Here is a 57,671-nt window from a genome sequence, read left to right as displayed (position 1 = left end):
TCGCAGCAATGCGCTCCGAGAGTGGGCGTACGGCAAGAAGTTCAAGTACAGCGAGGTGATGAGTGTCGGCTCTTCGGTGGTGTCACCGGTGATTGCGGGCGGCGTGGCGGTCGGCCTCGGTGCGCTGGTCGCCGGACTCGCCCTTCCCCCGACGCGCTTCCTTCTCGACAAGGTATTGCCGGCTCCCGGTGAAGGTCCGAGCGAGAGCACCCAGAAGAAGGGCCACTTCACGCTCGACGTGTTCACCACGACCACGACCGGCGCCCGATACACCTCACGAGTGAAGGCGAAGGGCGACCCGGGATACAGCGCGACGGCGGTAATGCTCGGCGAATCTGCGTTGTCGTTGGCGAAGGACCACAAGGCTCTTCCCCCGGCCACCGGCGTTTTGACTCCAGCGACAGCGCTCGGCGACGTCCTGGTCGAGCGTCTGCGCGCGGCTGGTTTCGAGATTTCCGCGCGCAAACTCTAGACAGAACGAATTTCACTTGATCGTTTCAGCTCTTCGCGCCCGATTATCGCAGCTCAGGGCGCGGACAGCGGTGGGAATACTCCCAGGTAACATTGATGTTGGTTCATGGCATCCATATGTGATGCTCCGCTTTCGGAAAAGTGAGGCTATTCATGACTGAGCGCGTTCAGGTCGGCAGTCTTCAGGTTGCCAAGGTTCTCTACGACTTCGTGGTCGAGGAGGCTCTTCCCGGCACCGGTGTAGACGCCGAAACGTTCTGGGCCGGCGCCGACAAGGTCATCACCGAGCTCGCACCGAAGAACCGCGACTTGCTTGCCAAGCGTGACGATCTGCAGGCTCAGATCGATCAGTGGCATCGCGATCACGCCGGCGCTCCCATCGACGCCGCTGCATACAAGGCGTTCCTGCAGGAAATCGGCTACCTCCTGCCGACGCCTGCCGAATTCTCGGTCACCACCGCGAACGTCGACACCGAGATCACCTCGACGGCCGGCCCGCAGTTGGTCGTGCCGATCCTCAACGCGCGCTTCGCACTCAACGCGTCCAACGCCCGCTGGGGTTCGTTGTACGACGCGCTGTACGGCACCAACGCCATCTCCGAGGAGAACGGCGCCGAGAAGGGTTCCGGCTACAACAAGGTCCGCGGCGACAAGGTCATCGCCTGGGCGCGTGAATTCCTCGATGCGGCAGCACCTCTCGCGTCGGGATCGCATGCAGATTCAACCAAGTACGTTGTCGACGGCAGTGAACTGAAGATCACGTTGGCAGACGGTGCTGTCACCACGCTCGCCCAGCCGGAGAAGTTCGTCGGCTACCTCGGCGAGAAGGACGCACCGACGAGCATCCTGCTGCTGAACAACGGATTGCACGCCGAGATCCAGATCGACGCCTCGTCCCCGATCGGCAGCACCGACGCCGCCGGCGTCAAGGACGTCGTTCTCGAATCCGCCGTCACCACGATCATGGACTTCGAGGACTCGGTCGCCGCTGTCGACGCCGACGACAAGGTTGTCGGCTACCGAAACTGGTTGGGTCTCAACCGCGGTGACTTGTCCGAGGAGATCAAGAAGGGCGCCAAGTCCTTCACCCGCACGCTCAACGGCGACCGTAAGTACACCGCAGTCGACGGCAGCGAACTCAGCCTGCACGGTCGTTCGCTCCTGTTCGTCCGCAACGTCGGTCACCTCATGACCAACCCTGCGATCCTCGACGCCGACGGCAACGAGGTCCCCGAGGGCATCCTCGACGCCTTGATCACCAGTGCCTGTGCAGTGCACGGCCTCTCGATCAGTGACGCCAACGGACCGCTCGACAACAGCCGCACCGGCTCGATCTACATCGTCAAGCCCAAGCAGCACGGTCCCGAGGAAGTTGCCTTCACCACCGAACTGTTCGGCCGTGTCGAGCAGGTCCTCGGGCTTCCGGAGAACACGCTCAAGGTCGGCATCATGGACGAGGAGCGTCGTACGACGGTCAACCTCGCCGCCTGCATCAAGGAAGCCGTCGACCGCGTGGTGTTCATCAACACCGGCTTCCTCGACCGCACCGGCGACGAGATCCACACCTCCATGGAAGCCGGCGCGATGGTGCGCAAGGGCGAGATGAAGAAGCAGAAGTGGATCGGCGCCTACGAGGACTGGAACGTCGACACCGGTCTGGCCTGCGGTCTGCAGGGCAAGGCCCAGATCGGCAAGGGCATGTGGGCCATGACCGAGTTGATGGCAGACATGCTCGAGCAGAAGATCGGTCACCCCAAGGCCGGCGCCAACACCGCATGGGTACCTTCGCCGACCGGCGCAACGCTGCACGCGACGCACTACCACCGCGTCGACGTGTTCGCAGTTCAGGACAGCCTGAAGGGCAAGCCTCGCGCGAGCGTCGACGACATCCTGACCATCCCGCTCGCTCCCAGCACCGACTGGACGGACGCGGAGAAGAAGGAAGAGCTCGACAACAACTGCCAGTCCATCCTCGGCTACGTGGTCCGTTGGATCGACGCGGGCGTCGGCTGCTCCAAGGTTCCCGACATCCACGATGTCGCGCTCATGGAGGATCGCGCCACGCTGCGCATCTCGAGCCAGCTGCTCGCCAACTGGCTGCGTCACGGCATCGTCAGCGAGAGCGACGTTGTCAGTGCACTCGAACGCATGGCCCCGGTTGTCGACCGTCAGAACGAGGGCGACGCCGAGTACCGCAACATGGCACCTGATTTCGATTCCAACATCGCGTTCCAGGCTGCCAAGGAACTCATCCTCGAAGGCGCGAAGCAGCCCAGCGGATACACGGAGCCGATCCTGCATCGCCGCCGCCGCGAGTACAAGGCTGCCAACGCCTGATTTCACCTTCTTCGAACTCGAAGCTGAACCCGAACAGCCTCGGCACCGCTCCCGGTGTCGAGGCTGTTCGCGTAGGCCCCGAAGTTTCGTCACTAGACTGGCCGAGGACACAGTCCGTTCAACAGACATTCTTCGAGTGACCAAGGTAGGGCAAGGTACGTGGGCGAACATCGCGGCGGGTCAGGCGCCAGAGGTATCAGTAAGGGGCCGATTCTCGTCGTCGTGCTGATCGTCTTGATCGTGGCAGGCTTCTTCGGATGGAAGGCCCTCAGCAACCGGATCGACGATCAGGGACAGCAGGCAGCCGGTACGTGCGTCGAGGGCAACAAGACACTCGACGTCACCGCGGATCCGTCCATAGCCCCACAGGTCGAGGAACTGGCGAAGCGGTACACCCAGACCTCGCCGGTGGTGCGTGATCACTGCATCGCCGTCGTGGTGCACGGTGCGCCGTCCGCGTCGGTCTCGACTGCACTCGAAGCCGGTCCGGCGGCCCCCTGGGACGACGCAGCATTGGGACCGCGTCCCTCCCTGTGGATCCCGACGAGTTCGTTCGAACTCGCGCCACTGTCGGGCAAGGCCGTGATCAACGGTGATCCTCGCTCGCTCGCGAGTTCCCCGATCGTTCTGGCAGCCGGTCCCGAGACCGCGGCAGCATTGGCCGGCGCAGCATCGAGTTGGAAGTCTTTGCCTTCCGATCTGACGGTCGCCCTGCCGGTCGGAAGTACCGAAACCTCGATGGCTGCACAGGCGATCGCTGCCGACGTCGCCGATGCGGGTGCCGGTCCGGTCACGACGGATCAGGCGAAGTCCGCTCAGGTCAACGCTGCGCTCAGTGCACGGGCGTTGCAGTTCCAATCCTTGCCGACTCCCCCCTCGTCCACCGCCGAAGCCCTCGGAGCACTGAGCGCCGGAACACCGGATTCGGTGAAGGCCGTTCCGGCCACGGAACAGTCGATAGCGCAGAGCGCGAACGCGGCGATGACGACGTACTCCCCGGTTGGCGCAACGCCAGTCGCGGACTATCCGGCGGTAATCGTCTCGGGCAGCGGGATCGACGAAACCGCGTCGCGCGCAGCGGCACAGCTTGCCGATTTCATGCGTGAGCCGAATCAGTCACAGTTGTTCGTCGGCGCCGGTTTCCGGGTCGAGGGCCAAGACCTTCCCGATCTCGGAGCGGTGTCCCCGGCCAAGATCTCGTCCACGTTGAAACCGGCTTCGGCGGAGACCGCAGCGGCGCTCGGTGACATAGTCGCCAACCCGGTCTCGCCGCGTAGTGCCACCATCCTGATGGACACGTCGGCGTCGATGGGTACCGACGACGGTGGCACTACCCGCTTGGCGAACGTTGCCTCGGCGGTGAATACCCAATTGGGTCGCAGCCCTGACGCTTCGGACATCGGCCTTCGCGAGTTCAGCACGGGCACCGACGGAAAACCGTCCGAGCGCATCCTGGTTCCGGGCGGTTCACTGTCCGAGCCGAATCGGCGTGCCACGATCACCGATTTCCTCAACGGGCTTCGGGCCGGCGGAAAGACCTCCAAGTACCCGGCGCTTGCCAGCTCCTACAAATCCGCCGTGGACGGTTTCGACGCGGGACGAGTCAACTCGGTGCTGCTGATCACCTCGAGTACACCTGACGAATCCACCACGACGCGAGCCGAACTGCTCAGCGCGATCGCCGCTGCGGGCAATCCGTCGCGTCCGGTACAGGTCGACGTGATCGTCGTCGGTGCGGGCGACGACGTCTCCACACTCCAAGACGTCTCGGATCGGACGGGCGGAACATTGGTTCGGGTCGATTCGACGTCCGACCCCGCTCTCGCGGCCGCAGTGACCAAGATGCTGTCCTGATGGGGCGCGTCGCGGTTTTTGCGGTCCTTCTCGCCCTTCTGACCTGGTTCCTGCATCGCCGGCTCGTTCGCGCCACCGGCATCCCGAGGCGATGGGCTCGTCTCGCCGACACTGCGCTTGTCGTCTTGGCGGTCTCGACGCTCATCGGGGTCGGCAGCGGCGAAGTCTTTCCGACATCGTGGGCGCGACCGATCGGATTTGTCGGATGGGTCTGGCTGGCTTCGTGGCTGTATCTGATTCCCGGACTGCTCGTGATCGGCCTGTTCGCCGGGATCGGTCGACTACGTGCACGCCACACGGATACCACGACCGAAGTCGACCCAGCCAAGCGTCGTACGTTGCAGTTGGCTACAGCAGCAGTCACTCTCGCGGCGATCGGCACTGCCGGCTACGGCGTCTACGAGGCGTCGGGCCCCAAGATTTCCCGCGTCCGTGTGCCGCTCGCTCGCCTACCTGAGGGCTTCAACGGATACCGGATCGCCTTGATCACCGACCTGCACGTGGGACCGGCCCGCGGGGTCGACTTCACCCGCAAGGTGGTCGATATCGTGAACTCGCAGAATGTCGATCTGATCGCGATCGGCGGCGACCTCGTGGACGGAACCGTCGCGAAAGTTGCTCCCGATCTTGCTCCGCTCGCCAATCTTCGCGCGCCCGACGGAATCTTCGGAGTCAGCGGAAACCACGAGTTCTACGCCGATGACGGCGGCAAATGGCTCGACGTGTGGGAGACATTGGGGATCACCACACTTCGCAACAGCCGCACCTCGATCCAGCATGGCGGCGATACCATCGACATCGTGGGCATCCACGACTACACGTCGCCGGCCCCGTACGAGCCGAACCTGACTGCCGCGCTCGCAGGTCGCGATCCGAATACTGTCGCCTTGCTTCTCGCGCACGAACCGCGTCAAGCGATCGAGGCGTCCGAGATGGGTATCGATCTGCAACTGTCCGGGCACACTCACGGCGGTCAGATGTGGCCGCTGCGGTATCTCGTTCCGCTGCAGCAGCCTTCGGTGCAAGGCTTGGACAGGGTCGGAAACACAGTGCTGTACACGACGCGTGGCGCCGGGGCTTGGGGTCCGCCGGTACGCGTCGGCGCCCCGCCGGAGATCACTGTTCTCGAACTCGTACGCGAGAGGTGATGATCTCCGGCGGGCACACGCCTTAGTTGCCTGCGAACGCTTCGATCGGCGGGCAGGAGCAGACCAGGTTGCGGTCGCCATGTGCACCGTCGATACGACGCACGGACGGCCACACCTTCGGGCGAGCCTTGCCACGCGGGAAGACGGCGATCTCACGCGAGTACGGGTGATCCCACTGCGCTGCAATGCTTCCCGCAGTGTGGGGAGCACCGCGTAGCGGGTTGTCCTCCACCGTCCACTCGCCCGCTCCGACGCGATCGATTTCGCCGCGAATGGCGATCATCGCTTCGCAGAACTCGTCGATCTCTTCGAGGTTCTCGCTCTCGGTGGGCTCGACCATCAGTGTGCCGACCACGGGGAAGCTCATGGTCGGAGCATGGAAACCGTAGTCGGCCAGACGCTTTGCGACGTCGTCGACGGTGACGCCGGTGTCCTTGGTCAACCCACGGAGGTCGAGGATGCACTCGTGCGCGACCATGCCGTTCTCGCCGGTGTAGAGAACCGGGAAGTACTCGTCGAGTCGACGCGCGATGTGGTTGGCCGACGCGATGGCGGTCAGGCTGGCGCGGCGCAGGCCCGCAGCTCCCATCATCCGGATGTAGGTCCAGGTGATGGGCAGAATGGACGCACTGCCGTAGGGCGCTGCCGAGATCGTTCCTCTACCACCGAGTTCGGGGGCCATCGGGTGTCCGGGCAAAAATGGCGTCAAGTGTGAACGCACACCGATCGGTCCGACGCCGGGTCCCCCGCCGCCGTGCGGGATACAGAAGGTCTTGTGCAGGTTCAGGTGGCTGACGTCGCCGCCGAATCGGCCCGGACGGGCAAGGCCGACAAGCGCATTGAGGTTGGCGCCGTCGACGTACACCTGGCCACCGGCGTCGTGTACCGCTGCGCAGATGTCGGCGATCTCGTGCTCGTAGACACCGTGCGTGGACGGGTAGGTGATCATGATCGCGGCGAGACGCTCGGCGTGATCGGCGATCTTCGCACGCAGATCGTCGACGTCGACGTCACCGTTGGGACGGCAGGCGACAACCTCGACGCGCATCCCGGCCATGACAGCCGAAGCCGCGTTGGTGCCGTGAGCACTCGAGGGAATCAGGCAGGTGTCGCGGTGATCGTCGCCGCGACTGAGGTGGTAGTTGCGGATCGCGAGCAAGCCCGCGTACTCCCCCTGGCTGCCGGCGTTGGGCTGGAGGCTCACGTTGTCATAGCCGGTGACCGCGACCAGCCAGTCTTCGAGATCCTTGATGATCTTCAGCAGACCGGGCGCATCCGACGTGGGCGCGAACGGGTGGATCGCGTTGAACGCGGGCCAGGTGATGGATTCCATCTCGGCGGTCGCGTTGAGCTTCATGGTGCACGAACCCAGCGGGATCATGCTGCGATCGAGCGCGATGTCCTTGTCGGACAGCGCGCGCAGGTAGCGAAGCATTGCCGTTTCCGTGCGGTAACGGGTGAAGGCTTCGTGCTGCAGGTAGTCGGAGGTGCGCTCCTGAGCAGCCGGAACCGAATTGCCCTCGGCTTCGATGGCGACAACAGCATCCTCGATCCCGAACGCGTCGAGCACGGCAAGGACGTGGTCGGCGGTCGTGGCCTCGTCGCAGGAGATACCGACATGATCGGCATCGACCAGACGCAGGTTGATCCCGGATTCCTTGGCCGCAGCGACGACGTCGGCCGCCTTGCCCGGAACCTGAGCGAGCACGGTGTCGAAGAACGAATCGTGGACTACGGTCACGCCGCCTTCGCGCAGGCCGTTTGCCAACGCGTGTGCGCGGGCAGCGACGCGCAACGCGATCGCCTTGAGTCCCTCGGCGCCGTGGTAGCTCGCGTACATCGCGGCGAGGATGGCGAGGAGCACCTGAGCGGTACAGATGTTGGATGTCGCCTTCTCTCGGCGAATGTGCTGCTCACGTGTCTGCAGCGCGAGGCGGTATGCCTTGTCTCCGTCGGCGTCGATCGAGACGCCGACCAAGCGGCCGGGTAGCTGACGCGCATGCTTGGAGTGCACCGCCAGGTAACCGGCGTGCGGTCCGCCGTATCCCATGGGGACACCGAAACGCTGGGTGGTTCCGAAGCACGCATCCGCGCCGAGCTCACCGGGTGAGGTGATGAGCGTCATCGCGAGGAGGTCGGCGCCGACGGCAACCAGTGCGCCGCGCTCGTGAGCTTCCGCGATGATCGAGGTGTAATCGACGACTCGTCCCGAGGCACCTGGGATCTGGGCGATGACGCCGAAGAAGTCACCTTCCGGAAGACCAGCGGTGAGGTCCGCGGAGACGATCTCGATGCCGAGCGGCTCGGCGCGAGTCTCGATGACGGCGAGGGTCTGCGGGTAGAGATCGGCGTCGACGACAAATCGTGGGGACTTGCTGCGGTTCGCGCGGCGCAGGAGCGTCATGGCTTCGGCAGCGGCGGTGGCCTCGTCGAGCATCGACGAGTTTGCCAGTTCCATGCCGGAGAGATCGGCGACCATGGTCTGGAAGTTGAGGAGGGCTTCGAGACGGCCCTGGCTGATCTCCGGCTGATATGGAGTGTACGCGGTGTACCAGGCCGGGTTCTCGATGATGTTGCGCAACAACACCGGCGGCGTCAACGTGTCGAAGTAGCCGAGGCCGATCATCGACGTCGCGACGGTGTTCTGGGCTGCGAGTGCAGTCAGTTCGGCAAGTGCCTCGTGCTCTCCGACCGGAAGCGGCAGAGCGTCGAGTCCGGCAGCGATGCCGTTCGGGGCAGCGTCGAGGATGACGGAGGGAACGGCCTTGGTTGCCAGTTCGTCGAGTGAATCGACCCCGACGAGTTCGAGGATGCGCGCGAGTTCCGCGGCGTTCGGACCGACATGGCGGTCGGCAAATATACGGCTTGCAGCGTCGATCACGACAACTCCCAGACAGATCGGAGGATCAGGACACACACCGAACTGCGGTGTGTTCCTCCCCCTCTGTCGCATGCTCGATTCCCGAGCGCCTGAGAGATTCGGTAGTGATCCGCCGAAGGCGGAAGCCACAGCCTTTCCCCGTCGGCGGGTGGGTTGTCCCACCGCTTTCCAGAGGCGTCGGAGCCCGTACGGTCCTTGGTGCCTGAGAGATTGACGGGGAGGTATTGCTCCTTCGGCGCCCTGATCCCGCTCACGACTGACCTTTGAGACAAAGACTGAAACAAAGACAAGTTCGGTGAATCGGTATCCGAGGCTCTCCCGTACGCCGGCGACGCAGGCCCAGTCTAGTTGACCGAAACGCCTACCTGCACCGTGGCATCCTCCAAAGAGATGTGACGTACGTTATCCGGTTTTGCGGCTGGCGCGATTCTTGCGTCGCGAAGCCAACTCGTCTTCCGGGTTGGGATCACTTTCGCCGCCGTCGGCCCGCTCGGCGGGGAAGTCGGCGATCGTTCCGGTGAGTTCACGCATCGCGCCACTGACTGCGATGCCGAATACGCCCTGCCCACCCTGGAGGAGGTCGACGACCTCTTCGGGGGACGTGCATTCGTACACGGTGGTGCCGTCGGAGAACAGAGTGATGTTGGCAAGATCGCGGACGCCACGCTTACGGAGGTGATCGACGGCAACGCGGATGTTCTGCAGTGAGATGCCGGTATCGAGCAGACGCTTCACGATCTTCAGAACGAGAATGTCCTTGAAGGAGTACAGACGTTGGCTTCCGGATCCGGCAGCGCCACGGATCGACGGAACAACCAACGACGTCCGTGCCCAGTAGTCGAGTTGACGGTACGTGATCCCGGCGATCTGGCACGCACTGGGTACTCGATATCCGACGAGGTCGTCGGGGATGGAATCGTCCGGGAACAAGCCCGGCTGCAGCTCTTCGGAAGACATTTCTGCAGTCGCGGCACTACCGGCTATGCCCGTCCCGCGCTCATTCGACTGTTCTTCCACTGCCGTCTCCCTCTCGCTTCGCCATCATGTAACCAACCTGTGCTATCAGCAGTCACGAGAATCCCGTGCCGACCGAACTTTCAGATGTGAATCCAAGGCAGGTAATTCCATGAGTGGACTTACCCAGAGTACGCCTCGATCGACAAGGCGAGAAGATCTCCACCGCACGCAACGGTAAGTCCAGGAGGGTGCATGGTCAACGCAACACGCCGACCGAGACTCAACCTCTACTTGAGAGTTGAAGACTAAAGTCCGCAACCAGTCAATTCAGGCTAACCATCAGTGGCTTTGAAATCGTCCGGCGAGATGGTGTCGAGGAATTCCTTGAACTTCTCGACCTCGTCTTCGCGCTCGTCGGGAATGACCAGACCGGCCTCGGCGAGAACAGCCTCCGACGCGAAGATCGGAACGCCGATGCGCAGGGCCAATGCAATCGAGTCCGACGGACGTGCCGAGACAGTGGTCTGCTCGTCGAAGACGAGATCCGCGTAGAAAGTGCCCTCTTGCAGGTCCACGATCCGAACTTCCTTGAGGCTCCGACCGAAAGATTCGATCAAGATCTTGATCAGGTCGTGAGTCAGCGGCCGCGCCGGCTCGACTCCCTGTTGTTCGAGAACAATCGCGGTAGCTTCGGTTTGCCCGATCCAGATCGGCAGGTACCGATCGCCGTCGGACTCTCGCAGCAACAGGACCGGCTGATTCTGAGGCTGCTCGACACGAACTCCGATCACACGCATTTCGCCCATCGAGCTTGCCTCCAACCTGACGTGATCCAGCCGACCGACTCCGATGCGGTCGTACTGAAATTCTATTCGAGTGTGCCCCGCTGATCGAGGAACTCAGCGATCGAGACTTCCCCGAACTGCCGATTTGACCAGACACGTGTGCAAAGTCAGTGACAGAGCGGCCAGCTCCCGCACCATTTCCTCGGCACGATCACGTGCTCCGGCGTCACGACCCTTGGCAACCGGTCCGGCGATCTGAGTCACCAGTCCCGCTTCGCGATCAGCAGCCAACTTGAACGCGCGCAGATGGCGAACCTCCAAGCCGTACTCGGACATCGCCTTAGCGGTGCGCGCCAACGTCACGGCATCCTCGTCGAAGAAGCCCGCCGCGCCGGGAACGACCAAACCGGTGCGGATCAGATCGGTCAGAAACCGATCGTCGATGTCGGCGCGCGCGAGAAGATCCTGACGACCTACTCGAACTTCGCGATCGACCCGGAACGCCTCGGGTGAGACATCGCCCGTAGCGATCGACAGGACGCGAGCACGACGTGGCGCAGGAACTTCTGCACTCACCGTCGCTGCGCCACTGTCGATCGCTTCGAGTTGTTCTTTGATCACTTTGAGCGGCAGGTACTGATCGCGTTGAGCGGTCAGTACGAAGCGAAGACGCTCGCAGTCCTCGACAGAGAATCTGCGGTATCCCGACGGTGTCCGTTGCGGGCTGATCAAGCCCTCGGACTCGAGGAAACGGATCTTCGAAATCGTCACGTCGGGAAAATCTGGACGCAACCGATCCAGCACGGAACCAATCGACATTCCGGGCTGGCTCTGCTGCCGCACTGCCGTCATTAGCTACCCGCACCTGCTGACGACTCGCCGACCTGCGAACCGCCGGCACGAGGGCCGGTGAGGAACACCAGACGGAACTTGCCGATCTGAACCTCGTCACCATTCGCGAGAACTGCCGAATCGACAGGCTCACGGTTGACGTAGGTGCCGTTGAGGCTTCCGACGTCGACGACGTGGAAATCTGCATCTTCCTGACGGAACTCGGCGTGACGACGGCTGACGGTCACGTCGTCGAGGAAGATGTCGCTGTCCGGGTGCCGACCTGCCGACGTCGTCGGCTGATCGAGCAAGAAGCGGGATCCTGCATTCGGTCCCCGCTTGACCACCAGAAGTGCGGCTCCGGCGGGAAGGCCTTCCACGCCCGAAACCGGCTGCTCGGCGGCCGGTGCTGCAGAGGAGGTGTTGTCGAGCTCATTGAGGAAGTCCGCGCGGAAAACCGAAGTGGTCTCCGCCGGCGACTCCCCATAGCCCGCGTCGTTACCGTTCTCGCTCACTGTTTCTCCTCCTGGGTCAATCATCCAGATCATGAATCACTGGACTACGCAGTGCACTTTCTTCACGAGCATCTTTCACAGTCACGTTCGATACGGCCCTGCGCCCCGACTCGGCACATGCGTACCTAACGACCGTACCCTGCGCAGACCGCCGTGTGCAGCGAGACAGGCCGCGACACAACACGAGTTGGCCGGTCCACGCGCAGGTTTTCTACTCGGACGTGAGTCCCTTGTATGCCTCCGCGTCCAGAGTTGCCGCGAGTGCGGCGTCGAGTGTGGCCTCGTCGGCAACCTCGAGTTCGACCAACCAACCCGTGTCGTACGGGTCGGTGTTGACGAGGTCGGGCTGTCCGTCCAATTCACCGTTCGCTGCAAGAACTTTCGCAGTGAACGGAGCAAAGATGTCGGAGACGCTCTTGGTCGACTCGACCTCACCGAGCGATTCACCGGCGGTCACGTCTTCGTCGACAGCGGGAAGCTGGACGAACACGACGTCACCGAGCTGCGACTGAGCAAAGTCGGTGATACCGACTCGAACTGAGGTCGGGCCGGTTCGCTTCACCCACTCGTGCTCCGCGGTGTAGCGCAGATCGGTAGGTGTATCGAGCTCACTCACAGTGGCTTCCTTTCACAGGCCGTCCGAAAGTCGGACGCAAAAAGATCAATTTCCGGGTTGAGCGTATTGGCGCGGATTCAATTGTCGCAAGACGGAGATCGTGACCTGCTGCGATTGCTCGACGGACGACGTTCCGCCATTGCGTGCGACATTGTCGAAGACGCCTCCGGGAATGTTCAACGCTGCCGCCAATGTCGGCGGATCTCCGATCGCGGTCACAGTGTACGGCTGCTCGATCCGGGTTCCGTCCAATTCGATCTCGCCGCCGCGCCCACTCACCCACGAGTTCACGCCGATACGAATGGGTTCGCCGTTCGCACCTGCGATCGAGATGGCTTCGGCACCGGCAGCACGCAGTTCCTGGATGAGATCGAGAACCACTTCCGATCCGACGCCGCCCGCCGGATCTGTCAGGGTCATCGTCACACCCGGTCCAGTGGCCGGAGCGGTCCCCACTTGAATGGAGAGTGAGGTCAGCCGCGCCCGCGCCTCGTCCAGCGCTGCTCCCGTGTTGCCACCGGCTTCCAAAGTGGCAAGCGATTCCTGAAGATTCGCGACTTCCTGCCTCAGCGCGGCTTCGCGCCGATTCAAATTGTCGAGAACCACCAGGAGGTCGGCAGGGCGCGCGGCGTCGAGTGAATCTCCGGCCACTGTGCTGCGTACCTGTGTGGCAATCGCAACGCCGAGCACGCCCAACAGCACAGCAGCGAGGATTGCGAAGACGACGTTGGTGCGGTGTTTGGACGGTGAACGCAACTCGTGACGACCTTCACCCGCAGTGGTGACGGGAGGTTCTTCTTCCGGTTCGGTCGTGGAATGTTCCGCCATTACTCACGCTCCGAACAGTCGGCGTCGCAATGCCGCTGCGTTGCCGAAGATCCGGATACCCAACACGACGACGATCGCCGTCGAGAGTTGAGTACCGACACCCAACTGATCACCGAGCCAGACGATCAACGACGCGACGAGCACGTTGAAGACGAAGGAAACCACGAACACCTTCGCGTCGAAGATTTCGTCCAGATACGCGCGTAGTCCACCGAAGACGGCGTCGAGCGCCGCAACGACAGCGATCGGAAGATAGGGCTGGATCACGTCGGGCACCTGCGGGCTGAAAACTACGCCCAGGACGATGCCGACGACCAGTGCTGCGAGTCCGTACAGGGCGGAACCGGCCTTCATCGAACTCCTTCTGTCACTTGGGTTCTGTGGGTTCTGTTGCCACTCGGACGGCGCGAGGCGCCGCAGGCGGCAGAGTCAACGAATCGTCTTCGGCCACCGCGAAACCGACTCCGTACAGTTGCGAGACGCTAGACATTCTCACGTAGGCGTCGCTGACGACGAATTTCCGCTGCAGTGCTCGCGTGTCTCCGATCGCCTCGACGAGGTACGGGGAGAAAACAGGTTGGTTGTCGACGAGCATCGCGCCGCCCGCCTGACGGATGGTCACCGTCGGCCCGATTCGCACGCCGCCGACGGCGATCGCCTCGGCGCCGCCCGCCCATAATGCGTTGACGACGGTCTGCAGATCGCGATCGAGAACGACGGTCTTGCCGCCGACACTCCGTTGCGACGCATCCGAGAGGTTCGGGCGTCCGGCCGGGTCCGTCAACGTCACCACCAGTCCCTCCCCGTGAACAGCTTCGGCTCCTGCGCCGGATTCGACCGCTCGCAGTTGGTCGAGGACGGCGCTGCCGCGTGCATCGCCCTCGAGCGCCACGCCGCGCGCGGCGTCGACGGCTCCGCCGAGTGAATCGCGGGACGCGGCCAGCGAATCGATTCGATCCTCCGCATCACGGACCTTCGCCACCAACTCGCTTCGAACCTCTTCGGTGCCGGTCACCTGCTTCGTCGCCTGAACAGCCGAGACCGTGACGATGAACCCGATCAACAGTGCGCCGAGGGCCAGCCACGGCCCCGTCTTCGAGGATCTGTTCTTGGTGTGCTCGTGCTGGCGTTCGAATGCAGTTGCCTCGTAGCCCGGGTCGAGATGTTCGGTCATGAGTGACCGAAGCAGCGACGGTACCGGGTTACGACGGACGTCCTCCCCGGTCGACTTCATCGGGGCACGACCTCGTGGGTTCGCGCAACGTCAACGGCCTTGAGCACGTAGATCGCGGCAGTCCACACGTACAGGACGGTTCCCCAGATCAGGAAAGCGAAACCGAAGGCATGGGTGAACGGTCCGATGGCCCAGTCTCCGTGCCCGGCAAGAATCAACGGCAGAGCGAACATCAGTAGGAAGGTCGCAGCCTTGCCGAGATAAACCACCTCGGGCGGTGGCAGGCCACGCCTGCGGTAGATCGGCAGCGTCAACGCAAGCAGAAGATCACGGCCGATGAGTATCGCTGCGACCCACCAGGGAATGAAATCGCGGGCGACGAAGGTGACCAGTGTCGTCACGACGTACAGACGATCGACCAGCGGGTCGAGAAGCGCTCCCAGACGCGAGGTCTGTCCGAGCACTCTGGCCAGCTTGCCGTCGAGCCAGTCGGTGAACCCGCTGAGCATCAGCAGCGCCAATGCCCAGCCGTCCGAGTGCGTGACGAGCAGCAGGTAGGCGAACAGCGGCAGAGCGAGTAGACGCACGATACTGAGCACGTTGGGAACAGTGAGAATCCGGTCCGTGGGGACCAGTTCTTGTTCGCCAGAGTTCACTGCACACACCTCGCGTCGTTCGATTGCCGTGCGGCCAGCTTTCCACAGCACGACGGACTATTCGCCGAGGCGCCGTAGCCTGAACTGTCCCGAGCGTGTCGAGCTGCCCTTATCTCCAGGCGAACACCGGCTGCTCGAGCTTGTCGATGCGCGTGTGCCGTCCGTTCAGCACTTCGCGGAACTGATAGATGACGGCTCCGGTCGGCGCATGGATCAGGCTCGTTCGGAACGGCCATTGGATCACCGGGTTCGGTGACTCCTCGATGGTGACGAAGCGCGAGTCCACGTCGAGCTCCTCCGACGTGACGGCATACACCTGGGCCACCTCGTCGGGATTGGGTACCAGTCCCCCGATGTCCTCGCCCGACCACATGACGAACGGCCGGATCACGAATCCCGAACGAGTGACGTAGTCGTCGAGCCGGCCGATGATCTTCGACTCGGGAACGTCGACACCCAGCTCCTCGGAAAGTTCCCGAACCGCTGCCTGTTCGGACGACTCGCCCGGGTCGACGCTTCCGCCCGGCAACGCGAATTGACCGGGGTGGGCGCGCATCTTGCTCGGCCGCTTCGTCACCGGGAACACTGGTGTTCCGTCCGCAGTCCGCATGACGACGATGACCACCGACGCCGAGCGCCTTCCGTCCAATTCGACCGACCGAGGTTCGAAAGCGGCAAGTGAGGCGACCACGTGGTCCCGATTCAGTAAATCTCCGTTCACCATGGCTCGACAGTAGCGCCACGAGACTGAGACCCTCAGCCAGTCTGGTCCATTTTGGCCGCTTCGCCTGATTATCGGTCTGTATTCCTGTCATGCTGAACAGGCAGAATCCACCGTGCGGCATGGCGAGAAGAGAACCTCGATGGCTGAGCAGTCCCAGACCCCCACCCCGCAGACCGACCGGAGCGCGCCGGGTGCGCCGAATCGGGCCTCTCGCTTTGCTTCCGACGCACTGAGCGTCCTGCGGCGCGTGCCGTTCACTTCGATCGTCGTCCTCACCATCACCGTCGTCGGGATCGCGACCGGCGCCCTGTGGAATCACGTCCGTACCTACTCGTGGTTCGACGACATCGCCTACGGCGTTCCTGCCTTGCAGGAAGGCAAGTGGTGGACTCTCGTCACGGGGTGGTTCTTCGGATTGACACCGGGTCAGTATGTTTCGATCATCGTCGTTTTTGCCTTGGCGGTCGGCTGGTGCGAATGGCGCCTGGGAACCAAGAACGCGGCCATCGTCACGATCAGCGGTCAGTTGGCGGGCGAACTCAGTGCATCGCTCCTCCTCTGGGCGGGCAGCCACACCGACTGGGATTGGGCTCGCAACCTCGCCACCCACCGCGACGTCGGCGTGACCACCGCAATCATCGCCGCTCTCGCCGCGACCACGGCAACACTCCGCTCGCCCTGGCGAATGCGAGTGCGCGCCATTCTGTGCGCGTACATTGCGATCGCGTTCCTCTTCGAAGGCCGCCTCGCCGACGTGCAGCACCTCATCGCGGTCGCGATATTCCTGCCGGTGGGCGAGAAGTTCTTCGGCGACGGAGAGCGCGGGTTCATCCCCCGAACGCGACGCGAGATCCGCCTGCTCGGATTCATCGGCCTGCTCCTGATCGGCGTGGTCGAGATCGCCGTCTGGCTGTTCCCCGGAAGTGGACCGTTCGGGCCGACGGAAGCCGAAACCGGTTCGGGCTGGACGGCATTGATCGACGTGGTCATCGTTGCCCTGATCGCGGATCAGTTGCGACGAGGTCGCCGCTGGGCCTGGTGGGTTGCCGTGGTGTTCGGTTCACTGACGGTCTTGGCCACCGCCCTCGTCCTCGTTTCGGTCATCTTCTTCGACTACGAGAGCGCCGGCGCCGTCACGGTCGGTACCGCGCTGCTCTGGCTTCTCGAACTCATCTTGTTGATCAAGGGCCGCCACGCTTTTCACGTACCGATGCGGCGCAAGATTCGAGGCGGGCCGTTGTCCGGGAACGATCCGCGCGCCGCCGCTCGGGAACTGCTCAAACGGCACGGCGGCGGAACCATGTCGTGGATGACGACGTGGGACGGCAACAGTTACTACTTCGGCGAGTCGGGTGAGAGCGTCGTTGCATTCCAACGGCATGTCGGTGTCGTCGTGGTCCTGGCCGATCCGATAGCGAGCCCCGACCGACTTGCCGCAGCGGTGGACGAATTCACGACGATGTCCGAAGCCAATGGCCTCACTCCCTGCTTGTTCTCCGTGGGGAAGGAGACAGCCGATGCCGCCGCCCGGCGTGGCTGGCGCACCGTTCAGGTCGCCGAAGACACGATCGTCGACCTACCAGAACTGCAGTTCACCGGTAAATCCTGGCAGGACATCCGCTCGGCGCTCAACAAGGCCAAGAAGGACGACATCACCTTCCGGATGACAACATTGGCTGACGAGCCGTTCTCCGTATTGGCTCAGGTGCGCGCCATCTCCGAGGAATGGGTGGGCGACAAGGGGCTACCCGAGATGGGATTCACCCTCGGAAGCGTCGAGGAGGCGCTCGACCGCGACGTCCGGGTCGGCTTGGCCGTCGACCCGACCGGAAGCATTCACGGCGTCACCTCGTGGTTGCCGGTGTACGGCGAAGGCGGCGTGGTTCAGGGTTGGACACTCGACGTCATGCGTCGACGTCCCGACGGGTTCCGTCCGGTGGTCGAGTTCCTCATCGCATCGTCGGCCCTCGAGTTCAAAGAACAAGGTGCCCAATTCGTCTCACTGTCCGGAGCACCGCTCGCACGCAGCGACGACGGCGCCGACGCCGCATCGATGGACCGCCTGCTGGACATGCTCGGAGCCGCGATGGAACCGCTGTACGGCTTCCGGTCTCTTCACGCGTTCAAGAAGAAGTTCAAGCCGAGGTACGAACCCGTTTTCCTGTGTTTCCGCGACGAGGCCGACCTGCCTCGGATCGGAATCGCACTGACGCGTGCCTACCTGCCCGACGCAACGGCTCCTCAGCTGATCAAGCTCGCCACCAGCAAGAGTTGACGCCGTGCGGTCCTGGTTCGAGCACACGGTCGTCGACACCGGCAGGCTCCCGCTGTTCTTCCTCCTACTCGCCTTTGTCCTGACGTTCCTGTTCATCCGCTTCAGCGTCCGGATGATCCGGGCCGAGGTCTCGTGGTGGCCAGGCAATGTCACGCCCGGTGGAATGCACATCCACCACATGGTTTTCGGTTTGATGATGATGCTCGTGTCCGGCTTCGCCTTCATCGCTCTGGCCGACTATCACACCCCGATCGCCAATTGTGTTCTCGCGTCGGTGTTCGGCATCGGCAGCGCGTTGGTCCTCGACGAGTACGCGCTCGTGTTGCATCTGCGCGATGTCTACTGGGCCGAGGAAGGTCGCTCGTCCATCGACGCAGTGTTCGTTGCCATCGCGATCTCGTTCCTTTTCCTTCTCGGGGTCCACCCGATCGGGTTCGCGGGAGAGTTCGACCCGTACGAGCAGGACCGCAGCCTGGCGACGTTGATCGGCGTTGTCGTCGCGATCGTGATCCAACTCGGACTCGCCGTGATCACGTTGATGAAGGGCAAACTCTGGACCGGCCTGATCGGGCTGTTCTTCACCCCACTTCTGTTGATCGGAGCAATTCGGTTGAGTCGCCCGGGTGCGCCGTGGGCGCGCTCGCGTTACCGCGACAAGCCGGCGAAGATGAGCCGGGCAGTGGCCCGTGAACAGCGTTATCGCGAGCCGATGATCCACGCGAAGATCTACGTGCAGGAAACGGTGTCGGGAAGTTTCGGTTCCGCTCCCCCGCCCCCACCACCGCTCCCCGTCGTCGACACCACAACCCCCACGTCGAAGGTCGGATTGTCGCGGCGGCTCTCGGACAGAATTCGCTGGCGTCGAACTCGCCGACGACTACGAACAGTCCCCGTCTGGCGTCTCCCCGTGATCCTCGTCGTCCTGTCCGTCGTCACCGCGAACATCCTCGTCGGGATCGACGGAGACCTGGTCAGCGACGGCGACGTCGGTACCATTTCCGAGGGCGTGGACGCCGGGGCCACCGCGACGCTGCTCAGCGTCATCGCCGGCGGGATGATCACTCTCACCGGTTTGGTGTTCACCGCCATCACCCTCGCAATGCAGTTCGGCGCATCGCAGATTTCGGTGCGGGTGGTCCCGATGCTTGCGCAACAGCGAGTGATGCGGTGGTCGATCGGCATGTTTCTGGCCACGTTCGTCTTCTCCTTGATCATTGCGCTCGATCTGGCGCTCGATTCGGAGAATTCCTCACCGACCATCTCCACGGCGATCGCACTGCTTCTGGCATTGGCCAGTGCGATCCTGTTCATCGCGTTGGTGGCGAAGGTCGGGTCGATTCTCAATTCCAGTCGGTTGCTGCGTTGGATAGCGGCCCAGGGCCGGAGCGCGACGATTCGTGCCTATCCGCTGTACGAGGACCTGCCCTCTGGCGCACCGAAACCCAGTCAGCCGCTCCCCCTACCCCAACCGCGCGAGTCCGAGAACTCCGAGAGCGCCGACGCACTGGTGATTCGCCTGCGCCACCTCTCACCCGACGGCCGGATTCTGCTGGCGATCGATCTCGCACGACTGCAGCGGTTGGCCGGCCGCTGGGACGTCTCGGTCGAAGTCGTCCCCAGCATCGGCGAGTTCGTCGCCCAGAACGCGCCCCTCTTCGAGGTACGCGGACCCTCGCTGAAGGTACGCCCGGACACCTTGATGTCGTGCTTGATCTTCGGTGACACGCACAGCCCGGTCGTCAGCCCCGGTGCAGCGCTGCAGTCGATCGTGGACATCGCGCTCAAGGCGCTCTCACCCGCCATCAACGACCCGGGCCGAGCCGTCCAGGCACTCGATCACATCGAAGATCTTCTGGTACTTCTCGCCCCGCGGGTCCGCTTCGACACATCAACCTCGGATCTCACGCTGATCAGAGGGCAGCAACGCACCTGGACCGATTACGTGTCCGTCGCCACCGACGAGATCCGGCACTTCAGTACCAATTCCGCGCAGGTCCAGCGTCGTCTACGCGCGGTATTCGCGACCTTGCTCGAAGCCTGCCCGCCGGACCAGCACCCTCCGCTACTCGAGCGCGTCGACGCACTCGATGCGCAATTGACCCGAGAATGGACCGGCGCACTCGACCTTCGGCTCGCGAGTGTGGCAGATCCGCAGGGATTGGGCTCCGAAGCCGGGGCGACCGGAAGAATTCACCCGCTGATCATCGGGTCTTCGGAACTTCCGGACGATCGTTCATCCGGGCAGACCGAGTCGCGTTCCCAGCCAACCTAATTGACTCGCCAACCCAGCCGACCACACCTGGAAGCTGTGTCCTCCGTCTACCTCGGCGTACTGGACGTCCATCCCTGCGGCCTTTGCGGCTTCGTAGAGCGTTTGAAGACCTGGGCGGTAGTCGTTGTCCTGCTTGCCGACCACGAACACCCCGGCGCTGTCGGGGAACTTCTTCTCCCGGAGCAGATCCTGCGGATTCACTGCCACGAACGCGGCTTCATTGCCGCCGAACGCTGCATCGACCGTCTGCTTGCGATCGCCGAGTGTGGGTTCGATCTGACCGGACAGATCCAGGAACGTCGGATATACCGCGGGGAAGTTCGTTGCCATCTGGAACGCGCAGGTACCGCCGTAGGAAAGTCCCCCGATCGCCCACTTCCTCGGGTCGGGATCCACCTGGAGGTTCCCGCGCACCCAGTCGGGAACATCGCGCGAAAGGTACGTCGCGACGTTCCCGAGTTGGGAATCGACGCAGAGCGGATTCGCCAGTTCCGACCCGGTCCCGTCAGCAACGACGACAACGGGAGCCAAGCCCGAATGCGCAGCGGCGTAGGTGTCCATGGTCTGGACGAGACGTCCGCCCTGTAGCCAGTCCTCGGGCGCGCCTGGTTGGCCGGCAAGCAGGACCAACACCGGCAACTCCGGTCGTGGGTTGGTGAAATACGCGGGCGGTAAGTAGATCTCGGCGTCGCGGGCGCTGAATCCGGAGACCGTCCCCGCAATCGTGACCGTGCTGACCTTGCCGGCCGACGGCATGTCCGCGGGAGCCTTCCATTGCGAAACCGGTACCGCCCCGTCCTTGCCGTCGTCCAGGTCGGCGAGTGAAACCTTCTCCGCATCCGAGAGTCCCAGCGCTGTTCCCAACGTCGGATACGACTGGAACTGCAGATTCACGTGAGCCGCGCTCGACACGACCACCAGGAGCACGGAGACCACGGTGAGCACGCGACCGTCGATCCGCGTCGCCGCAAATACCCGCGAAACACCCAGCAGCACGCCGAGAATGCCCAACCCGATCCACACGTAGACCGGACGGGCAATCGGATCGGGGAACGGGTGCCACACCTTCTCGATCAGCCAGTACAGCACGAGAGTGATCGCGATTGCCGCGACGATGCAGACCGGAATCGAGATCAGCACGTGACGCCTCGATCTCGAGAAGATCAGCCACAGAAGTGCCAGAATTCCGAGCACCGTCACCACGGGCGGAACCGGGCCCGTGACCAGCGACAGATCCGTGATCGTGTGCACGTCGTCTCCCGTCGCAGCCCTGTTTAGACAATATCCAAGAACAGGACATTTCGGAGCTGATGGCGTCAGATCACTGCGTTCGATGCCTGGGCACGTAGGTCTCGGGCCAGGTGATCCCGACGCTCGAGAACAAGCCTCCGCAGCGACGCGGGCGCCTCCGCATTGGCCTGGATCCAGGAATCGACAGCAGAGGTGTCTTCAGCTGCCGGGAAGAGCCCGTTCACCAACCGTCGCGCGATCTCGATGCTGCGTTCGGACCACCACTTCCCCAGGGACGAGAAGTACTCTGCCGCATATCCCTCGATCAACGACGGGTCCGTGCCCGAACGGAATCCGGCGATCGTCGCATCCAGGCGGTCGTTCGAGAGTGAGCCGTCAGTGGTCGCCGACGCCCAGGCAGCCGCCTTGGTCTCGGCATCGGGAATCGACGCCACAGCGCGGACGTACGCCGTTCGACCCGCTGACGTGCTGTCCTTGCTCAGCTCACCGTCGAAGTCGCTCACACTCGCATGGCCGGTCGCCGACAGGGCGATCCACAATGCCCACCGCAGATCAGGATCGAGAGCCAGTCCGACCGGCCCCGGGCAGGTGCCGTCGAGTATCGACCGCACCTCGTCGGCGCGAGCATCGTTGACCGCTGCAGCGGCCGACAGAGCCCGTGCCCATGCCAGCTGTCTTCCGGACTCCGGTTCGGCTTCGAACACCGCCTTCCAGGTCGTTTCCAACCAGCCTGCACTTACATTGGGCCGCAAGCTTTTCGGAACGTAGTGAAGAACCGCGTATTGGGCATCGGTCAGGATCGAGCTGAGAATCGCAAGATCTGTCTCCGCGGGAGCGAATCGTTCCACCATGTCGAGGTACCGGAACACCGAGAGCTGCGCATCACGCACCGAGTTCCACAGCGACGACCAGATCACCCCGCGCGCAAGCGGATCGCTCACGCGGTCCAGGGATGCCTCGACAGTGGACAGAGATTCCGCGTCCAATCGCACCTTGGCGTAGGTGAGGTCTTCGTCGTTGAGCAGTGTGAGTGCTCCGGGCGGAAGGTCGACCGACGTGCGTGATTCGGTGATGTCGAGTTCGACACGTTCGGTGCGAACAAGGTCTCCGGACTCGTTGTAGTCGTAGATTCCGACTGCGAGCCGATGCGGCCTCGGGTCCGTCTGGACCAGGTCTGTTCCGTCGAGCGACAGCGTGGACACTCCGGTGGTCTGCAACCAGATTCGGGCCCATTCGCGCACATCACGTCCGGAAGTCTCCGCGAGCACGTCGAGCAGATCAACCAGCGTGGTGTTCCCGAAGGCGTGGGCCTTGAAGTACCGTCGTGCCGCTTCGAAGAACGCGTCACGGCCGACGAACGCCACGAGTTGCTTGAGGACACTGGCGCCCTTGGCGTAGGTGATTCCGTCGAAGTTCAGCTTCGCAGCTTCGAGATCGACGATGTCGGCGACGATAGGATGCGTGGTCGGCAGCTGATCTTGGAGGTACGCCCACGCCTTCCGCTTGATGGCAAATGCTACCCAGGCATCGGTGAAGCGAGTAGCTTCGGCGCTGACCAGCGATCCCATGAAGTCGGCGAAGGATTCCTTGAGCCACAAGTCGTCCCACCAGACCATGGTCACGAGATCGCCGAACCACATGTGCGCCATTTCGTGCAGGATCGTGTTGGCGCGGCGCTGATGCTGCTCGTCGGTTGCGGTGCCGCGGAACACGTATGCCTCGGTGAAGGTCACCAGTCCCGGGTTCTCCATGGCGCCGAGGTTGTACTCGGGGACAAAGATCTGGTCGTACTTGCCGAACGGATACGGATAGTCGAAGTACTCGGCGTAGAAGTCCAGCCCCTGACGGGTGATGTCGAAAACGTTCTCCGCATCGAGGTACGGAGCCAACGACGCCCGGCACAGCGCACCCAACTCGACAGTGAGTTCGCCGCGACTCCACGACGACGCCACGCGGTGATACGGCCCGGCCGCGATCGCGGTGATGTAGGTCGAGATCGGCAGCGTCGGGGCGAAAGTGACGCGTTGTGCACCGTCCACGGAGAGAGTCTGGGTCGCGGGCTGATTCGACAGGACTTCCCAGCCGTCAGGTGCTGTCACCTCGAATGTGAAGGGCGCCTTGAGGTCCGGCTGCTCGAAGCAGGCGAAAACACGCCTGGCATCGGCAGGCTCGTATTGCGTGTACAGATACGTCTGATCGTCAGCGTCGTCGACAAATCGGTGCAGCCCTTCGCCGGAACGGCTGTAGTGGCCGTGAGCTGCCACTCGCACGACGTTCGATCCGCCGAGTCCGCGCAGCACGATCCGGGATCCGTCGTACTCCACCGGAATCGACGCACCGTCGACGTCCACGGAATCGACTGCAGCACCGATGAAATCGAGCCACGTGGACTCCACCGAGGACGTCAGATCAATTGTCGTGACCGTCGAAAAGGTCTTCACGGCGGAGTCGACCGCCGATCGCAGATCCAACTCCACCCGGTAACCGGCGACGGAGATGGCTCGAGATCGTTCGGCGACTTCGCTTCGATTCAGGTTCGCAGTACTCACGCACTCGATCCTGCCAGGCCGCGCGCGGCGATGTGAGCCGCCGTGCGCCCTATCCCTTGAACGCGCCCTGCCAGACGGTGTCGAACGGCGTGTGTGCCGAGACGCGGCCTTCGATGCCCGCCGTGACGAACTTCTTTGCCAGAGCGACGGCTTCTCCCACGTCGGCGCCTTTTGCCAGCTCCGCGGTCACTGCGGCGGCCAGCGTGCAACCGGCACCCGAGACGCGCTCTTCGCCGACCTTGGGGGCGGAGAGAACAGTCACGTCGGTCCCGTCGAACAACACGTCGACGGCGTCGCCACCGGCGAGTTCGACACCGCCCTTTGCGAGCACGTACTTGGGTCCGAGATCATGGATACGACGTGCGGCCTCGATGAGGTCGTCGACGCTTTCGATGCTGTCCATTCCGGCGAGGGTGCGTGCCTCGAACAGGTTGGGTGTGACGACGGTGGCGAGCGGGAGGATCGAATCACGAAGTGCTGTATCGGTATCGAGAGCCGCGCCGGGCTCCTGGCCCTTGCAGATCAGGACCGGGTCGAGGACGACGTGGCGCCAGGACTGCCGACGCAGACCCTCTGCCACAACCTCGATCGTGGCAGGAGTTCCCAACATTCCGATCTTGACGACGTCCAGATCGTGAGCTGCCGTGGCAGCCTCGATCTGATCAGCGATCACGTCAGGAGCGATCGGTACGAAGCGATGACCCCAGTTGTTCTTGGGATCGAACGAGACGATACATGTGGTGGTCGCTACGCCGTAGACGTCCAATGCCTGGAACGTCTTCAGATCGACCTGCAGGCCGGCACCGCCAGTCGCTTCGGACCCAGCGATGACATAGGCGAGGTCAACCACAGCACAATCTCCTTCTTCGGACTTTCGAAACGTGCGTGGATGGCCACGAACGCGGGACCCAGTTTATCAACCGTTCCGACGTCTGGTTTTCGGCTATGCGGGCACCGGAGTTCCCCACGCGACGTCGTTGTCCTCGTATCCGAACGGCGGACCGACGAACTCGCCGCCGCAGGTGATCAGCGCGAGGGTTTCGGGTCCGTCGAGGCTGTTCAATCGCTCGACCGGCAGCTCGCCGTCCTTGCTGTAGTGATCGACCGCATCGATACGGTAGTTCCAGGTCTGTCCCCCGGCGCCCGCCACGGTCACGACCGAGCCGATTTCCAGTGTCGAGAACTTCTTTCCGAAACCGTCACCCTGATAGATGTCGTTGATGTGTCCGGTGATCACCACGGTGCCCGCGCCGGAGCCGGGAAATGCCGAATCTGCCCACCATCCGATCTCACTGACATCCTCGGGCGGAATGAGCGAGCCGTCCGTCGTCGTCTTGATCGGCAGGATGTCAGCGGTGCTGTTGCCTGTGCGCAGCGTGGTCGGGACATCCGGACCGTCGACCACCGCGCGAATCTCTGGCGGCAAATCTTGTTGGCCGGTCGCGAGGACGCGGGTCGGCGAGTCACCGTCGTCGGAACATCCGCCGATCAAGAGCATTGTCGCCACTACTGCAGCGGCCCACGTTCGGCTGGCCGTGGATCCAGGTGCCGCTGTCACGGACGAGAAGTCGGGCCGGACGGAATCTGGGCAATTGGTACTCGGTTTCCTACGTTTCGACCGGGAAGTGCGTCACCGGAATCCCCACCGTTCCCACCGGAACCGTCACCACCGCCGTTCCCGCCACCGCTTCCATTCCCGCCGCCGCCGGGGCCCGGGCCGGGGCCGGGGCATTCACCTCCCGGATCGGTGGTGTCTCCTGCCAAGACAATCTTGACTGCCGAGAGGTTGACCGTCTGGTTCTGTGCCACTTGTCCAGGAGTTGTGACGTCGAATGCGAGCTTGGCACGTACGGGGATGACCGAACCGTCGTCAGCGTCGGTGACCGTTGACCCTGACCGGCCGAGATCTTGGGTCAACGTCATTCTGGAGATCAAATCCTGATCTCCGGTCAAGCCGGCGCCGTCGATCCGAAGGGTCCCTCGGACGGGACTTCCGTGGGCTCTGATCGTCACCGATGCGCGAAACTCGAGGATGTCTCCCGGCACTGTCCGCCACGCCTCGATCGAGTTGATTTTCGTTCCAGGCGATCCAGTCGAGATGTCGTACCAACCGTCGATCACGGCCGGATCGAGTGACATCGAATTTTCGTTGATTTCCGAGTTGCACGCGCGGGTGAGCGAAACGGGGGCAGCCGATCCCACTGCGGGGAGTGCTGTCGACACAACGGTCGCCAAGACGAAGGCCGTCGCGGTGATGCCCGCGGTACGCCTGCCGAAGATCGTCATTCTCTCGCTACCTTTTTCCGCGGACCGTAGCTTCCGGTCAATTCAGTCAAAATACCAGTACAGCTGGACAAATAGGTCGAATTCCGTGCCGAATTCCTCTTGTTTTCTGTGAACTTCGGTTACGAGCAATTTCTCCGCACACGCGTTCCGGCAAGGGGTACATCGGATCAACAGGGGTCAGAAGTTACATTTCGCCCGCACATCGGAGCAGATCGCACTGATTTCTCACCGCATTGGACAGGTATTTCCGTTTCATAGCGGTCAGCCGGTGGAACAACGATCACTACAACGAGCGTGCCGGGCACGTGTCCGGTCGCCCCCCACCGAATCAAGGGAAACCGTCATGTCGGATACAACATCAGTCAAGCAGGGTTTCGCGGTAGGAACATCGATCGGGGCAGCCGTCATCTTGGTGACGGTCGGCATCGTGCAGTTCTTCCAAGGACTCGCTGCCGTCGCCGAAAACGAAGTGTTCGTAGTCGGGATCGACTACGTCTATCAGTTCGACCTGACGACGTGGGGTTGGATCCATCTCGTGCTGGGCGCGCTCGTCGCTCTCGTCGGGCTCGCACTGTTCACCGGAGCGGCCTGGGCGCGGGTGTCGGCAGTGGTGATCTGCGCGATCTCGATCATCGCGAACTTCTTGTGGCTGCCGTACTACCCCTGGTGGTCGACTCTCATCATCGCGCTGAACATCGTCGTGATCTGGGCTGTGTCGACATGGAAGCCCACCCAGACGACGCACGCCGCTGCGCATGCACCGTCAACGCCGACTCGATCTGCTTGAGTTGAAAGTATGTGTAGGTGGATGGCGTATTCCGGAGAGCCGATACTGGCCCATGACTTGCTGTTCAGGCCACAGCACTCGCTGATCGACCAGAGCCTGCATTCTCAACTCGGGGCCACGACGACAAATGGCGACGGCTTCGGAATCGGCTGGTACGGGGAAGGCCCCCAACCGGCAGTTTTCAAGAGCATCGAACCCGCGTGGAACGACTCGAACCTGCGCGAAGTCACCTCCCAATTGCGCACCCCTCTGCTGTTCGCTCACATCCGCGCCTCGACGGGAACTGCAGTGCAGCGCAGCAACTGTCACCCGTTCCGGCACCGGCAATGGTTGTGGATGCACAACGGTTCACTACACGGATTCCACGACATGAAACGGGAATTGGTGACTGCCATTGATCCGTCGCTCTTTCCGGATCTCGAAGGATCGACGGACTCGGAAACCTTGTTCTTCCTCGCGCTGACGTTCGGCCTGACCGACGATCCGTTCGAAGGTGTCGCGAGGGCCGTCGGATTCGTCGAGCACACGGCCCGCTCGCAGGGAATCGACAATCCGGTTCAGATGACCGTCGCCACGTCGGATGGCATCTCCACCTGGATCTTTCGCTATTCCAGCGAGCACCAGTCGAGGTCGTTGTTCTTCTCCACCGAGATTTCCATGTTGCGCAAGCTCCATCCTGAGGTGGATGCCCTGCACCATCTGAGTGAGGAGACCCGAATCGTCGTCTCCGAGCCTCTACGTGACCTTCCCGGCGCCTGGAACGAGGTTCCCGAATCCGCCGCAGGCGTCATCCGGCCCGGACGGGACGAGATGCGGAACTTTGTGCCGATCCCACTCCGGTAGGAAATGCAGTCAAAGACCGATTGTTGTGCCGAATTCTCGCCGCACTTAAGTGATGATGGCTTGATGTGGAAACAGGCACTCGGGTTTGCTTTGTTCGGGGCAGCCGTCGCCTTGGTCGCCGCGTCGCTGACACAGGGGTCCTTACAGGCATCGGCCACGATCACACTTTTTTCGGGTGGCACGACAATCTCGGGCTTCGCCGGTGAATCACAATGGAACTGGTCGATAGACGCTGCGGTGATCGGCGCCCTTCTGGGCGCGCTGACCGGGTTCGTGCTCCGCCTCGCGGGCGTGCGAATCTCCGGAAGCCAAGACAATCGACTGGTTCGAACTGTGGTGGCAGGCATCGCAGGCGTCACGCTTGGGCTGACGCCCCTGTTGGTCTTGATCGGCATGGCATTCACCGGGTCGGTTGATATGGGATGGTCCCCGCTCCTGGTCTACGCCGTCAGCGGTCTTCTGGCCTATGGCCTTTCGGTCGCCGCCGTGTTCGGAGTTCTTCGCGCTGCCGGGGATCGACTTACTGTTCGCACGACGCGAGCGGTCGCGGCGATGCTTCCGGTAGGGGCGTTGGCGGCGACTGCTGCGGGTGTCGGTACTGCGTGGAAGCTGGGCTTCTCCACCGCCGCTCCCACCTGGATTGCAGTCGTACTGCTGGTGGTGCTCGTATTGGCCGTGACGTTCGTTGCGGCCCGGGCGTGGGCACTACGGATGCAGGCTCGTGACTTTCCAGAAGTGGCATAGGCGGTGGAACGATTGATTTCGACGGGCGCATCGAGATGAGGGGCGAGCGAATCTTCGCGGGACTCGTCGTCGGCCTTCTGCTCGGGCTGTTCGGCTATCTGCCGTTGGTACTCCTGTGGCAACATTTCGCAGATGTCCCGCAGCCGCAGCTTTATCCGAACCGTTCGTTCACGTCGTTCGGCCCCAACCCGCCACCGCTCACCTACTGGATAAGTTGGGCGGCGCCTGCCGCCGTGTTCGTCATTCTCGGACTTATGACTATTCCCAGCCGCACCGGCAGGCAATTCGCGTTGCCATTGGTGCTCGCGTTCCTTTCTGTGGCGGCAATGGTGGCGTGGTTCTGGATCTCGATGGAGCTGTTCTTCAGCCCCGACTGATCACTCACTCGATCGCGTATTGCGAAGCCCGCCGCGAGCACGCGCAGTGGCGCGCTTGTTCTGCAAGGCGATCCCCTGATGCACCGCAGCAAGTACCAATGCCAGCACTGCCGCAGGGAGACTCCCCACCATCGACAGCAGAGACGACATATCGGAGCTGAACGCGGTAAAGAAGCCCACCACTGCAGTACAAAGCATTGTCGCCGAGACGATCCAGGAAACGAATGGTCGCGGGATCACGGCTGGAATGACGCGCAGTATGCCATGTCCTCGACGGGCAGGTCGGGCCGAACCTGCTCTGGTATTTCGGTTTCGATCATCCTTCGCACGAATTCGACCATCGTGCCCTGAATCGGCCCCAGTCCAGTTGTGAGTATGCACAACGCCGTTTGCGGTTCGCGAGTCAATTGACGGAAACACCCCAAAACCGCAGCCGGCACGAACGCTGCCAATGCTGCACCGATCCAATTACCCAGTACGACGTCGGCGTCGGACCCGGCGTCGCCAATGGATCAGCAATGTCCAACGCGCGGGAAGTGCGGGAGCGCCAGAACTGGAAATAGAAAGAGCCCCAACGCTAGTCCCAGGACGACGCCCCACCACACGCTCAATCTCCGGCGGCGAGGCGTCTCCTGGTTGCTCATGTTCTACCTGACTCCGGTTCCCGACTCGACAGTTCCGTCGCCGTAGACGAGGTACGGGCGGCCTGCCAGACGGCGTGGTCGACCTCCCACGCAGTGACTACCCGCCCTGTTTCCTCGCTCAGCACCTGAGCGATGTCACGAAGGAGCAAGCGCGCGGAATCCGGTGTTGTTTCCGCTCCGTGGCGAGCGAGCCACCGCAACACCATCCGATCGGGTTTGACCGTGTCCTGGTGCCCGATCAGCATCCACAGATAGCCGCGGCGCACACCCGCACCGCCCTCACCGGGAACTTTCCGCAACGCGGATTCGGCCGCGTCGAGCCGGACTGTGTCGGTCAGTAGCCGGCGGGCATCGTCGAGGGTGAGCACGCCGTGTTCACGCAACATCTCCGCGTACCGAAGAACCGCGTCAGCCTTACGTATGCCGCCACGTGTCGAGGTGTTCTGCCGGTTCTTCGTCGTCTCCACCAGTGCTTCCACCGAGGTGTAGCGATCGAGAAACGCATCGAGCGGGACCGGATCTGCCGCTTCCGGCACCGACATCTCCACGGACGGCGATTCCACATCGAAGTCCGCCGCAACTCGACGGACCACGGGCACAACATGATTGTCGTAGTGCGCACCGATGCTGTAGACCGCGTCGAGCACACAGAAGCTCACGCTCACCCACCGACGCTCCCGTGGCTTGGGGTCCAGCTCACGAACAGCGGCCACCAGCCGCGAAATGCCCTCATCACTGTGCATGCGCCGAACCGTAACCGACCAGGCAGACACACCTACACCCAACGCCTCACCGTTTCGCCTTTTGAACTGCACGTATAGCACGTGGCTCGCTGAGCTGTCGGCGATTCACGGCAGACTAACCGCCATGCACACCTCCCCGCCAGCGGCACCGCTCGATGCGGTCGGCACCATCACTGCGCTCAGTGCCTCAACTCGTAGGCTCGACGACCTGGCCGCGCTCCCCGCGTCATCGGGCTTGTACGCGTGGTGGGCAGCTCCAGAGGTGTTTCCTCAGCTCCCCAGCCCAACGCACCCGTCCGACACCGGGGTGCAGCTGCTCTATATCGGTCTCGCCACAAACCTGCGCCGGCGGGTCGTTAGGAACCACCTGCGCCGCAGCGGACAGTCCACCCTCCGCCGCACCCTTGCCGGACTCCTGCTCGATACCGAGCACTACCGGACCCGTCGCACCGACCGCGTCGTGCTCATCGACGAGGACGAGATTCGCCTGACCTCGTGGATGCACACACACTTACAACTGAGCTGGTGCCAACACCCCACACCAGACGCGGTCGAAGCCGCCGTCATCGCGCAGTGGGCGCCACCACTCAATGTCGCCCACGCCAGCGGACCTGCCCGTGCCGTGATCGAGGCTGCGCGGGCTGCCTATAGCGCCAGTGTAAAACCTGAAGACCCAGCGCCCATTTAGGCCGTTTGACATGGGCAAACGACAAGTCCCCCATGCGAAATGGTACGCGACATCTACAGCAGGAAGGCTCCCGTCTCGCGCCAGGGGCCTTTCCAGCTAGCGCACATCGCTCCGCCTAGAGCTGCCGGCGTCGTCTCGACCGCCGCCCGCACCATGGGTTTTCAGGAACGGTCGCCCCGGAAGAAGAACAGGCTCACTGCGAGGATCGCGAGAACGACGGCACCAGCGAGGATCACAGCCGCGATAGGGCTACCTGAAGCGATCGCAGTGAGCGCGGTCCCGGCCGATCCTGCGATCGCGATGGCGAGTCCCGAGTTGGCGGGCCGCGAGTCATCGGTATCCACGGGTGGGCCTTTCCTTGATGGTTGCAACACGGCAGATGAACCGGTTGTCACCCGTTCTGTGGGTACATAGGCCCTTTACCAGATTCTGTGGAAAAGCAGTTGTCGTGGGCGCCTCTGACCTGCGACGATGACATGTCCCCCGCAGGAGGCTTGCCTCTCGATCCGCAACGGCCTCCCGCCCCTCATCGGCTGACCGCCGCGACAACCCGTGCCGATTCCCTCCTCAGCTTGCGGCGGACTGCCTCACCCTTCGCAGCCGGTTTCCCGCAATCTTCTGCTGCCATCGCCCAGGTCATACGGTGCACTGTTCGCTACAGAGCGCCGCCAGCTCAGTGCAGCGAGAACTGAATTCCCATACTGAGCACGTCGTGGATCAGAATTCACGTGCGATCGGCGACAATCACGCGATCACTCTTTATTCGAGTTCGACCTAACCGCCCGGAGGCGAAGTCCTCCGTCACCATCGGCGACGATCGGTCGATGGCTCACCAGCGAGAATTTGTCGGGGTGCGTAACTACCCTGCCGGGTATGGGGAGGAAGAAGAGGGCCAAAAAGCGCGGTGCCGATGTCAGCGAGCATCAGGAGAACAATCCGCTGGGCAGCGGGCGCGCAATCCGGCGGATTCATGTACCGATCGTTCACGGCATCGGGGTGACCAATCATCGGGAGTGGTCGCAGAAGAGTACTGAAAAACTCCTGTCGTGGTGGCAGGCCACCACCACCGAGAAGTTGTCGGACATTGAATGCGACGGCTGTGGAGTTATGCGGCAACACAACCACGTACTTCTGAACGATGACCAATGCGAGGTCGTACTCGATCCCGTGCTGTGGGGAGCCGACGTGGGCGACCGCACCTGGAATGAGGCATTCGGATGGTTTCGCCATGCCCTATTTTCGCTCGGCTTAGTGAATGTCGCCGCAGCACTGCAATCGCTGATCCCTTCTCATGAGAACACGAAGAAGGGCCTTGCGAGGGCACTCGTCGCCGGAGTCCGTAGGTGTGTCGGTTTGATTGCCCGTGCAATTGCAATTGTGGTCCTACTCATTGTCGGATTCATCGCCCGGATCCTGGGTCGAGCGCTCGAACCCCTAGGTCGAGTGCTCGGCCTTCGGTGTCAGTGGCTGCACCGCATCAAGACAATGATCGTCCATGCCCTTTCATGGATCGAGGTCTCCGACGGCGGGAGGCGCGCTATCGCAGACCAGGTGTGGGCATCCATCACTTCAGTCGACAGTGATGAGCGCGTACTCGTCGGGCACTCCCAAGGAGGGTCGATACTGGCCGAACTCGCTAGGCGAGGGCAATTGGGCCGCCGCGACCAGCTCGTCACTCTCGGCTCCGGTCATGCTCTTCTCGCCACACAAAGAGTGCTCGAAACAAAACAAAATGTTGGAAAGTGGGGTTGCCTGCTTGTGTTCCTGTTCGCAGCTCCAATGTCACTGTTGACGATTTCGCTGACCTCATCGACTGCAGTAGCACTGCGGGGATTCGTTGTACTGTTGGCAACCATCGCATATTCCACGTCTGCGATGTTGTTCGCCGGATTGGACGCATCGGTGAGCGCTCATCAAACAGCAGCCGCTCTTTCCTACTACCGCAAACTGGGTGAAGTGACCGCCTCTGATACCGCGTTGGTATGGATGGGCCCCATCACTTTCCTGCTCGGATTGTTCATTGCTGTTGGGGTCGCAGTGACGAAAAACTGGCTCCCGGAGATCGCCGAGTCCAACGCGATTGACTGCCCAGGGGTTGATTTGGTCGCCCGTCACGATCCGGTGGCGTCAGCCATGTCGCTGCTCGGTAGTCCGCACCGCGTGGTGCGAATTGTGCAGACAGATTCTGTATTTTTCGATCACATCAAATATTTCGAGAATGGTCTCGTGCTCACTGACATTTGTCGGCGGATAGAGGCCGCAGCAAATTCCACCACAGGGCCTTCCGCTGTGCGCACCCGCGAGCTATTCGAGGTTGGAAGCCTGGAGTTGAACAACGCCCTGCTGGTGCGTCGATGGGCCGCATTCGGCTCAGGGGTTCTGGTCGTTATTTTCGGCATTCCGATATTGGCATCGACTGTCGGAATGCTGACGTCATTGTTAGTAGTCGTCATGGCTTTGTCGAGCATTTCGATCATTTCGGCCTGTCGACGTAACGCGACGTTGAACCGCTATGCAGAACGCCTCAAGAAGAAGGGGTACGGGCCCATGGCAGTTTTGGGCCAGAAAAGGTCGCGAATACGTAGTTGGAAATGGTCTGTCACAGCCCTACTGATCGCGGGAACGGCCGCGGGGCCAGCACTGGTCTTTCCCACAGAACTACAAGATCGAACACAAGACATGCATCGAATGTTCAATCTCCTCGGGCTCAACCTACTGGCCAGCCCGATCTTGGTGATCGGAGCAGCGATGGTCGCTGCAGGATTCCGGTGCAGCCGTTTGATAGTGGCCGCGGGACTGACGATCACCTCGATCCTCCTTGTCGCCATGCCTCAGCCCTTGAATCCTGCTCCTGGATTCTATGGCGCGGTAACATTCGGGCTGGCGGTTGCGGCTGTCCACCGACACCGCAAGCTAACGACGCAGGCTCTCAAATCCGTAGAGGCGCAGTGAGCCGCGCGCGTCTCTGAACTCTCAGATCCGACAGCTGGTTTTGACCCTTCGTGATTCCTCGGTCAGCACCATCGTAAGAGCATCCACCTGCGATCCCGGTCGCAGTGCTTGCCGGGGCCGGCACACCGCTCGACGTCAAGTGTGACCCGCCGAGCTTCACTTTTGCGGGTTTGACCTCAAAGTACGATCATTTTCTGGCTTGATCTGTGGGGCTGGCCCCTCCGGGGCCATCACCAAAATAGAGTCCCCTAGTGCCCCTAATGTTTGGCGTTCCGAGGATTGTCGTAGCCTCGACCATTCGGGATCGCACGGATGGCGCTCGGGGCCAGTGCGACGACAAGCGCTGCATTCGGATTTAAATCCCTCAGAGGTCAAGCCCTGGACCGCTATTGGAGTGAAATGGCTCCAACCAACGAAATCCGGATTGCGGATCAAGCACGACCATCCGAATGAGACCACCTACTCCGTCGCACCACTCTCCTTCAAATGAGGTTGGGGCATTAGGCCTCACCACGGAAAGGAATTTTCGCTTCAGCTCTGTTCGCAATTCATTTGCCGGACCGGCAATATCCAGGTCCAGCCCTACGCACTCAGGCACGGCCATCACCGCCGAGAATCTCACTTCCCGGTCATTGAGGACACTGCTGTAGTCGCTTCCTTCGACCCCCCATTTCCGCACATAACAAGCTGGACCCAGGACCCTGATAGCAACACCGACCATCCCACTCTGGCAACCGAGCATTCAGAGGGGACAACACCGGCCACATCTATACCAGTACTCGGTGCGCCGTCAGCGGCGGCCATGTCTGCTCCTCGTGGATGCGGTTTGGGTGCCATACACCTCGCCGTATGCAGACCATCTGATTGACACCTGGCACTCGCAATCCTGTGTCCGACAACGCCGATGCTTCAACCAATTCAACTCCGAATGATCAACGAAACATGAGAACGTCAAGAATCCCGGCCACAGGGGGTTCTGTGACAGATCGACAAATGACGATCAATATCGTTTCACCAAATCTTCGGAAAGATTCGTATTCTACTTGGCGGACCCGAGATGTCGATAACTGCTACACTGCATTATTCTAATCCGAAATATCTACCCATATTAATTACAGACTTCGTCGTACCCTCTAATTGTTGGCCATAATTATATGACGACACAACAATTGCTAAATCCTGATCTATCGATCCAGTTGACGAAACGACATCAAAGTTCGCCGAAAGCGCACGAAAAGTGTCTTCGCCCGATCCATGCTCCTCATACCTTACATAAAGTGCATCAATGGAAATCCCAAAACGCTCTTCAAGTGCCTCCATCCTTTCCACTCGATCGGTAACATCGATCACCTTCTTATTCTTTGACATTATTCACCAATCCTTAACATGAAGTTATAACTATTCTAGTTTTCCGAAATTCTGTACTGGGCATCGAACCTGTACTCGACACACTCCCATGCCCATTGCCTGCACTGCTTTACGAATTGCAACTTATCTCGCGGATTGGAAATAAACTGGATATGAGTCACAGATTTAGCCCTTAGCACCAACGCAAGAATGTATTTGTCACCCGAGTCTCTAGCATATGAGTCTTCGTTGGGGGTTAAGGAAAATGCTTGACCCGCATGGGAAATCGACTTAACTTCAACGAAGTAACGAACCGACCCGCGAACGGCCAGGAGATCGTATCCGACATTTTGACGACTATGATCTTCGGCTTCAAACCCCAGATCGTTCAGTAAGTTCAATACAGATAGTTCTGCTGATCGCCAAAACGACGTATTCGTAAGAATTGGATTAATAGATCTTTCAATTACATTAGAAGGTGAACCTACCGACGGAAGGAACGGGTCAGTCTCCTCAAATCCAAACACCGCAGATAGGTCCGAAGTGATGTCAAATTCTTCCGATTCCTGAGATTCGTCGAGTTTCACAACTTTCAGGCCATCGGGAAGGTGCTTCTTTATTTTGCCCTTTAGTTGGATTGCATCAACTCCACTATCGAGAATTTTCTTCACAAATTCCGGAGAAACTTCCCGATTGTCTCGAACTGCAGATTCAAGACTTGACAGCACCCCGTCAACTTCCCAAACTGGGGATGTAATAAAGTCTGCAAATGTGACGTCCACCGGGATGGGCGTCTTTGTAATGAATGCTATCAATTCCGCACATCCCTTCGCATTCACTGCACCGGATTCTGCCGCCTTCAGTACGGATTGAGCTGAAACCGACTTTACTCCAGCAAATCGGGCGATATCAGAAACCGGAGAATCTTCTACATGGAGGGAAGGAATCACGACCCTCTTAGCCAAACCTGAGAGAGCACGCGCATCCTGGGCATTTAGCCAGGTAGGGGCGAAGGCTAGGGTGTCGCGCAGATGTTGCAATCCATCGGATATTTTGGAAATAAGTTCAGAACGGAAACTTTTGTTCTGAAATCGCAAAGAAACTTCGTCCACATTTGGCTTCAAGCAAGCGATAATGCTTGCAGCTCCAGTCGTCTCCAAACGAGAGGATTCGATTATTTTGTCACATACTAGCGAGGATACTGCGTTCAACTTAGCTTCAGTCTGGTCGTCCAGAACAACTCTAGTACGTGAAGGGTCGGTGCTAAAATCTCCATTGATCCTGACGCCTATTCCAGCCTGTTCAAGCGTAGGAAGGAAAGCGTGGACGATGGACCCTGTAGGGGTTAACGGAATAAGGTTATCTCCCTCCATCGAGAACGCGATGGATACTCCGTCTCGGGATTCGATTTTCCATTTCTCATCCCCAGTGGGCGAGGACGTGGAGACTATACTCGCATGGCTCGACAGGTGACTCCTGTCGCATGTAAATACTTTTTCTTTCCGATTGTTCGAGACAACGATACGGACATTGTTGAGAAATATGAGATGATCCGAGTTAAACCGATCGAACTCATTATCAATTTGAGTCTGATTAATTCCTTCTAATATAAATAGAGTCGTATATCCCTGAGACAAGAGGAGGTTAGCCTCCACCATAGGCCCCGAAACCTCTTCGAGGTTTAGCAGATGGGGTATTCTAATAAGTGGAACCGCGGTATTTACTCCACCAACTAGTTGATCAGTCAGGTGTCGAGAGAACGTCACTCTTAGTGATTCACTGATGAGATGTACTTCATTGGCAATTCCTACTACAGATTTGAATCCGATTCCACGGTATCCAATACCTCGACCTCTCTCCTTATTGGAAGACGCACTTCTGCAAAGGCTCCTGAAATCACTGAGGTTGAATTCGCGACCAGAGTTTGCGCAGATAACCCAGCCGTCGCCTCTGACGAACTTGACACGGTCAGCTCCCGCGTCATCCGAGTTCTGTAGGAGTTCAATAAATGCTCGACTTGAATATGACTCGGCGATATACCGTTCCAAGCCCGCCAGGTCGGCAAGCATATGAGGAGAGTTAAGTGCCTCGGTCAACAGTTCATCTTGAACTTGCTTGAAAATATCCACCGATCCTCCTAATCCGTTAAGATTTCTTTGGAATTACTCGTATAAGTGAAGGCTGCGTGTCAATGTCATACATCACTTCACTGCAAGATTGAATTCCCATGAAATCGTCTGCACTTATCCACGCTTGATCAGTTCCTATCAATTGACGCTTCTCGTTGTATACAGATATCGTGATCATTAAATCTTGATCAAGTGTCCCATTAGGAGAGAGAACGTCGAAATTTACGGTTATCCGTCCGCCATCTTCGTCGTTACGAAACGTTGCATAGAAAGACTCTAGCGAAATTCCAAGACGATCCTCTATTGCTTCCATTCTTTCGATTCGGTCTGTGATGTCCATCTTGATCTCACGCATAGGGTTCTTCCGCTTTCCGACACAGGTAAGGGATCTCAGCAGATGCCGAGACCCCTACCGAGATTGGGTTTTGCCAGTGACATCCACTGTAGCAACTCGTGTCGTCAATTTTTGTGTAACGCGCGTTTTGATACGCGAGCAGGTTACGTTGTACTCTGGCTCATCCATTTTAAGTTTGTCTTTTCATGGCCGGCCGGAGGGGATCCGTGTCCACGGGAGCTAGTGGTCGAAGTTTCGGAATCCCCCCGATACCCGCAAATGCTCAAGCCGATATATTCCTCGCCGACCACCTGCCGCGGGCGTCCTCGCGCGTGAGCGCGGGGGCATCCCCCCGATTGAGCTGCCCGGAAAGCCCTGCCGTGCACGCCACCAGCCGATGAGATTGCTGAACGTCAGGCCATCGGCGGGGATCGGCTCGCAATAGATGAGACAGAACTCGCCATTCCGGACAATCTCGATGTCGTTGCGGTCCAGACCCGCGATGCGCGACAACCGATCTGGGTTCCGAACGCAGTGAGATCACCACCAGTGACAGCGAGGACTTCCGCTCCGAGCACCGGACTGGAGCCGACCATCGACTCGACCACCGCCGTATCGCCAGCGTCTGATGACCAGACAGCAAGATCAACGTCGCCTTGACACTAGTAAGGACCAGCGCCCGCTCCATCGACGGGAAATACGAGCAAAATCGCCAGACGGTGGATAAGCGCCGCAGAAATACTCGGTTTATCGGCCGGTCGACACCACGAACTTTGCAAGCTCTTGTGCTCGTGCTGCTAACCTTCCGCCCATGCCGGTTTCTGCGGATGTTCGCGAGCGCCTTCGGTCTTACTTGGATCCAGATGACGAGATCCGGTACGTATTTCCAGCGGACGTTCTGATGAGCGCGAAACCGAGTGTGATTGTCGTAGTGAGCCGAAAGGCGATCACCGTCTTCTCGACGAGCTTTCGGTCCAGAAAAGTGCCGAGGTCGATCCTCACCCAGTTTCCGAGAATGACCGTCCTCGGCCCGGTCGATACTGCGTCCACGCCGCACTTCACTTCGGCGGGCATAACGTACGAGATCGACGAAGAATATGTTGCAGTCGTGAACGCTGCCGACGCGGAGATCACGTCACCGCAGGACTTCCCGCATGATCCGTTGCCGAACCATTGAAGGCACAAACAAAAAGGCAGTTTCTCATTTCTGAGAAACTGCCTTTTTGATCTAACTTCGGTCGGGCTGACAGGATTTGAACCTGCGACCACTTGACCCCCAGTCAAGTGCGCTACCAAGCTGCGCCACAGCCCGTCCCACGCCCTTGTTTCGGGCGCTTGGAAAGATTACATCAGGGACGGGCCGAAGTACCAATCGGCTGGTCAGAGCCGTTTCAGTACCGAATTGGACGCAGAATCAGCGGCCCTTACGGTCACGCTTCTCGCGCACTCGGACGGATACGCGGATCGGGCTGCCGTCGAAGTTGAACTCTTCACGCAGACGCCGCTCGATGAAGCGGCGGTAGCCGGCCTCGAGGAAGCCCGTGGTGAAGAGAACGAATGTAGGCGGGCGCGTGCTTGCCTGCGTCGCGAACATGATGCGAGGAAGGCGACCACCACGCATCGGAGGCGGCGTTGCTGCCACAACTTCCTTGAGCCAGGTGTTCAGGCGACCCGTGGGGATGCGCTTGTCCCAGGACTCCAGAGCCGTGTCGAGAGCCGGCACGAGCTTCGCCACGGCGCGACCGGTGTGGGCGGAGATGTTGACTCGCTGAGCCCACGGAACGCGGACCAGATCGCGGTCCACTTCCTTGTCCAGCATGAGTCGACGGTCCTCGTCCACGAGGTCCCACTTGTTGAATGCGATCACCAATGCACGTCCCGTGTCGGCCACCATGCTCAGAACACGCAGGTCCTGCTCGGTGATCGGCTCGTGTGCGTCGATGAGCAGGATCGCGACCTCAGCGGCCTCGATCGCGCTCTTCGTACGCAGCGACGCATAGAACTCGGCACCGCTGGCATGGCTGACACGCTTGCGCAGACCAGCCGTGTCGACGAAACGCCAAGGGCGCCCGCCGAGTTCGACGATGGAGTCGACGGGGTCGACGGTGGTGCCGGCAACATTGTGCACGACGGACCGCTCGTCACCGGACAGCTTGTTGAGCAAGCTGGACTTTCCGACATTCGGCTTTCCGACGAGAGCAACACGACGCGGACCGCCGCCGGGGATACCTTCACGCGGGGTTTCCGGCAGCTTCTCGAGAACCTCGTCGAGCAGGTCGCCGGTGCCGCGGCCGTGGGTCGCACTCACGGAGTACGGCTGACCGAGGCCCAACGACCACAGCGCTGCAACCTCGGACTCGGTGCGTCCGTCGTCTACCTTGTTGGCAACGAGGATGACCGGAGTCTTCGAGCGGCGAAGCACGCGAGCCACAGCTTCGTCCGTCGCCGTAGCGCCGACAACAGCGTCGACGACCAGGAGAATGGCATCAGCCGTTCCCATGGCCAACTCGGCCTGCCGGGCAACGGCCTGCTGAAGACCCTTTGCGTCGGGCTCCCATCCGCCGGTGTCCTGGACGAGGAAGCGTCGTCCGGCCCAGTTCGCCTCGTACGAGACACGGTCACGGGTAACGCCGGGGATGTCCTCGACTACCGCTTCACGACGGCCGATGATGCGGTTGACGAGCGTCGACTTGCCGACGTTCGGTCGACCGACAACAGCCAAGGTCGGGACGGCAATGTGCGCTTCGCCTTCGCCGTCCGCTTCGAGATCGGCGTAATCCCACTCCGATTCCTCGGACCAAGTTCCGTCACCGGCATATTCGGTTACCAGATCGTCGCTCACTGCACTGCTCCAGTTCTGTCGCTGACCACCAACAGCAACTTGGCGATCACATCTTCAATTCCCAATTCGCTCGTATCCACCAGAATGGAGTCGTCGGCAGGGCGCAACGGCGACACTGCCCGAGTCGAATCGAGATGGTCACGGCGCTGCACATCAGCCAGCACCGCTTCGTAATTGTCTTCACGGCCTTGGCCGATGTTCTGCGTATTGCGCCGTGCCGCACGGGTTTCCGCCGATGCGGTCAAGAAGATCTTGACGTCTGCATCGGGGAGTACGACGGTTCCGATGTCGCGACCTTCCACGACGATCCGCTCCGCACCCGCCGCCAGCTCACGCTGAGTGGCGACCAGCAGGTCGCGAACCTCGGGCACAGCCGAGACCGCGGAGACAGCCTTGGTGACCGCGTCGCCGCGGATCTCCTCACCGACGTCCGCGCCGTCGAGATGCACCTGCTCACTGCTTGGATCGGTACCGATGGACCACGGCAATGCCGCAACGGCAGCGGTGATCGCGGCGGAATCAGCCAGATCGATTCCCTGACGAAGCACGTGCAGGGTCGCGATCCGGTAAATGGCTCCGGTGTCGAGGTAGCGAGCACCCAAACGCTGCGCCAACGCGCGAGAGACGCTGGACTTGCCGGTTCCGGACGGTCCGTCCATAGCGACTACCAGCGGCATGGACGAATCGGTCACAGGCCGACCGCCTCGTACAGTCCACCGACCTCGCTACGTCCGAGGACGCGCTGCGTTCCCGGACGCTGATCGCCGAGGGCGACAACTCCGACGTTGGTGCGAACCAGACGGACAACGGGGTGACCGACGGCATCGAGGAGGCGACGCACGATGTGCTTACGACCCTCGTGCAGAACCAGCTTGACGAGCGTCTTGCCCTCGTTGATCTCGAGCACGGTGAACGCGTCCACCTTGGCCGGACCGTCGTCGAGGGTGACACCGTCGCGCAACTGCTTGCCGGTGCTGCGCTCGACAACGCCGTGAACCGTGGCGAGGTACGTCTTCGGAACCTCGAACGACGGGTGCATCAGGCGGTGAGCCAGATCGCCGTCGTTGGTGAAGAGGAGCAAGCCTTCGGTGTCGGCGTCGAGGCGGCCGACGTGGAAGAGTCGCTGACCCGACTGAACGCGCTCGGAGACGATGTCGCCGACGCACGGACGACCGAGATCGTCGGACATGGTGCACTGCCAGCCACGCGGCTTGTTCATCGCGAGGTAGACGAGGTCCTTCTGCACGACGACGCGGACGCCGTCGACACGAACCACTGCGTTCTCGGGGTCGACACGCAGACCCTGTTCGACCACGATGCGGCCGTCGACCTCGACGCGACCCTGGTCGATCAGCTCTTCAGCTGCACGGCGTGATGCGACGCCGGCCTGAGCCAGCACCTTCTGCAAGCGGACGCCGTCGCCCTTCGGCGGGCCGTCGTGCTTGGTGATCTCGGCATGCTGGTGACGCGCCGGCTTGGCGTTGGAGACCAACGGGTTCTGAGAGACGACACGCTGCGGCTTCTCGGTCTTCGGCTTGCCACGCTTGTTGGTCGCCGGCGGTGTGGGAGCTGCCGGGCGCTTGCGCGGAGGTCCGTCGAACTTGGATCCACGAGGTGCGTTCGACCATGCGCCGCCACGAGGAGCGTCGGGGCGTGCGCCGCGCTGATCGTCACTACGACGGTCAGCGCCGCCACGCGGTGCGCGACGGGCGTCGACGTGGGGGGTACGGCGGTCATCGCTGCGGGGTCCGCGGCGATCGTCCGTGCGCGGGCCGCGCCGATCGTCGTTGTAGCCACCACGACGGTCGTCCGTACGTGCGGGGCGACGGTCGTCGCTGCGCGGCGGGCGACGGTCATCATTGAATCCACCGCGACGGTCGTCCGTGCGGGGACGGTCGGATCCGGCGTTGCGGTCGTATCCGGAGGTACTGCGGGAAGTGTTGCTGCGTCCACCACGGGGCGCTTCGCTACGTGCGCCGCGGGGGGCGTCGCTGCGACCACCACGGGGGGCATCGCTGCGTGCGCCGCGGTTGTCGCGGGAGTTGTTACGGTCCGGTGTGCCATCTCGGCGAGCGGGATTGTTCACTTTTTTCCTGTCAGTTTTCTACTGTTTCCCGAGCGTGGTCGGGTCTTTCTCGGTGCTGACGAGCGCCGGGATTCCGGTCAGTCGTCGACTTCGGTGTCCACTACGTCAGCGGGCACGTCTGCCTTGTTCATTCTCGCAAATCGCGGATCGGATTCCAGGCTTTCGCTGATGTCGTCGATGAGATCGACATCAGGCAAGAGCGGGGCCAACTCCGGGAGCTCGCTCAGCGAGGCCAGGCCGAGCCGTTCGAGGAACAGTTCGGTCGTGGAGTACCGTGTCGCGTTGGTGTCCGGGTCAGGCCCGGCTTCCGCGATCAGTCCGCGGGCAAGGAGGGTGCGTACCACCCCGTCCACGTTGACGCCTCGTACCGCACTGATCCGCGCACGAGTCAACGGTTGACGGTATGCGACTACGGCCAAAGTTTCCAATGCCGCCCTGGTCAATTTGGTGCGTGCGCCGTCCAATAGCAGCTTTTCCACGTACGGGGCAAACTCTTGTCGCGTATACAGACGCCATCCGTCGCCCGCGTAGCGCAGGTCCATTCCGCTGCCGCGAGCGGTCAATGCGGCCGACATCGACGTCAGGCGTTCTTCGACTCGTTCCGGTGCGGTTCCGGTGACAGATGCGAGCTGGTTCACTTCGGCCGGCGAATCCACGACAAGCAGAAGCGACTCCAGCACGGCGTCGAGTTGGTCGTCGTCGAGTTCGAAATCGGGGGCGGAAACTTCGGACTCCGAGGCGTGTTCGGTAGGCTCGATCATCTCGTCTAGCTGCGAAGACTCTGGTTCCGTCGGCTCGGCGTTCATCCGTAGTCCTCCTCTGTGACCGGCGCGGCCGGGTCGTCTCCGGTCCAACTCACCATCAGCGGTCCGAGTGCTTCGGGTTGCTCGAACACAATGACCTGCCGGCGATACAACTCGAGCAACGCGAGAAATCTTGCGACTATCTCGACGGTGATCTCACACTCGGCAACGAGGTCCCCGAAGGGGGTCCACTCCCCTATGCCTCGCTCGCGCAGCAACTCGAGAATTCGCTCGGCCTGCTCGGGTATCGAGATATTGGACACATGGAGGTGATCGAGGCCCACCGTCGGCACCGGACGTGGTGTGAACACAGTCGCCGCGATCTCCGCAAAACGCTGAGGGTCGACGCCCAACAACACCTCGGGCAGGAGTTCGGTGAACTGATCCTCGACGGCAACCGAGCGCGGATAGCGCCGCAGCGCTGCTTCCTCCAACTCACCGAACAGCGCCGCAACTTGTTTGTACGCCCGGTACTGCAGCAGTCGCGCGAAGAGAAGGTCGCGGGCTTCGAGAAGCGCCAGATCCTCCGCGTCCTCGACCTGCCCGGCGGGCAACAGCCTGGCCGCTTTCAGGTCCAGAAGCGTAGCTGCGACGACCAGAAACTCTGTTGTCTGATCGAGGCCCATCGCACTGCCAAGTTCCTTGGTGTATGCGATGAAATCGTCAGTGACGGTGTGCAGGGCGACTTCGGTGACATCGAGCTGTCGTTGATTGATCAGGTTCAACAGCAGATCGAACGGGCCTTCGAAGTTCCGGAGAGTGACTCGGAAACCGGCAGCCTTGGCTGCGGTCTGAGCGTCGGTCGGCACGTTCGGGTCGATCGAATCCGGCTCGACTTCGACCGAATCTTCTTGCGATGCAATCAGTTCCACTAACGACCAGACCGGTGAATGACCTCGCGGGCCAATGCTCGATATGCCTCGGCCCCAGCCGATTTCGGCGCCCACGTCGTGATCGGCTCACCGGCGACGCTGGTTTCGGGGAATCGCACGGTGCGGTTGATCACCGTGTCGTAGACGACGTCGCCGAACACCTCGACGACTCGCGCCATCACCTCACGAGCGTGCAGAGTCCGGGCGTCGAACATCGTGACGACGATACCGGCCAACTCGAGCTTGGGATTGAGACGATCGTGCACCTTTTCGACGGTGTCGTTGAGGAGTGCCAGGCCGCGCAGGCTGAAGTACTCGCATTCCATCGGAATGATGACCGAATCGGCGCAGGCCAGTGCATTCACCGTGAGCAGGCCAAGCGACGGCTGGCAGTCGATGAGCACGTAGTCGTACCGATCGAGAACAGGGTGCAACACGCGTCCCAAGGTCTGCTCACGTCCGACCTCGGTGACCAATTGGATCTCGGCGGCCGAAAGGTCGATGTTGCTGGGCAGCAGGTCGAGGCCGTCGACCCGAGTTCGCATCAACACATCGTCGATGGACACACGCGGTTCGACCAGAAGGTTATGGACGGTCAGTTCCAGGTCGTGATGCTGGACGCCCAGTCCAGCAGACAACGCGCCTTGGGGATCGAGATCCACCAGGAGCACTCGGCGACCGTATTCGGCCAACGACGCACCCAGGTTGATGGTCGACGTCGTCTTGCCGACGCCGCCCTTCTGGTTGCACATCGCGATGATCATCGCGGGTCCGTGGTGCGCCAACGGTGTCGGTTGGGGTACCTCGCGGACCGGTCGACCTGTCGGGCCGAGTTCTTCCGCGGAAACGGTGAGGGTTTCCGCAGGTGGAGAGGCTACTGGCGTCGTATCTATTTCGAACATCGCCTCTGGTTCGGAGGGTACAGCTGGTGCTGATTCGTTCACGCGCTCGAAGAGTTGGGCATTGACATGCGGCGGCGCGGACTCCGCCGCTGGTGGCTGCGATGTCGACACGGTCCGATGCTCCCCTACTCTTTCGGCGGTTGCTCTCGGCGCCGGCAAACCCCCGAAACTGCGGTGGAGGCCGCTCGCGCTCCTTGAACGCTACCGCTTACATCACCGAATGGTCTCGCAGACACGCATGAGCCAACCAACCCCTAACGGGCACGCGGGTGTGCCTGAGCCCACACTTCGCGCAACGCGGTGACGGTGACCAGTGTGTAGATCTGCGTCGTGGTTACCGAAGCGTGGCCAAGGAGTTCCTGCACGACACGTACGTCCGCGCCGCCGTCCAGCAGGTGTGTGGCAAACGAGTGCCTGAGCGTGTGGGGTGAGACGTCCGCCTTGATTCCAGCCGACGCCGCCGCATCCTGAAGTATCTGCCACGCGCTTTGACGCGAGAGGCGTCCACCGCGCGCGTTGAGAAAGAGGGCAGGAACACCGCGCGTCGCCAGGCTGGGGCGCCCGCGGACGAGATACGCGTCGACGGCGGCGATCGCCGGCCTGCCGACGGGGACGATCCGCTGCTTGCCGCCCTTGCCCTTGAGCAGCACGGAACGGGTTTCGGTGTCGATGTCGTCGACGTCCAGATCGATCGCCTCGGTGATGCGTGCTCCGGTCGAGTACAGAAGCTCGAGGAGAGCGCGATCCCTCAGGTCGCGGGGCCCGTCGCCGGCCGCACCGCCACCCGAAGCGTCGAGTAGGGCGATCACGTCGTCGAGCGGCAGAGCCTTCGGCAACTTGCGTCCGGGCGTCGGCGGCTTGACCGTTCGAGCCACATCGACACCGACCAGGCCCTCGGCGGCGGAGAACTTGTGGAATCCGCGGACCGCGATCAGGGTGCGTGCTGCCGAACTGGCCGCCAATGGTACGACGCCGGCATCTTTGTCACCCAGGCGCAGATGTGTCACGAATTCGGTGACGTCGTTCTCCGTCACGCCCGCGACGTCGTCGATGCCGCGTCCGTGCAGGTACTCCGCGTACCGATTCAGGTCGCGGCGATAGGAAAGTAGCGTATTGCGCGCAGATCCTCGCTCGACCGCTAGATGGTCGAGATACGAGTCCACCTGTCGGGCAAGCACTTCAGGCTCGCGACTTGCGTTCTCCGAATGCGCGAGGACGATCGGGCCACGGTGCGTCGGCGGGGCGTAGCGGCTTTCCCGTCGCGCGTGCGGTGGCGATCGCGAGAATGCCTGATACCGCTGTGGCATTGACGATGTCGCCGCGTAGCGCCATGTCGACGGCGTCGGCGAGCGGAACCCGCGAAATCTCGAGATCGGCTTCTTCGTGTTCGGGATCGTCGCGCTCCACCTCGTGCAACCCCTCGGCGAGGAAGACGCGAACCGCCTCGTCCGTGAACCCGGGTGAGAGAGCGACATCGACCAGCACCGACCACCGATCGGCGCCGAGTCCGGTTTCTTCGCCCAGCTCGCGCGCTGCCGCCTCGACCGGGCTCTCCCCCGCAGCGTCGAGCAGACCGGCAGGGATTTCCCACAACCGGTGCCCGAGCGGGTGACGGTACTGGTGAATCAGCACCAGGTTGTCGTGCTCGTCCAGTGCCACGACGGCAACGGCGCCGTGGTGTTCGACGACTTCCCGATCGGCACGCTGACCACCAGGCATCGCAACGGTGTCGACGCGCAACGCGATGATCGCGCCGGTGTAGACCGTCTTGGAGCCGAGGGTGTCGAATTCGTGCCGACCGGGATCGCTCATGTGTGGCTAGACCTTTTCCACGTTCTCGACTGCAGCGTCGAGCGCCGTCTCGGTGGCGGCGGTGTCGATCTTCTCGTCACCGTGGACGTCGACGGGCAGGCGCTCTTCGAGCTTGTACGTCAACGCTGCTTCGACGAAGGCGGCGAACAGCGGATGCGGGCGTGTCGGGCGGCTCTTGAGCTCCGGGTGTGCCTGGGTGGCAACGAAGAACGGATGCTGCTCACGCGGGTACTCGACGAACTCGACCAGGTGGCCGTCCGGTGAAGTTCCGCTGAACTGCAAGCCGGACTTGGCAATCCGGTCGCGGTAGGTGTTGTTGACCTCGTAGCGGTGACGGTGACGCTCGGAGACGTCCTCGGTTCCGTAGGCCTGAGCGACGACGGAACCCTTGGTCAGCACGGCCGGGTAGGCACCCAGACGCATGGTGCCACCGAGGTCGGCGTCACCAGCGATGACGTCTTCCTGATCGGCCATCGTGGAGATGACCGGGTGCTTGGTGTCCGGCTCGAACTCGGCCGAGTTGGCATCGTCGAGGCCGACGCTACGAGCTGCTTCGATGACGACGCACTGCAGACCCAGGCACAGACCCAGCAGCGGCAGCTTGCGCGAACGTGCGAAACGGATCGCGCCGAGCTTGCCTTCGATGCCGCGGATGCCGAAGCCGCCGGGGATCAGAACACCGTCGACGTCACCGAGAGCGGCCTGCGCTCCGGCTTCGGTCTCACAGGCGTCCGACGGGACCCAGGAGATCTCGACCTTGGACCGGTTCGCGAATCCACCGGCGCGCAGTGCCTCGGTGACGGATAGGTATGCGTCGGGCAGGTCGACATACTTGCCGACCAACGCGACCCGCACGGTCTCACGCGGCTGGTGAACACGATCGAGGAGGTTGCCCCACACGGTCCAGTCGACGTCGCGGAACGGGAGACCGAGCTGGCGAACGACGTAGGCGTCGAGGCCCTCACGGTGCAGAACCTTCGGGATGTCGTAGATCGAGGGAGCGTCGGGCGTCGAGATGCAGGCGTCGACGTCCACGTCGCACATCAGGGCGATCTTGTTCTTGAGGCCCTGCGGAACGTCACGATCGCAACGAAGGATCAGCGCGTCGGGCTGAATGCCGATGCTGCGCAACGACGCAACCGAGTGCTGCGTGGGCTTGGTCTTGAGTTCTCCGGAGGGGCCGAGGTACGGCACGAGGGAGACGTGCAGGAAGAAGACGTTGTCGCGGCCGACGTCGTGGCGGACCTGGCGAGCGGCTTCGAGGAAGGGCTGCGATTCGATGTCGCCGACGGTTCCACCGATTTCGGTGATCACGACATCCGGGCGGTGTCCCTGCAGATCCGGACCGCTCATCTCGAGGATGCGACGCTTGATCTCGTCGGTGATGTGCGGGATGACCTGAACGGTGTCACCGAGGTACTCGCCGCGGCGTTCCTTGGCGATGACCGTCGAGTACACCTGGCCGGTGGTGACGTTCGCCTGACCGGATAGGTCACGGTCGAGGAACCGCTCGTAGTGCCCGACATCGAGGTCGGTCTCGGCACCGTCTTCGGTGACGAAGACCTCGCCGTGCTGGAAGGGGTTCATGGTGCCCGGATCCACATTGAGATAGGGATCGAGCTTCTGCATGGTCACGCGCATTCCCCGCGCGGTCAACAACTGTCCCAGGCTCGAGGCGGTCAAACCTTTGCCGAGCGAGGAAGCTACACCTCCGCTGACGAAGATGTGCTTGGTGGCGGTACGCGTGTTAGTGCGTGACTGTGGCAAAGGGGCTCCCGTGACGACTGTGCAGGGCTTGGTCTGATGAAGCATGCTGGGGCCTGCCGACCCACGGGATTTCACGGTAACACCTATCGGGGGTCGGTGCCTACAACGCGCCGACTTTCCGCCCCCGATGTGACCGGCGTATCAATACCGGGGTGTTCAGTTGGTGGGTGCGCCGACGGTGACCGCCGCCGCTCCCGGTCCCGTGCCGTAGCGGCCGGCGCCGCCGTTCAACTGTTCCTGCAGCGCCAACGGCGTGGTGATCTTGCCCGACTCCCGATCGATGTTGTCGATGGTCGTCAAGCCCGCTGAGAGCGCCGCGTCCGCACGAGCGACGGCAACCGGACCACTGCCCTCGGCCGAGCCAGGCCGGCCCGCGAGAATCGTTCCGGCGCCGCGTCCGTCGAGAGCACCGGCAAACCGGGCGATGACGGCGCCGCGGTTACCGGTGGCTGCGTCGGATTCACTCTTGTTGTCGCCGGTGAGAACCACGGCGAGTTGAGCCGGCTTGACCGCTCCGTCGTCGTAGCTGATGAATCCGGCGCTACGCAGCGAGTCGAGCGCGAGATTCATCTCGTCCGGAGTGCTCTGCGGCTCGCTGTTCTGCCCGTTGAGAAGCAGAACCGAACCGAGCAGATCACCCGCGAGACTGCCCTGGTCGACCGCACCGGTCTTGAGTGTGATGCCCGCAGGGATGACATTGGTGACGACGGTCCGCAAGCGGTCACCGCCCGTGGCGTCGACAAACGAATCGGTGAGCGAGACGCGTCCGGTCACGGCACCGCCGGCGGCAGTGACGAGTCGGTTGACACCGTCGAGATCACCGGGATCGGCGTCCGGTGCCGTGATGACGACGACGGTGCGACCAGCGAGACTGTCGCGGACGACGCGACCGCCGACAGCGGCATCGAAGCCGTCCGCGGAATTGAGTTGCTGCTGAAGCTGATTGGACTGTTGATTGAGGTCTTCGATCTCGTTCTGCAGGTCCGCCTTGTCGTCGCGCAGACCCGAAAGCAATCCACTGGACAGCATTCCGGAACCGAGCACCACGCCGATCGCGAGTGCCAGGAAGATTGCCGCTATGGAAATTGCATGTTGACGCATCGAAATCACTTGAAGAGCCCCTGAACCCACAGCGCGAAGCTGTTCCACGTTGCGATTGCCCAGTCGAGAACTTCACTACCGGCATTGGACACGACCAGGGCGACGATCACTGCCACCAGGGCGGCGAGCACCAGGAGCGCGATCGCGCCGCCGGACACTCGACTTCGATACAGCGTTGCCACAGCCTTGGCGTCGACCAGTTTCGGTCCCACCTTGAGACGTGTCATGAACGCCGACGGATTGCTTTCACGACGCCCACGGTCGAAGAACTCGTCCAAGGACACCACGTTGCCGACCGTCACGATCAGTGAAGCTCCGTGGTGATCGGCGAGCAGCAACGCAAGGTCGGTCGGTGAGCAGGTCGCCGGGAACGTCATCGCCCCGATACCGAGATCCTGGATTCGGGAAAGCCCCGCCGCATGACCGTCCTGGTCTGCGGGCAGTACAACTTCCGCGCCGGACTTGAGGGTGGAACTGGTGATCTCTTCCGGGTCGCCCACGATCAGATCGGGGCGGTATCCGGCCTTGCTCAACACGTCCGCACCTGCGCCGACACCGATCAGGATCGGCGAATACTCCTTGATGAAGGGTTTGAGGTTCTTCAGATCGGCCTCGTGTTCGGGTCCGTCGGAGACGACCACGACGTGGCGATCCTTCAAGTCGATGTCGATGTCCGGAACACCGATTCCGTCGATCAGCAAAGGACTTTCGGTGCGGATGAACTCGATGGTGTTACCCGAGAACGCTTCCAGGTGATCGACCAGGCCGGTCTTGGCCTCGATCATCCGATCGGAGATCTCGGCCTCGGTCTGCTCTTCGCCCTTGACGAGGCTCTTCTCGCCGTTGAAGATCTCGCCCTCGTGCAGGCGGATCTTGCTGCCGTCCTTGACGTTCTTGAAGACGTCACCGTCTACGGCATCGATCAGAACGATGTCGTTGGCGACGATCACTTCCGGTCCGAGGTTGGGGTACCGCCCCGAAATCGACGGCGACGCGTTGACCACGGCCATGACTCCGGCTTTCACCAGAGCATCGGCGGTCCGGCGATCGATGTCGACTTCGTCGAGGATCACGATGTCTCCAGGACCGACGCGGCGTAGAAGCTTCGCCGTGTTCCGATCGGCCCTGGCGATGCCACTGATCCCAGGCAAGGATTCGGTGTTACGTGAGAGCAATCCGGGCATCTTCATGGCTTCGATGATGAACCTGAAACCGCGTTGACCGGTGGAGGCGCGCCGACAACTACCACATCAGTCACACCAACACCACAGAACCTTCAATCTGTGACGCGGGCCGCATTCGCGATCTCGAGCAGTTCTTCGGCGTGCGCACGACCGGTCTCGGTGTCGTCCAGCCCTGCCAACATACGGGCCAATTCGACCACCCGATCCGAATCCGACAAAGTCCGCACGCCACTGCTCACCACTCCGCCTTTGTCGTCGACCTTGTCCACCACGAGGTGGGTGTCGGCAAACGCAGCAACCTGCGGAAGGTGGGTGACGACGATAACCTGATGCGTACGAGCAAGTTTCGCCAATCGGCGGCCGATCTCGACAGCAGCGCGACCACCGACCCCCGCGTCCACTTCGTCGAAAACCATCGTCGCGCCGGTGTCGCTACCAGCGAGAACAACCTCGAGCGCCAGCATGACGCGTGACAGCTCGCCACCGGAAGCGCTCTTGCTGATCGGAAGTGACGGTGCCCCGCTGTGCGCAGACAGACGGAATTCCACCTCGTCGACGCCGGCAGACCCGGCATGAAGGTCTACTCCCCCGACGCTGAGCGGCGCCGAGTCCTGCGGGCCGGCAGGCTGAGAACGGACGGTCACCTCGAGACCCGCACGTCCCATCGCCAGACCGGCGAGTTCCGCGCTGACGGCTTTGGCGAGCTTTGCCGCTGCCTTGACTCGCGCGGCGCTCAGCTTTGTGGCGGCTTCCGCGGTGAGGCCAGCCGTCTCCTCGACCTGCTTGGCCAACAGCGACAACGCATCCGAGGACACGTCGAGTTTGGACAGACGAGCGCGAGCGGTATCTGCCCATTCGAGAACACCGTCGACATCGGCGGCGTACTTGCGAGTCAGAGTCTTCAGTTCCGATTGCCGCGACAGCAGCGAGTCCAGAGCACCCGGGTCTGCGGGCAGCCCGGACAGATAGGTGTTCAGGTCACCGGCAACATCGGTGACGACGGCAATAGCGTCGGCCAACCGGGAACCGAGGCCGTCCAGATCGGCGTCTGTGACCGACTCGATACGCGCCCGCGCTTCGGACATCAGGTCTAGCGCCGGCATTACCCCGACGTCGCCGCTGGCCATGTCGTCACTACCGGCGAGCGCAGCGTGCGCCTCTTCCGCAGCCGAGCGGAGCGAATCGAGTTCACTGAGTCGACGAACTTCGGCAACGATCGCCGTGTCCTCGCCTGGCTCGGGTGCCACGCCGTCGATTTCGTTCAGCGCGAAGGTCAACTGATCTGCTTCTTGCGCCAGTTCACGAGCCTTCGACGTGCGTTCGATCAACTCCGAACGAGCATCGAGCCATTCACGACGGTGTTTGCGGTACCTCGTCAGCAGCGTTCCGATTGCCTTGTCCCCGAAGCGGTCCAGCGCATTGCGTTGCTGGTCGGGACGAAGCAATCGCAGCTGATCGTTCTGCCCGTGGACAGTCAGAAGTGGGTCCGTGAATTCGGAGAGAACTCCCGCCGGCACGCTTCGTCCGCCGAGATGAGCCCGTGAGCGGCCGTCGCTGCCGACTGTCCGGACGGCGATGATGGTCCCGTCCTCGTCGCGCTCGGCGCCGGACGATTCCAGGATTCGGACGATCTCACGCTCGGTGGCCGGTGAGACGTCGTCGGCGATGAATCGTCCTTCGACGACGGCTCGCGACGCGCCCAACCGCACCCGACCGGCATCGGCTCGCGCTCCGCTGAGGAGGTGCAAGCTGGTGACGACCATCGTTTTACCTGCGCCGGTTTCACCGGTCAGGACAGTCAGGCCCTCGTGGAACTGGGCGCTGGCCTCGGAGATCACACCAAGACTGTCGATACGGATCTCTGCGAGCACGATTAGGGCTTCCTTCCTCGCCATCCGGTAACCGGAAGCTCGAACTTGCGAACCATCCGATCAGCGAAAGGCGCAGAGTCCAACCGGACCCACTTGACGGGAGTGGCGCCGCGAACGATCTCGACGCGAGCGCCGGCAGGCAGTTCCAAGGTACGACGCCCGTCGCAGAAGACCAGGCCGTCGTGGCTGCCTGCGACGGTCTCCACCGCGATTATCGAATTCGGGCTGGTGACCAACGGTCGCGCGAACAGCGCGTGCGCGTTGCTGGGTACGACGAGCAACGCTTCGAGTTCGGGCCACACGACGGGGCCGCCTGCGGAAAATGCGTAAGCGGTCGAGCCTGTGGGAGTTGACACGAGAACACCGTCGCAACCGAACGCAGACACCGGTCTGCCGTCGACTTCGAGGACAACTTCGAGAACTCCCAGACGCGAACGGTTCTCGATACTGGCCTCGTTGAGCGCCCACCCGCGGTCGATGATCTCGTCGTCCACCCGAATCACGACGTCGAGTGTCATACGGGACTCGACGCGATATTCCTTGCGAACTACCTGTGCGAGAGCCTCGTCGAGATGCTCGGCCTCGGTCTCTGCCAGAAATCCGATCCGTCCGAGGTTGATGCCCAGTACCGGAATGGACGCTTCTTGAGCGAGTTCGGCGGCGCGCAGAAATGTGCCGTCACCACCGAGAACCAGAACTAACTCGCATCCGACGGCAGCATCAGGGCCGGGATGAACAACCGTGACGTCGAGACCCGGCGCAGAGAAGCCCGCGGGTTCCGTCATTGCTTCGATGCGCGAGCTGTCTGCTTCGTCGACGAGGACTCGCAGCCCGATTCCCGCCCGTTCGAAAATCTTCCCGACTCGCTTGGCGGTTTCCGTGATGTCACGTCGACCAGGGTGTGCGACAAGAAGGATCTCGCGCGACTCGCCGTTCGTGACCGCGTTCACTGGGGCCCTTCCTCTACAGCCTTGCGAATCATGTCCTCCACCGAAGGAATTCCCTCGGTGTCCGGCTCGTGATCACCGGGCGAACCTGTCTTTCGAAGCCACAGGAAATACTCGACATTTCCCGACGGACCGGGCAATGGGCTGGCCACAACACCTAACGTCCGCAGACCTACCTTTGCAGCAGCCTCCGACACGTCGAGCACAGCCGAGATTCGCAATTCCGGATCTCGTACGACGCCACCAGCACCGACGCGGTCCTTGCCCACCTCGAACTGAGGCTTCACCATCGGAACCAGGTCCGCGCCGTCAGCAGTACAGGCGACAAACGCACCGAGTACGAGCTTGAGAGATATGAACGACAGATCCGCCACAACCAGATCGACGGTTCCGCCGATAGTCTCCGCATCAATCGCACGAACATTGGTTCGGTCGATGACGTGCACCCGGTCGTCGGACTGCAGCCGCCACACCAGTTGTCCGTAACCGACGTCGACTGCGACAACTTCTTTCGCACCACGCGTCAGCAGAACATCGGTGAACCCACCGGTGGATGCGCCGGCGTCGAGGCAACGGCGACCTTCGACCGTCAATCCTTCGGCACCGAAGGCGTCGAGTGCGCCGATCAGTTTGTGAGCACCTCGCGACGCCCACGAAACTTCCTGCTCCACCTCGACGACCCGAAGCGGAGTACCGGCTTCGATCGCCGTCGCAGGCTTGGTCGCAACGGCTCCCGAGATGAGAACTCGCCCGGCGGAAATCAGTTCTTGCGCATGATCTCGTGACCGTGCGAGTCCGCGACGGACAAGTTCGGCGTCCACCCGTGCTCTACGTGCCACGTCAAGCCCTGTCCACAGAGGCGAGTGCCTGGACGAGCACCTCGTGTGCCTGTTCCAAAATATGTGCCTTCTGCGGAATCACACCTGCTCCGTGCTGATCGTTCGGATCCTGTTCGATGCCGCCGAGGCGCGCCAGCAAACCGTCGACGTCAGAACGTATGCGTTCCGGATCGACGGAAGGGCGTGGCCCGGGCAACGGAGATCCGTTACTCGTGTTTCCGGGGTGCGGTGTCGGCGTGCTCATCGGGCACAACGTTAGTGCATGACTCTCGGTTACGCATACACCCACACCCCCGCGAGTCGAACACATTTGCGAGAGATCAGACGAGCCAGGATGCAAACAGATCCGCCACGCCGGCATCCGACGCTTCCAGGGTCCGGAACGACGGATTAGCCCATGCGACAGGCGCAACCGCACGTAGAAGCGACATCTCGTCCCCGACAACCGGGCCGTCGACAACCAGCGCCGACCCGTTCACTGAAACAGACCACTTGGAGTCCGCACCGACCAGCGATTCGACGGCCGGCTGATTGAGCGAATCCAGAGTTGCTGCAATGTAGGTGGGGCGCTGCTCAATCGGAGCCCGTAGTACGTCGCCCGGCGTGCTCACACCGGTGAGAACCAACAACGAGTCGATCGAAACAGCGTGTGCGCCTTCGATATCGGTGTCCAAACGATCACCGACCACCAGCGGACGTGAGCACCCACTGCGAGCGAGCGCGTCCTCCATCAGCGGTGCAGCAGGCTTACCTGCCACCAACGGTTCCCGCTTGGTCGCAGCGCGTAGAGCTGCCACCATCGAGCCGTTGCCCAGCACCAAACCCCGCTCCGACGGCAGCGTTGTGTCCAGGTTTGCCGCTACCCACAGCGCACCGGCCCGGATCGCCAAGCACGCCTCGGCAAGGATCGACCAGTTGGTCTCCGTCGAATGTCCTTGAACGACAGCAACCGGAGAATCCGCGAATTCGCGCACCGGAAGCAACCCGACGCGCGTCACCTCGTCGGCCAATGCGTCGGTACCGACGACGAGCACAGCGGCACCGGGTTCGAGACGCTCCGCCAACAGACGCACCGCCGTCTGAGAACTGGTGACGACACGATCGTCTTCGGAATCGAAACCGAGTTCGGTCAGATGCGCCGACACTGCCGAAGGTGAGCGACTCGCATTGTTGGTCACGTAGTACAAGGCCTGCGTGCCCTGACCGAGAGCTGCCTGGGTGCCGGGAATCGCATGAGCTCCGGCGTACAGCGTGCCGTCGAGATCGAGCAAAAGTACGTCGTACTGAGTACGAAGCACGGTCACTGATCTTCTCCGGTCAACTCGGCCACCCGTTCTTCAGCATCCGTGTCACCCTCGAGGTCAGCAGCTGCAGCGTTGAGGAACCACTTCAGTCCGTCTTCGACACGACCAGCTGCAACGAGGGCATCGGCGTAGGCGTAGAACAGCCGAGCCGCAGCTTCACCGGTACGCGCTGCGTCCAGATCCTTGGTCTGCAGTGTGACAACTGCCTGATCGAACTGACCGAGATCCATGCGGGCGCCTGCGACGACGATCCTCAACTCAGACGCCTCGTCGCCCGAAAGCAGGGCAGCCTCGTCGCTACGGCCGAGCTCGATCGCGCGTTCTGGTCGACCCAAACCGCGTTCGCAGTCGGCCATGACAGCGATCAGACCCGGTCCACCAGCCATTCGACGGGCAGCACGAAGCTCGGAGAGAGCTTCAGCCCATTCACCGGCGTGGTACGCGGTGATTCCGGCAGCTTCACGAACGACCGCAATTCGGCCGGCGCGCTGACGCGCAGCGCGAGCGTGGAGCAGTGCGAGTTCCGGATCTTCGTCGACGAGCTTGCCCGCCATGACGAGGTGACGCGCAACTGTGTTGGCGTTGTCCTTGTCGAGGCTGAGCAGATCCCGACGAACGGCCGGGTCCAACTCGGTGGGCTCTACGTTGTCGGGCAAATCCGGTTCGTCAGGTCGTGCTTGCTGACGGTTGCGGTCGCCGTCGCGTCCACGAGGGGTGAACCCACCCTCGCCGCCGCGACGCTGTCCGCCGTTGAATCCGCCGCCGCGGTTACTGTTTCCAGCACCGCCACGGTTGTTGTCTCCGGCACCACCGCGGCGGTCTCCGCCTGCAGCGCCGCGTGATCCACGCCCGTCGTTGTCACGACGGGGGCCACCTGATCGAGGCGCTCCTCCCCCACGGAAGGACCGACGCTCGTCGCCATTCTCCGACACAGTCATTCCTCTCATACAACGCACGAAAGGGGACCCAATATGTTGGGTCCCCTTTCGGTTAACGGGTGTTCGGCGGTGTCCTACTCTCCCACACCCTGTCGAGTGCAGTACCATCGGCGCTGAAGGGCTTAGCTTCCGGGTTCGGAATGGGACCGGGCGTTTCCCCTTCGCTATGACCGCCGTAACTCTATGAAACTGTCACAGTAACCTTCTTCTGATCACCTGGTTTCACCGTGCATCAACCCGAACCCGTTACGGGGTGGATGGATGACGGAGAAATCATGTTCTCATCAGTATCTGTGTGTTGTTTCAGATACCGCACAGTGGACGCGTAGCTTCTTTGTGGTAAGTCCTCGGCCTATTAGTACCAGTCACCTGCATGCATTACTGCACTTCCAGTTCTGGCCTATC

The 57,671-nt window shown here is 61.8% G+C and carries 53 protein-coding genes, 1 tRNA gene, 1 rRNA gene and 1 riboswitch (1 of these 56 running past the window's edge); of the genes, 13 read left to right on the top strand and 42 right to left on the bottom strand.

Annotated features, from left to right (window positions below; translation table 11 throughout):
• From ATN38_RS30160 to ATN38_RS30145, 4 genes are all read left to right on the top strand, one after another.
• Positions 1-472, top strand: the end of a protein-coding gene (locus tag ATN38_RS30160; RefSeq protein ID WP_218749282.1) for a trans-acting enoyl reductase family protein. The gene continues 779 nt to the left of window position 1, outside the view; only the last 472 of its 1,251 coding nucleotides appear in the window; its start codon lies off the left edge, out of view; its stop codon occupies positions 470-472.
• 152 nt (positions 473-624) lie between these two features.
• Positions 625-2,808 (top strand): malate synthase G, encoded by a 2,184-nt coding sequence (locus ATN38_RS30155; RefSeq protein WP_073513315.1) that lies wholly within the window; start codon positions 625-627, stop codon positions 2,806-2,808.
• A 159-nt stretch (positions 2,809-2,967) separates the two neighbouring features.
• A complete protein-coding gene (locus ATN38_RS33145; RefSeq protein WP_218749281.1) occupies positions 2,968-4,662 on the top strand; it encodes a VWA domain-containing protein in 1,695 nt (564 codons plus the stop codon).
• Complete coding sequence (locus tag ATN38_RS30145) at positions 4,662-5,810, top strand: metallophosphoesterase (protein ID WP_218749280.1); 1,149 nt, start codon at positions 4,662-4,664, stop codon at positions 5,808-5,810. Before ATN38_RS33145 ends, ATN38_RS30145 begins: the two co-directional genes overlap by 1 nt.
• Positions 5,811-5,832: 22 nt before the next feature.
• Here the strand turns inward: ATN38_RS30145 and gcvP are convergent, their stop codons facing one another.
• From gcvP to ATN38_RS30090, 11 genes are all read right to left on the bottom strand, one after another.
• Positions 5,833-8,691: an aminomethyl-transferring glycine dehydrogenase gene (gene gcvP / locus ATN38_RS30140; RefSeq protein WP_218749279.1), complete on the bottom strand. Its 2,859-nt coding sequence runs from the start codon at positions 8,689-8,691 to the stop codon at positions 5,833-5,835.
• 53 nt (positions 8,692-8,744) lie between these two features.
• Positions 8,745-8,873: riboswitch (glycine riboswitch) on the bottom strand.
• Between the two features lie 220 nt (positions 8,874-9,093).
• The gene (locus ATN38_RS30135) at positions 9,094-9,648 is read right to left on the bottom strand and encodes a MerR family transcriptional regulator (RefSeq protein ID WP_021344354.1); all 555 of its coding nucleotides are present in this window, start codon (positions 9,646-9,648) and stop codon (positions 9,094-9,096) included.
• A gap of 332 nt (positions 9,649-9,980) precedes the next feature.
• Positions 9,981-10,454, bottom strand: coding sequence for a bifunctional nuclease family protein (locus ATN38_RS30130; protein ID WP_003946194.1), 474 nt, complete (start codon positions 10,452-10,454; stop codon positions 9,981-9,983).
• A 93-nt stretch (positions 10,455-10,547) separates the two neighbouring features.
• On the bottom strand, positions 10,548-11,285 hold the full coding sequence (locus tag ATN38_RS30125; protein WP_003946161.1) for a MerR family transcriptional regulator: 738 nt from the start codon (positions 11,283-11,285) through the stop codon (positions 10,548-10,550).
• Positions 11,285-11,779, bottom strand: a complete 495-nt coding sequence (gene garA / locus ATN38_RS30120) for a glycogen accumulation regulator GarA (protein WP_003946166.1) — start codon at positions 11,777-11,779, stop codon at positions 11,285-11,287. Before garA ends, ATN38_RS30125 begins: the two co-directional genes overlap by 1 nt.
• Before the next feature lie 211 nt (positions 11,780-11,990).
• On the bottom strand, positions 11,991-12,395 hold the full coding sequence (gcvH, locus tag ATN38_RS30115; protein ID WP_003946160.1) for a glycine cleavage system protein GcvH: 405 nt from the start codon (positions 12,393-12,395) through the stop codon (positions 11,991-11,993).
• Between the two features lie 45 nt (positions 12,396-12,440).
• The gene (locus ATN38_RS30110; protein ID WP_003946181.1) at positions 12,441-13,223 is read right to left on the bottom strand and encodes a DUF881 domain-containing protein; all 783 of its coding nucleotides are present in this window, start codon (positions 13,221-13,223) and stop codon (positions 12,441-12,443) included.
• A 3-nt stretch (positions 13,224-13,226) separates the two neighbouring features.
• Positions 13,227-13,577 carry a small basic family protein gene (locus tag ATN38_RS30105; RefSeq protein ID WP_003946178.1) on the bottom strand — a complete coding sequence of 117 codons (351 nt, stop codon included), beginning with the start codon at positions 13,575-13,577 and terminating at the stop codon, positions 13,227-13,229.
• A 13-nt stretch (positions 13,578-13,590) separates the two neighbouring features.
• A complete protein-coding gene (locus ATN38_RS30100; RefSeq protein WP_003946177.1) occupies positions 13,591-14,457 on the bottom strand; it encodes a DUF881 domain-containing protein in 867 nt (288 codons plus the stop codon).
• Entirely contained in the window at positions 14,454-15,053 is a 600-nt protein-coding gene (locus ATN38_RS30095) for a CDP-alcohol phosphatidyltransferase family protein (protein WP_218749277.1), read from the bottom strand. Before ATN38_RS30095 ends, ATN38_RS30100 begins: the two co-directional genes overlap by 4 nt.
• A gap of 109 nt (positions 15,054-15,162) precedes the next feature.
• On the bottom strand, positions 15,163-15,777 hold the full coding sequence (locus ATN38_RS30090; RefSeq protein ID WP_003946186.1) for a CoA pyrophosphatase: 615 nt from the start codon (positions 15,775-15,777) through the stop codon (positions 15,163-15,165).
• A 139-nt stretch (positions 15,778-15,916) separates the two neighbouring features.
• Between ATN38_RS30090 and ATN38_RS30085 the strand changes: the two genes are divergently transcribed.
• Together ATN38_RS30085 and ATN38_RS30080 are read left to right on the top strand one after the other, a co-directional pair.
• Positions 15,917-18,052, top strand: a complete 2,136-nt coding sequence (locus ATN38_RS30085) for a bifunctional lysylphosphatidylglycerol flippase/synthetase MprF (protein ID WP_218749275.1) — start codon at positions 15,917-15,919, stop codon at positions 18,050-18,052.
• 4 nt (positions 18,053-18,056) lie between these two features.
• Positions 18,057-20,324, top strand: a complete 2,268-nt coding sequence (locus ATN38_RS30080) for a DUF2254 family protein (RefSeq protein WP_218749274.1) — start codon at positions 18,057-18,059, stop codon at positions 20,322-20,324.
• Here ATN38_RS30080 and ATN38_RS30075 read toward each other — a convergent pair.
• From ATN38_RS30075 to ATN38_RS30055, 5 genes are all read right to left on the bottom strand, one after another.
• Positions 20,286-21,575, bottom strand: a complete 1,290-nt coding sequence (locus ATN38_RS30075) for an esterase family protein (protein ID WP_021333504.1) — start codon at positions 21,573-21,575, stop codon at positions 20,286-20,288. The genes ATN38_RS30080 and ATN38_RS30075 overlap by 39 nt on opposite strands.
• A 65-nt stretch (positions 21,576-21,640) precedes the next feature.
• Positions 21,641-24,124: an aminopeptidase N gene (gene pepN, locus ATN38_RS30070; protein WP_218749272.1), complete on the bottom strand. Its 2,484-nt coding sequence runs from the start codon at positions 24,122-24,124 to the stop codon at positions 21,641-21,643.
• A 49-nt stretch (positions 24,125-24,173) separates the two neighbouring features.
• A complete protein-coding gene (gene thiD, locus ATN38_RS30065; protein ID WP_003946192.1) occupies positions 24,174-24,974 on the bottom strand; it encodes a bifunctional hydroxymethylpyrimidine kinase/phosphomethylpyrimidine kinase in 801 nt (266 codons plus the stop codon).
• Between the two features lie 93 nt (positions 24,975-25,067).
• Positions 25,068-25,682 carry a class F sortase gene (locus ATN38_RS30060; RefSeq protein WP_231783390.1) on the bottom strand — a complete coding sequence of 205 codons (615 nt, stop codon included), beginning with the start codon at positions 25,680-25,682 and terminating at the stop codon, positions 25,068-25,070.
• Positions 25,679-26,410, bottom strand: coding sequence for a hypothetical protein (locus ATN38_RS30055; RefSeq protein WP_070161072.1), 732 nt, complete (start codon positions 26,408-26,410; stop codon positions 25,679-25,681). Before ATN38_RS30055 ends, ATN38_RS30060 begins: the two co-directional genes overlap by 4 nt.
• A gap of 343 nt (positions 26,411-26,753) precedes the next feature.
• Here ATN38_RS30055 and ATN38_RS30050 point away from each other — a divergent pair, with 343 nt between their 5' ends.
• The 4 genes from ATN38_RS30050 to ATN38_RS30035 all read left to right on the top strand — a co-directional run bounded on the left by ATN38_RS30050 (position 26,754) and on the right by ATN38_RS30035 (position 29,161).
• The gene (locus ATN38_RS30050; RefSeq protein WP_030537512.1) at positions 26,754-27,197 is read left to right on the top strand and encodes a hypothetical protein; all 444 of its coding nucleotides are present in this window, start codon (positions 26,754-26,756) and stop codon (positions 27,195-27,197) included.
• A gap of 21 nt (positions 27,198-27,218) precedes the next feature.
• Complete coding sequence (locus ATN38_RS30045) at positions 27,219-28,040, top strand: class II glutamine amidotransferase (RefSeq protein ID WP_218749270.1); 822 nt, start codon at positions 27,219-27,221, stop codon at positions 28,038-28,040.
• Positions 28,041-28,103: 63 nt separating this feature from the next.
• Positions 28,104-28,784 carry a hypothetical protein gene (locus ATN38_RS30040; RefSeq protein ID WP_042451030.1) on the top strand — a complete coding sequence of 227 codons (681 nt, stop codon included), beginning with the start codon at positions 28,104-28,106 and terminating at the stop codon, positions 28,782-28,784.
• A gap of 35 nt (positions 28,785-28,819) precedes the next feature.
• A complete protein-coding gene (locus tag ATN38_RS30035; RefSeq protein ID WP_042451032.1) occupies positions 28,820-29,161 on the top strand; it encodes a hypothetical protein in 342 nt (113 codons plus the stop codon).
• Here ATN38_RS30035 and ATN38_RS30030 read toward each other — a convergent pair whose 3' ends face one another.
• From ATN38_RS30030 to ATN38_RS30020, 3 genes are all read right to left on the bottom strand, one after another.
• On the bottom strand, positions 29,162-29,341 hold the full coding sequence (locus ATN38_RS30030; protein ID WP_218749268.1) for a hypothetical protein: 180 nt from the start codon (positions 29,339-29,341) through the stop codon (positions 29,162-29,164).
• Positions 29,342-29,397: 56 nt separating this feature from the next.
• Positions 29,398-29,601, bottom strand: coding sequence for a QsdR family transcriptional regulator (locus tag ATN38_RS33460; RefSeq protein ID WP_372454387.1), 204 nt, complete (start codon positions 29,599-29,601; stop codon positions 29,398-29,400).
• A gap of 200 nt (positions 29,602-29,801) precedes the next feature.
• Positions 29,802-30,548 carry a hypothetical protein gene (locus tag ATN38_RS30020; protein WP_218749266.1) on the bottom strand — a complete coding sequence of 249 codons (747 nt, stop codon included), beginning with the start codon at positions 30,546-30,548 and terminating at the stop codon, positions 29,802-29,804.
• A 124-nt stretch (positions 30,549-30,672) separates the two neighbouring features.
• On the opposite strand from ATN38_RS30020, the gene ATN38_RS30015 reads away from it, so the two are divergent.
• On the top strand, positions 30,673-31,236 hold the full coding sequence (locus ATN38_RS30015; RefSeq protein WP_218749264.1) for a GIY-YIG nuclease family protein: 564 nt from the start codon (positions 30,673-30,675) through the stop codon (positions 31,234-31,236).
• Positions 31,237-31,397: 161 nt separating this feature from the next.
• Here ATN38_RS30015 and ATN38_RS30010 read toward each other — a convergent pair whose 3' ends face one another.
• On the bottom strand, positions 31,398-31,580 hold the full coding sequence (locus ATN38_RS30010; protein ID WP_042451037.1) for a hypothetical protein: 183 nt from the start codon (positions 31,578-31,580) through the stop codon (positions 31,398-31,400).
• Between the two features lie 529 nt (positions 31,581-32,109).
• On the opposite strand from ATN38_RS30010, the gene ATN38_RS30005 reads away from it, so the two are divergent.
• Entirely contained in the window at positions 32,110-34,188 is a 2,079-nt protein-coding gene (locus tag ATN38_RS30005) for a hypothetical protein (protein WP_042451038.1), read from the top strand.
• A 1,080-nt stretch (positions 34,189-35,268) separates the two neighbouring features.
• On the opposite strand, the gene ATN38_RS30000 is transcribed toward ATN38_RS30005, so the two are convergent.
• The 3 genes from ATN38_RS30000 to ATN38_RS29990 are packed head-to-tail and all read right to left on the bottom strand — an operon-like array spanning position 35,269 to position 38,019.
• Positions 35,269-35,556 (bottom strand): hypothetical protein, encoded by a 288-nt coding sequence (locus ATN38_RS30000; protein ID WP_218749262.1) that lies wholly within the window; start codon positions 35,554-35,556, stop codon positions 35,269-35,271.
• Between the two features lie 35 nt (positions 35,557-35,591).
• On the bottom strand, positions 35,592-37,664 hold the full coding sequence (locus tag ATN38_RS33250; protein WP_218749260.1) for a DUF3883 domain-containing protein: 2,073 nt from the start codon (positions 37,662-37,664) through the stop codon (positions 35,592-35,594).
• Positions 37,665-37,680: 16 nt separating this feature from the next.
• A complete protein-coding gene (locus ATN38_RS29990) occupies positions 37,681-38,019 on the bottom strand; it encodes a hypothetical protein (protein WP_042446217.1) in 339 nt (112 codons plus the stop codon).
• Positions 38,020-39,013: 994 nt separating this feature from the next.
• Between ATN38_RS29990 and ATN38_RS29985 the strand changes: the two genes are divergently transcribed.
• A complete protein-coding gene (locus ATN38_RS29985) occupies positions 39,014-39,175 on the top strand; it encodes a hypothetical protein (RefSeq protein WP_218749258.1) in 162 nt (53 codons plus the stop codon).
• Positions 39,176-39,236: 61 nt separating this feature from the next.
• Here ATN38_RS29985 and ATN38_RS29980 read toward each other — a convergent pair.
• The 19 genes from ATN38_RS29980 to rrf form a co-directional block, all read right to left on the bottom strand.
• Positions 39,237-39,310: transfer RNA gene (locus tag ATN38_RS29980), tRNA-Pro, on the bottom strand.
• Positions 39,311-39,412: 102 nt separating this feature from the next.
• Positions 39,413-40,840: a ribosome biogenesis GTPase Der gene (gene der / locus ATN38_RS29975; RefSeq protein WP_003946199.1), complete on the bottom strand. Its 1,428-nt coding sequence runs from the start codon at positions 40,838-40,840 to the stop codon at positions 39,413-39,415.
• Entirely contained in the window at positions 40,837-41,517 is a 681-nt protein-coding gene (gene cmk / locus ATN38_RS29970; RefSeq protein ID WP_175280110.1) for a (d)CMP kinase, read from the bottom strand. The genes der and cmk overlap by 4 nt, the downstream gene beginning before the upstream one ends.
• A gap of 11 nt (positions 41,518-41,528) precedes the next feature.
• A complete protein-coding gene (locus ATN38_RS29965; protein WP_075833298.1) occupies positions 41,529-42,926 on the bottom strand; it encodes a pseudouridine synthase in 1,398 nt (465 codons plus the stop codon).
• Positions 42,927-43,003: 77 nt separating this feature from the next.
• On the bottom strand, positions 43,004-43,687 hold the full coding sequence (gene scpB / locus ATN38_RS29960; protein WP_050794096.1) for an SMC-Scp complex subunit ScpB: 684 nt from the start codon (positions 43,685-43,687) through the stop codon (positions 43,004-43,006).
• A gap of 41 nt (positions 43,688-43,728) precedes the next feature.
• Positions 43,729-44,550: a ScpA family protein gene (locus tag ATN38_RS29955; protein WP_046379919.1), complete on the bottom strand. Its 822-nt coding sequence runs from the start codon at positions 44,548-44,550 to the stop codon at positions 43,729-43,731.
• Between the two features lie 50 nt (positions 44,551-44,600).
• The gene (locus ATN38_RS29950; protein ID WP_003946138.1) at positions 44,601-45,614 is read right to left on the bottom strand and encodes a ParA family protein; all 1,014 of its coding nucleotides are present in this window, start codon (positions 45,612-45,614) and stop codon (positions 44,601-44,603) included.
• Between the two features lie 143 nt (positions 45,615-45,757).
• Positions 45,758-46,681, bottom strand: a complete 924-nt coding sequence (xerD, locus tag ATN38_RS29945) for a site-specific tyrosine recombinase XerD (RefSeq protein WP_050656157.1) — start codon at positions 46,679-46,681, stop codon at positions 45,758-45,760.
• 1 nt (position 46,682) lies between these two features.
• Positions 46,683-47,315, bottom strand: coding sequence for an NUDIX hydrolase (locus tag ATN38_RS29940; protein WP_019748589.1), 633 nt, complete (start codon positions 47,313-47,315; stop codon positions 46,683-46,685).
• A gap of 6 nt (positions 47,316-47,321) precedes the next feature.
• Positions 47,322-49,082 carry a CTP synthase gene (locus ATN38_RS29935; protein ID WP_003946139.1) on the bottom strand — a complete coding sequence of 587 codons (1,761 nt, stop codon included), beginning with the start codon at positions 49,080-49,082 and terminating at the stop codon, positions 47,322-47,324.
• Positions 49,083-49,238: 156 nt separating this feature from the next.
• Positions 49,239-50,192, bottom strand: a complete 954-nt coding sequence (locus ATN38_RS29930; RefSeq protein WP_007731900.1) for a copper transporter — start codon at positions 50,190-50,192, stop codon at positions 49,239-49,241.
• The gene (gene steA / locus ATN38_RS29925) at positions 50,189-51,373 is read right to left on the bottom strand and encodes a putative cytokinetic ring protein SteA (protein ID WP_007731902.1); all 1,185 of its coding nucleotides are present in this window, start codon (positions 51,371-51,373) and stop codon (positions 50,189-50,191) included. Before steA ends, ATN38_RS29930 begins: the two co-directional genes overlap by 4 nt.
• A gap of 86 nt (positions 51,374-51,459) precedes the next feature.
• Positions 51,460-53,238, bottom strand: a complete 1,779-nt coding sequence (gene recN / locus ATN38_RS29920; protein ID WP_003946143.1) for a DNA repair protein RecN — start codon at positions 53,236-53,238, stop codon at positions 51,460-51,462.
• A 2-nt stretch (positions 53,239-53,240) separates the two neighbouring features.
• Positions 53,241-54,188: an NAD kinase gene (locus tag ATN38_RS29915; protein WP_003946132.1), complete on the bottom strand. Its 948-nt coding sequence runs from the start codon at positions 54,186-54,188 to the stop codon at positions 53,241-53,243.
• Positions 54,185-55,024, bottom strand: coding sequence for a TlyA family RNA methyltransferase (locus tag ATN38_RS29910; protein WP_003946142.1), 840 nt, complete (start codon positions 55,022-55,024; stop codon positions 54,185-54,187). The genes ATN38_RS29915 and ATN38_RS29910 overlap by 4 nt, the downstream gene beginning before the upstream one ends.
• 1 nt (position 55,025) lies before the next feature.
• Entirely contained in the window at positions 55,026-55,268 is a 243-nt protein-coding gene (locus tag ATN38_RS29905) for a hypothetical protein (RefSeq protein ID WP_003946140.1), read from the bottom strand.
• Between the two features lie 76 nt (positions 55,269-55,344).
• Complete coding sequence (locus ATN38_RS29900) at positions 55,345-56,328, bottom strand: HAD-IIA family hydrolase (protein ID WP_192712365.1); 984 nt, start codon at positions 56,326-56,328, stop codon at positions 55,345-55,347.
• The gene (locus ATN38_RS29895; protein ID WP_073513327.1) at positions 56,325-57,266 is read right to left on the bottom strand and encodes a hypothetical protein; all 942 of its coding nucleotides are present in this window, start codon (positions 57,264-57,266) and stop codon (positions 56,325-56,327) included. The genes ATN38_RS29900 and ATN38_RS29895 overlap by 4 nt, the downstream gene beginning before the upstream one ends.
• Positions 57,267-57,327: 61 nt before the next feature.
• Positions 57,328-57,444: ribosomal RNA gene (gene rrf / locus ATN38_RS29890) — 5S ribosomal RNA — on the bottom strand.
• Between the last annotated feature and the right edge of the window lie 227 nt (positions 57,445-57,671).

This window comes from Rhodococcus sp. FH8, from assembly GCF_019266085.1.
Taxonomy (GTDB): Bacteria; Actinomycetota; Actinomycetes; order Mycobacteriales; family Mycobacteriaceae; genus Rhodococcus_F; species Rhodococcus_F qingshengii.
Note: the sequence above shows the minus strand (reverse complement) of the source record. Positions and strands in the feature narration are given on the sequence as shown.

Coding starts and splice junctions, on each gene's coding strand:
- ATN38_RS30155 (WP_073513315.1), top strand. CDS start 625: ATGACTGAGCGCGTTCAGGTCGGCAGTCTTCAGGTTGCCAAGGTTCTC.
- ATN38_RS30145 (WP_218749280.1), top strand. CDS start 4,662: ATGGGGCGCGTCGCGGTTTTTGCGGTCCTTCTCGCCCTTCTGACCTGG.
- ATN38_RS30135 (WP_021344354.1), bottom strand. CDS start 9,648: ATGTCTTCCGAAGAGCTGCAGCCGGGCTTGTTCCCGGACGATTCCATC.
- ATN38_RS30130 (WP_003946194.1), bottom strand. CDS start 10,454: ATGGGCGAAATGCGTGTGATCGGAGTTCGTGTCGAGCAGCCTCAGAAT.
- ATN38_RS30125 (WP_003946161.1), bottom strand. CDS start 11,285: ATGACGGCAGTGCGGCAGCAGAGCCAGCCCGGAATGTCGATTGGTTCC.
- ATN38_RS30110 (WP_003946181.1), bottom strand. CDS start 13,223: ATGGCGGAACATTCCACGACCGAACCGGAAGAAGAACCTCCCGTCACC.
- ATN38_RS30105 (WP_003946178.1), bottom strand. CDS start 13,577: ATGAAGGCCGGTTCCGCCCTGTACGGACTCGCAGCACTGGTCGTCGGC.
- ATN38_RS30100 (WP_003946177.1), bottom strand. CDS start 14,457: ATGAAGTCGACCGGGGAGGACGTCCGTCGTAACCCGGTACCGTCGCTG.
- ATN38_RS30090 (WP_003946186.1), bottom strand. CDS start 15,777: ATGGTGAACGGAGATTTACTGAATCGGGACCACGTGGTCGCCTCACTT.
- ATN38_RS30085 (WP_218749275.1), top strand. CDS start 15,917: ATGGCTGAGCAGTCCCAGACCCCCACCCCGCAGACCGACCGGAGCGCG.
- ATN38_RS30055 (WP_070161072.1), bottom strand. CDS start 26,410: ATGACGATCTTCGGCAGGCGTACCGCGGGCATCACCGCGACGGCCTTC.
- ATN38_RS30050 (WP_030537512.1), top strand. CDS start 26,754: ATGTCGGATACAACATCAGTCAAGCAGGGTTTCGCGGTAGGAACATCG.
- ATN38_RS30045 (WP_218749270.1), top strand. CDS start 27,219: ATGGCGTATTCCGGAGAGCCGATACTGGCCCATGACTTGCTGTTCAGG.
- ATN38_RS30040 (WP_042451030.1), top strand. CDS start 28,104: ATGTGGAAACAGGCACTCGGGTTTGCTTTGTTCGGGGCAGCCGTCGCC.
- ATN38_RS30035 (WP_042451032.1), top strand. CDS start 28,820: ATGAGGGGCGAGCGAATCTTCGCGGGACTCGTCGTCGGCCTTCTGCTC.
- ATN38_RS30020 (WP_218749266.1), bottom strand. CDS start 30,548: ATGCACAGTGATGAGGGCATTTCGCGGCTGGTGGCCGCTGTTCGTGAG.
- ATN38_RS30015 (WP_218749264.1), top strand. CDS start 30,673: ATGCACACCTCCCCGCCAGCGGCACCGCTCGATGCGGTCGGCACCATC.
- ATN38_RS30005 (WP_042451038.1), top strand. CDS start 32,110: ATGGGGAGGAAGAAGAGGGCCAAAAAGCGCGGTGCCGATGTCAGCGAG.
- ATN38_RS30000 (WP_218749262.1), bottom strand. CDS start 35,556: ATGTCAAAGAATAAGAAGGTGATCGATGTTACCGATCGAGTGGAAAGG.
- ATN38_RS29990 (WP_042446217.1), bottom strand. CDS start 38,019: ATGCGTGAGATCAAGATGGACATCACAGACCGAATCGAAAGAATGGAA.
- ATN38_RS29985 (WP_218749258.1), top strand. CDS start 39,014: ATGACCGTCCTCGGCCCGGTCGATACTGCGTCCACGCCGCACTTCACT.
- cmk (WP_175280110.1), bottom strand. CDS start 41,517: ATGCCGCTGGTAGTCGCTATGGACGGACCGTCCGGAACCGGCAAGTCC.
- scpB (WP_050794096.1), bottom strand. CDS start 43,687: ATGATCGAGCCTACCGAACACGCCTCGGAGTCCGAAGTTTCCGCCCCC.
- ATN38_RS29940 (WP_019748589.1), bottom strand. CDS start 47,315: ATGAGCGATCCCGGTCGGCACGAATTCGACACCCTCGGCTCCAAGACG.
- steA (WP_007731902.1), bottom strand. CDS start 51,373: ATGAAGATGCCCGGATTGCTCTCACGTAACACCGAATCCTTGCCTGGG.
- ATN38_RS29905 (WP_003946140.1), bottom strand. CDS start 55,268: ATGAGCACGCCGACACCGCACCCCGGAAACACGAGTAACGGATCTCCG.
- ATN38_RS29895 (WP_073513327.1), bottom strand. CDS start 57,266: ATGACTGTGTCGGAGAATGGCGACGAGCGTCGGTCCTTCCGTGGGGGA.